Annotated in this window: 50 protein-coding genes (2 of these 50 running past the window's edge); 24 read left to right on the top strand and 26 right to left on the bottom strand. The window is 59.7% G+C overall.

Features of this window, described 5'->3' with window-relative positions; translation table 11 throughout:
* Nucleotides 1–583 carry the 5' portion of a capsular polysaccharide export protein, LipB/KpsS family gene (locus tag FE702_RS08940; protein WP_147125899.1) on the bottom strand. It extends 404 nt beyond the left edge of the window, so only the first 583 of its 987 coding nucleotides appear in the window; the start codon lies at nt 581–583; its stop codon lies off the left edge, out of view.
* A gap of 46 nt (nt 584–629) precedes the next feature.
* A complete protein-coding gene (locus tag FE702_RS08935) occupies nt 630–1,091 on the bottom strand; it encodes an SH3 domain-containing protein (protein WP_255449657.1) in 462 nt (153 codons plus the stop codon).
* Between the two features lie 140 nt (nt 1,092–1,231).
* Here FE702_RS08935 and FE702_RS08930 point away from each other — a divergent pair, with 140 nt between their 5' ends.
* The 4 genes from FE702_RS08930 (at nt 1,232) to FE702_RS08915 (ending at nt 4,740) form a co-directional block, all read left to right on the top strand.
* The gene (locus tag FE702_RS08930; RefSeq protein ID WP_147125897.1) at nt 1,232–2,218 is read left to right on the top strand and encodes a 2-hydroxyacid dehydrogenase; all 987 of its coding nucleotides are present in this window, start codon (nt 1,232–1,234) and stop codon (nt 2,216–2,218) included.
* Nucleotides 2,219–2,283: 65 nt separating this feature from the next.
* On the top strand, nt 2,284–3,036 hold the full coding sequence (locus FE702_RS08925) for a glycosyltransferase family 2 protein (protein WP_147125896.1): 753 nt from the start codon (nt 2,284–2,286) through the stop codon (nt 3,034–3,036).
* 5 nt (nt 3,037–3,041) lie between these two features.
* Nucleotides 3,042–3,341, top strand: coding sequence for a lipid-A-disaccharide synthase N-terminal domain-containing protein (locus FE702_RS08920; RefSeq protein ID WP_147125895.1), 300 nt, complete (start codon nt 3,042–3,044; stop codon nt 3,339–3,341).
* A complete protein-coding gene (locus tag FE702_RS08915; RefSeq protein WP_147125894.1) occupies nt 3,298–4,740 on the top strand; it encodes an ArnT family glycosyltransferase in 1,443 nt (480 codons plus the stop codon). Before FE702_RS08920 ends, FE702_RS08915 begins: the two co-directional genes overlap by 44 nt.
* 13 nt (nt 4,741–4,753) lie before the next feature.
* Here the strand turns inward: FE702_RS08915 and panB are convergent, their stop codons facing one another.
* From panB to FE702_RS08900, 3 genes are all read right to left on the bottom strand, one after another.
* Complete coding sequence (gene panB, locus FE702_RS08910; RefSeq protein ID WP_147125893.1) at nt 4,754–5,563, bottom strand: 3-methyl-2-oxobutanoate hydroxymethyltransferase; 810 nt, start codon at nt 5,561–5,563, stop codon at nt 4,754–4,756.
* Entirely contained in the window at nt 5,560–6,420 is an 861-nt protein-coding gene (panC, locus tag FE702_RS08905; protein ID WP_147125892.1) for a pantoate--beta-alanine ligase, read from the bottom strand. The genes panB and panC overlap by 4 nt, the downstream gene beginning before the upstream one ends.
* 127 nt (nt 6,421–6,547) lie before the next feature.
* Nucleotides 6,548–8,077 (bottom strand): MACPF domain-containing protein, encoded by a 1,530-nt coding sequence (locus FE702_RS08900; RefSeq protein ID WP_147125891.1) that lies wholly within the window; start codon nt 8,075–8,077, stop codon nt 6,548–6,550.
* Nucleotides 8,078–8,375: 298 nt separating this feature from the next.
* Here FE702_RS08900 and FE702_RS08895 point away from each other — a divergent pair, with 298 nt between their 5' ends.
* On the top strand, nt 8,376–10,871 hold the full coding sequence (locus FE702_RS08895) for a GcvT family protein (RefSeq protein ID WP_147125890.1): 2,496 nt from the start codon (nt 8,376–8,378) through the stop codon (nt 10,869–10,871).
* A gap of 42 nt (nt 10,872–10,913) precedes the next feature.
* On the opposite strand, the gene FE702_RS08890 is transcribed toward FE702_RS08895, so the two are convergent.
* The 3 genes from FE702_RS08890 to FE702_RS08880 all read right to left on the bottom strand — a co-directional run bounded on the left by FE702_RS08890 (nt 10,914) and on the right by FE702_RS08880 (nt 13,484).
* Nucleotides 10,914–11,384, bottom strand: coding sequence for a hypothetical protein (locus FE702_RS08890; RefSeq protein ID WP_147125889.1), 471 nt, complete (start codon nt 11,382–11,384; stop codon nt 10,914–10,916).
* A gap of 97 nt (nt 11,385–11,481) precedes the next feature.
* Nucleotides 11,482–12,555, bottom strand: a complete 1,074-nt coding sequence (locus FE702_RS08885) for an NAD(P)/FAD-dependent oxidoreductase (RefSeq protein ID WP_147125888.1) — start codon at nt 12,553–12,555, stop codon at nt 11,482–11,484.
* The gene (locus FE702_RS08880; RefSeq protein WP_147125887.1) at nt 12,552–13,484 is read right to left on the bottom strand and encodes an aldo/keto reductase; all 933 of its coding nucleotides are present in this window, start codon (nt 13,482–13,484) and stop codon (nt 12,552–12,554) included. The genes FE702_RS08885 and FE702_RS08880 overlap by 4 nt, the downstream gene beginning before the upstream one ends.
* Nucleotides 13,485–13,581: 97 nt before the next feature.
* Here FE702_RS08880 and FE702_RS18600 point away from each other — a divergent pair, with 97 nt between their 5' ends.
* Both FE702_RS18600 and betC read left to right on the top strand, forming a co-directional pair.
* Nucleotides 13,582–13,854 carry a pentapeptide repeat-containing protein gene (locus tag FE702_RS18600; RefSeq protein WP_186827031.1) on the top strand — a complete coding sequence of 91 codons (273 nt, stop codon included), beginning with the start codon at nt 13,582–13,584 and terminating at the stop codon, nt 13,852–13,854.
* A 70-nt stretch (nt 13,855–13,924) separates the two neighbouring features.
* The gene (gene betC / locus FE702_RS08870; RefSeq protein ID WP_147125885.1) at nt 13,925–15,433 is read left to right on the top strand and encodes a choline-sulfatase; all 1,509 of its coding nucleotides are present in this window, start codon (nt 13,925–13,927) and stop codon (nt 15,431–15,433) included.
* A 150-nt stretch (nt 15,434–15,583) separates the two neighbouring features.
* Here betC and FE702_RS08865 read toward each other — a convergent pair whose 3' ends face one another.
* The 13 genes from FE702_RS08865 to FE702_RS08805 all read right to left on the bottom strand — a co-directional run bounded on the left by FE702_RS08865 (nt 15,584) and on the right by FE702_RS08805 (nt 29,220).
* Nucleotides 15,584–17,107 (bottom strand): PAS domain-containing hybrid sensor histidine kinase/response regulator, encoded by a 1,524-nt coding sequence (locus FE702_RS08865; RefSeq protein ID WP_147125884.1) that lies wholly within the window; start codon nt 17,105–17,107, stop codon nt 15,584–15,586.
* Nucleotides 17,108–17,314: 207 nt separating this feature from the next.
* Complete coding sequence (locus FE702_RS08860) at nt 17,315–18,217, bottom strand: NAD-dependent epimerase/dehydratase family protein (RefSeq protein ID WP_147125883.1); 903 nt, start codon at nt 18,215–18,217, stop codon at nt 17,315–17,317.
* 141 nt (nt 18,218–18,358) lie between these two features.
* A complete protein-coding gene (locus FE702_RS08855; RefSeq protein WP_147125882.1) occupies nt 18,359–19,435 on the bottom strand; it encodes a BMP family ABC transporter substrate-binding protein in 1,077 nt (358 codons plus the stop codon).
* A 22-nt stretch (nt 19,436–19,457) separates the two neighbouring features.
* A complete protein-coding gene (locus FE702_RS08850) occupies nt 19,458–20,387 on the bottom strand; it encodes an ABC transporter permease (protein ID WP_147125881.1) in 930 nt (309 codons plus the stop codon).
* Nucleotides 20,354–20,686, bottom strand: coding sequence for a hypothetical protein (locus FE702_RS08845; RefSeq protein WP_147125880.1), 333 nt, complete (start codon nt 20,684–20,686; stop codon nt 20,354–20,356). The genes FE702_RS08850 and FE702_RS08845 overlap by 34 nt, the downstream gene beginning before the upstream one ends.
* Nucleotides 20,687–20,745: 59 nt before the next feature.
* Complete coding sequence (locus FE702_RS08840) at nt 20,746–21,834, bottom strand: ABC transporter permease (RefSeq protein ID WP_147125879.1); 1,089 nt, start codon at nt 21,832–21,834, stop codon at nt 20,746–20,748.
* Nucleotides 21,831–23,339: an ABC transporter ATP-binding protein gene (locus FE702_RS08835; protein WP_147125878.1), complete on the bottom strand. Its 1,509-nt coding sequence runs from the start codon at nt 23,337–23,339 to the stop codon at nt 21,831–21,833. Before FE702_RS08835 ends, FE702_RS08840 begins: the two co-directional genes overlap by 4 nt.
* Before the next feature lie 21 nt (nt 23,340–23,360).
* Nucleotides 23,361–24,086, bottom strand: a complete 726-nt coding sequence (gene xdhC, locus FE702_RS08830) for a xanthine dehydrogenase accessory protein XdhC (RefSeq protein ID WP_147125877.1) — start codon at nt 24,084–24,086, stop codon at nt 23,361–23,363.
* Nucleotides 24,083–26,380, bottom strand: coding sequence for a xanthine dehydrogenase molybdopterin binding subunit (xdhB, locus tag FE702_RS08825; protein ID WP_147125876.1), 2,298 nt, complete (start codon nt 26,378–26,380; stop codon nt 24,083–24,085). The genes xdhC and xdhB overlap by 4 nt, the downstream gene beginning before the upstream one ends.
* Nucleotides 26,377–27,774, bottom strand: coding sequence for a xanthine dehydrogenase small subunit (gene xdhA, locus FE702_RS08820; protein ID WP_147125875.1), 1,398 nt, complete (start codon nt 27,772–27,774; stop codon nt 26,377–26,379). The genes xdhB and xdhA overlap by 4 nt, the downstream gene beginning before the upstream one ends.
* 120 nt (nt 27,775–27,894) lie before the next feature.
* Entirely contained in the window at nt 27,895–28,368 is a 474-nt protein-coding gene (locus tag FE702_RS08815) for an SRPBCC domain-containing protein (RefSeq protein WP_147125874.1), read from the bottom strand.
* Entirely contained in the window at nt 28,365–28,817 is a 453-nt protein-coding gene (locus FE702_RS08810; protein ID WP_147125873.1) for an SRPBCC family protein, read from the bottom strand. The genes FE702_RS08815 and FE702_RS08810 overlap by 4 nt, the downstream gene beginning before the upstream one ends.
* Nucleotides 28,818–28,884: 67 nt before the next feature.
* Nucleotides 28,885–29,220: an ArsR/SmtB family transcription factor gene (locus tag FE702_RS08805; protein WP_147125872.1), complete on the bottom strand. Its 336-nt coding sequence runs from the start codon at nt 29,218–29,220 to the stop codon at nt 28,885–28,887.
* Between the two features lie 103 nt (nt 29,221–29,323).
* Between FE702_RS08805 and dnaE the strand changes: the two genes are divergently transcribed.
* Entirely contained in the window at nt 29,324–32,836 is a 3,513-nt protein-coding gene (gene dnaE, locus FE702_RS08800; RefSeq protein ID WP_147125871.1) for a DNA polymerase III subunit alpha, read from the top strand.
* Nucleotides 32,833–34,041 carry a hypothetical protein gene (locus FE702_RS08795; RefSeq protein ID WP_147125870.1) on the top strand — a complete coding sequence of 403 codons (1,209 nt, stop codon included), beginning with the start codon at nt 32,833–32,835 and terminating at the stop codon, nt 34,039–34,041. The genes dnaE and FE702_RS08795 overlap by 4 nt, the downstream gene beginning before the upstream one ends.
* A 68-nt stretch (nt 34,042–34,109) precedes the next feature.
* On the opposite strand, the gene FE702_RS08790 is transcribed toward FE702_RS08795, so the two are convergent.
* Nucleotides 34,110–34,298: a SlyX family protein gene (locus FE702_RS08790; RefSeq protein ID WP_147125869.1), complete on the bottom strand. Its 189-nt coding sequence runs from the start codon at nt 34,296–34,298 to the stop codon at nt 34,110–34,112.
* 95 nt (nt 34,299–34,393) lie between these two features.
* Between FE702_RS08790 and hisS the strand changes: the two genes are divergently transcribed.
* From hisS to hisG, 3 genes are read left to right on the top strand one after another with little or no spacing between them, the layout of a single operon-like run.
* Nucleotides 34,394–35,899, top strand: a complete 1,506-nt coding sequence (gene hisS / locus FE702_RS08785; RefSeq protein ID WP_147125868.1) for a histidine--tRNA ligase — start codon at nt 34,394–34,396, stop codon at nt 35,897–35,899.
* Nucleotides 35,892–36,932: an ATP phosphoribosyltransferase regulatory subunit gene (locus FE702_RS08780; protein ID WP_147125867.1), complete on the top strand. Its 1,041-nt coding sequence runs from the start codon at nt 35,892–35,894 to the stop codon at nt 36,930–36,932. Before hisS ends, FE702_RS08780 begins: the two co-directional genes overlap by 8 nt.
* Nucleotides 36,929–37,615 (top strand): ATP phosphoribosyltransferase, encoded by a 687-nt coding sequence (gene hisG, locus FE702_RS08775; RefSeq protein ID WP_147125866.1) that lies wholly within the window; start codon nt 36,929–36,931, stop codon nt 37,613–37,615. The genes FE702_RS08780 and hisG overlap by 4 nt, the downstream gene beginning before the upstream one ends.
* Nucleotides 37,616–37,980: 365 nt before the next feature.
* Here the strand turns inward: hisG and FE702_RS08770 are convergent, their stop codons facing one another.
* Entirely contained in the window at nt 37,981–38,415 is a 435-nt protein-coding gene (locus FE702_RS08770) for a DUF1489 family protein (RefSeq protein WP_147125865.1), read from the bottom strand.
* 146 nt (nt 38,416–38,561) lie between these two features.
* On the opposite strand from FE702_RS08770, the gene FE702_RS08765 reads away from it, so the two are divergent.
* From FE702_RS08765 to FE702_RS08735, 7 genes are all read left to right on the top strand, one after another.
* Entirely contained in the window at nt 38,562–41,159 is a 2,598-nt protein-coding gene (locus FE702_RS08765) for an adenosylcobalamin-dependent ribonucleoside-diphosphate reductase (RefSeq protein ID WP_147125864.1), read from the top strand.
* A 142-nt stretch (nt 41,160–41,301) separates the two neighbouring features.
* Nucleotides 41,302–42,219 (top strand): lipid A-modifier LpxR family protein, encoded by a 918-nt coding sequence (locus FE702_RS08760; RefSeq protein WP_147125863.1) that lies wholly within the window; start codon nt 41,302–41,304, stop codon nt 42,217–42,219.
* 173 nt (nt 42,220–42,392) lie between these two features.
* Nucleotides 42,393–43,433 (top strand): Hint domain-containing protein, encoded by a 1,041-nt coding sequence (locus FE702_RS08755; RefSeq protein ID WP_147125862.1) that lies wholly within the window; start codon nt 42,393–42,395, stop codon nt 43,431–43,433.
* A gap of 216 nt (nt 43,434–43,649) precedes the next feature.
* Entirely contained in the window at nt 43,650–44,270 is a 621-nt protein-coding gene (gene rpsD / locus FE702_RS08750) for a 30S ribosomal protein S4 (RefSeq protein WP_147125861.1), read from the top strand.
* A 213-nt stretch (nt 44,271–44,483) separates the two neighbouring features.
* The gene (gene hisC / locus FE702_RS08745) at nt 44,484–45,584 is read left to right on the top strand and encodes a histidinol-phosphate transaminase (RefSeq protein WP_147125860.1); all 1,101 of its coding nucleotides are present in this window, start codon (nt 44,484–44,486) and stop codon (nt 45,582–45,584) included.
* Nucleotides 45,581–46,492 carry a prephenate/arogenate dehydrogenase family protein gene (locus FE702_RS08740; RefSeq protein ID WP_147125859.1) on the top strand — a complete coding sequence of 304 codons (912 nt, stop codon included), beginning with the start codon at nt 45,581–45,583 and terminating at the stop codon, nt 46,490–46,492. The genes hisC and FE702_RS08740 overlap by 4 nt, the downstream gene beginning before the upstream one ends.
* The gene (locus FE702_RS08735; RefSeq protein WP_147125858.1) at nt 46,446–47,258 is read left to right on the top strand and encodes an extensin-like domain-containing protein; all 813 of its coding nucleotides are present in this window, start codon (nt 46,446–46,448) and stop codon (nt 47,256–47,258) included. The genes FE702_RS08740 and FE702_RS08735 overlap by 47 nt, the downstream gene beginning before the upstream one ends.
* An 11-nt stretch (nt 47,259–47,269) precedes the next feature.
* On the opposite strand, the gene FE702_RS08730 is transcribed toward FE702_RS08735, so the two are convergent.
* On the bottom strand, nt 47,270–48,271 hold the full coding sequence (locus FE702_RS08730; RefSeq protein ID WP_147125857.1) for a DUF2125 domain-containing protein: 1,002 nt from the start codon (nt 48,269–48,271) through the stop codon (nt 47,270–47,272).
* Between the two features lie 66 nt (nt 48,272–48,337).
* Between FE702_RS08730 and FE702_RS08725 the strand changes: the two genes are divergently transcribed.
* The 3 genes from FE702_RS08725 to FE702_RS08715 all read left to right on the top strand — a co-directional run bounded on the left by FE702_RS08725 (nt 48,338) and on the right by FE702_RS08715 (nt 52,547).
* Entirely contained in the window at nt 48,338–48,874 is a 537-nt protein-coding gene (locus tag FE702_RS08725) for a gamma-glutamylcyclotransferase (protein ID WP_147125856.1), read from the top strand.
* Between the two features lie 106 nt (nt 48,875–48,980).
* The gene (locus FE702_RS08720) at nt 48,981–50,204 is read left to right on the top strand and encodes a biopolymer transporter ExbB (RefSeq protein ID WP_147125855.1); all 1,224 of its coding nucleotides are present in this window, start codon (nt 48,981–48,983) and stop codon (nt 50,202–50,204) included.
* A 6-nt stretch (nt 50,205–50,210) separates the two neighbouring features.
* Nucleotides 50,211–52,547 (top strand): peptidoglycan -binding protein, encoded by a 2,337-nt coding sequence (locus FE702_RS08715; protein ID WP_147125854.1) that lies wholly within the window; start codon nt 50,211–50,213, stop codon nt 52,545–52,547.
* A 169-nt stretch (nt 52,548–52,716) separates the two neighbouring features.
* Here FE702_RS08715 and FE702_RS08710 read toward each other — a convergent pair whose 3' ends face one another.
* Both FE702_RS08710 and clpA read right to left on the bottom strand, forming a co-directional pair.
* On the bottom strand, nt 52,717–53,688 hold the full coding sequence (locus FE702_RS08710; protein ID WP_147125853.1) for a M23 family metallopeptidase: 972 nt from the start codon (nt 53,686–53,688) through the stop codon (nt 52,717–52,719).
* 3 nt (nt 53,689–53,691) lie between these two features.
* A complete protein-coding gene (gene clpA / locus FE702_RS08705) occupies nt 53,692–56,022 on the bottom strand; it encodes an ATP-dependent Clp protease ATP-binding subunit ClpA (protein WP_147125852.1) in 2,331 nt (776 codons plus the stop codon).
* Between the two features lie 329 nt (nt 56,023–56,351).
* Between clpA and FE702_RS08700 the strand changes: the two genes are divergently transcribed.
* Together FE702_RS08700 and FE702_RS08695 are read left to right on the top strand one after the other, a co-directional pair.
* Entirely contained in the window at nt 56,352–57,107 is a 756-nt protein-coding gene (locus FE702_RS08700; protein ID WP_147125851.1) for a class I SAM-dependent methyltransferase, read from the top strand.
* 299 nt (nt 57,108–57,406) lie between these two features.
* On the top strand, nt 57,407–57,671 hold the start of the coding sequence (locus FE702_RS08695; RefSeq protein WP_147125850.1) for a F0F1 ATP synthase subunit delta. 296 nt of this gene lie beyond the right edge of the window; 265 of the gene's 561 nt are visible here — the first part of the coding sequence; the start codon lies at nt 57,407–57,409; its stop codon lies off the right edge, out of view.

Raw genomic sequence — 57,671 nt, 5'->3', positions numbered from 1 at the left:
GACCGCCATGGGCCGCGCGCACGGTGTTTTGCACGATGTCCTCAAGGCTCAGGTAATGGTGGCGCGGATAACGGTCCTCGATATCTTGCGCAAAGATGACCGCCGTGGCCGGTTCCAGATCATAGCGCACGCGCTCTTCCTGCGTCAGACGTGAGATGTTGTTGTTGAGCATGTGCGATGTGACGCCATTCCAGAACCATTCGGCGTGGCCCCAATCGACGTCATTTGGGCAAAACTTGCGCATGCGCAGGGTCGAGTTCGCATTGATGCCCACTTCGTCCAGATACCAAAACCCCCACACATAGGCAGGGGACACATGCATCGTGTTCATGCGGTATTGCGGGCGGTCGCCAAAAATCAGGTGCAGGTGGGATTGCTGCAGCATCGCGTCAGACAAAGGCGTATCAAGTTCGACTGTGACCGACGCTATGCCCTTGGTTTCCATATGTGGGGCAAGTTTCGTAAAGAAATCAAAGGCGTCATCGGCCAGCGGTTCCAGCCAGCCACGATCTGCATGCACGACAAGCAGACGTTCGGCATCCGTGATGTCCTTTAGATCACCAGCAGCGGTTACGTGTTTCATGGGCTCTTCACCAATTGGCTCCCAAACCACACGGGAGGCAGGTCTGTTATTCGCGAATCTCGCTGGGCGCGACACCCCAAAGAGACGTCTTTGGCGCCCACCCCTTATACCCGCCTGCGTTAATTCTGCACCAAGTCGCGTCACATTTTCCAAGGCGGGCGACAACACCCAGTTCCAGTCGCGCTACCACAGGGGTCTGCGGGTCAGGTTTGCGAAAGATCGCCATCATGTCTTCTTCCACGATCACCGTGCGCGTCCCGGACAATAGCGAATAATGAACCCAGCCGCCCAAGCCGTCCCGATCCTGAACACGACGCCAATGCCCGTGTTCGGCCACGATGCGCAAAGGCATATCGCGCCGCACAAAGACCCAATCGATCCTGTGACTGAGCGAAGGCCCTCTGCGGACATTGGCCTCAGTGGCTTTCATCGACACGTAGCGCGGCAGGGGAAAGTTGGTCACAGGACCAAGTTCCTGCGCCGCTGCGCCAAGGGCGAGCGTACACATCAAGAAAACGGCGAGAATTCTCTGCACCACTTGCTGCCTCATACCATGTTTTTATTTCTTGGTCGGGTTCTTGTGCCTGACCTCGTTTGCTCGCAATCTGCCAGAAAGCAGGCGCACACAAAACAATTACGGGGGGTGCCATGGCCAAGAAGCGGCTGAGTGTTGTCGTGACGCGACGGTTGCCAGAGGTGATCGAAACACGTCTGTCTGAACTGTTCGATGTCACATTGCGGGACAGCGACACCCCGATGACGCGCGCGCAATTGGTCGAGGCTCTGCAACAGACCGATGTGCTTGTGCCAACGATCACTGACACCATTGATGCCGGGCTTCTGGGGCAGGCTGGAGATCGGCTCAAGCTGATTGCCAATTACGGCTCTGGCGTCGACCATATTGATGTCACCACAGCCCGGCAGCGTGGCATCCTCGTGTCCAACACACCGGACGTTCTGACGGATGACACCGCCGATATGGCGATGGCGCTGATGCTGGCTGTCACACGGCGCATCCCCGAAGGCCTCAACCGCATGCAGTCCGGCAATTGGGAGGGATGGTCCCCTACCGCCATGCTCGGGGGGCGCGTCGCTGGGCGACGTCTGGGTATTCTAGGCATGGGGCGCATTGGGCAGGCTGTAGCGCGCCGGGCGCGGGCCTTTGGTCTGCAAATCCACTATCACAATCGGCGCAGGCTCCGCCCCGAGACCGAAGCGGAGTTCGAAGCCACCTATTGGGACAGCCTCGACCAGATGGTGTCGCGCATGGACATCGTGTCGGTAAATTGCCCCCACACACCAGCAACCTTCCATCTGATCAACGCGCGCAGGCTTGCTCTGATGAAAGCCTCTGCCGTAGTGGTGAATACGTCACGCGGCGAAGTCATCGACGAAAACGCGCTTACCCGGGCATTGCGCGCGGGGGATATTGCGGGGGCCGGTCTGGACGTTTTTGAGCACGGCCGTGAAGTGAACCCACGCCTGCGCGAATTGTCGAACGTCGTTCTCTTGCCTCATATGGGATCTGCCACGGTCGAGGGGCGTGTCGAAATGGGGGAAAAGGTTCTGATCAACATCAAGACCTTTGACGATGGTCACCGCCCACCTGACCTCGTCGTGCCCAATATGCTGTAGCCGAACGTCAGATTTGACCGGACCCGCCAACCGCGATAGGGCCGCCTGAGCAAAAGGTCCCGCAAATGAACACTTCACAGCCCGACATTTCGATCGTTGTTCCGATGAAGAACGAATCCGAGAACGTTGGTCGGCTTGTGCAGGACATCGAGACGGCCTGCGCCGCCTTCGCGTTCGAGATCGTTCTGATCGATGACGGGTCCACCGATGACACCGCTGACGTGATCCGGGGTCTTCAGGAAACCCGTCCGCACCTGCGCCTGATCCAGCATCCCACGTCCGGTGGGCAGTCCTCAGCGGTACATTCCGGTGTGCAAGTTGCCAGCGCGCCCATCATCTGCACGATGGACGGGGACGGCCAGAACCCACCGTCAAATGTGCCGAACCTTGTGGCCCCGTTGTTGAAAGATGATCCAGAGCTGGGCCTTGTCGCGGGGCAGCGTGTCGGGCGGCAGGACACGCTCTCAAAGAAATGGGCCTCCAAGTTCGCCAATGGCCTGCGCAGCGCGATCCTCAAGGATGACACCCGCGACACCGGCTGCGGGCTCAAGGCCTTTCGCCGGGACGCGTTTCTGGAAATCCCCTATTTCAACAACATGCACCGCTACCTGCCCGCCATGTTCAAGGCCTACGGCTGGAAGGTCGCCCATGAAGACGTGACCCATGCGGCCCGGATGGCGGGGCGGTCCAACTACTCGAACCTGCAACGTGCCTGGGCCGGGATTCATGACCTCATTGGCGTGAGTTGGTTGATCAAACGCGCCAAACGCGCCCGTCCGATGCCGGAACGGCGTCCAGATGCGACTGGTCAGGAGTAGACCGCGTGCAGGCGTTTCTTGAGTTCTTTGAGATCAAGGATGCAACCGAGCTTGCCATCCTGATCTTTGGCCTAGTGGCCCAAAGCATGTTCTTCATGCGGTTCTTCGTGCAGTGGCTGGCGTCTGAAAAGCAGAAGAAGTCCGTCATGCCCAACGCGTTCTGGTGGTTTTCACTGGCAGGTGGCCTCATGCTCTTGACCTATGGTTTCATGCGCCGTGACCTTGTCATCATTCTGGGACAAAGCGTTGGCGTGCTGATTTATGTCCGCAACATCTGGTTCATCTATGGTCGCAAAGGCGGATAACGCGCTGCGCTGGGCGCTGGCTCTGATCATCGGGCTGACCGTGTTCCGCTTGGGTATGCAGGCTGTGAACGCGACCGATCTCTTTGTGGACGAGGCGCAGTATTGGGCGTGGGGTCAAAACCTCGATTGGGGATATTTTTCCAAACCTCCGGTCATCGGCTGGCTGATCCGGGCCGTGACCGATTTGGCAGGTTCGGATGCTGCATTTTGGGTGCGCGCTCCGGCATCGGTCCTGCACGCCGTGACGGCGTTCCTGATCCTGCTGGCCGCGCGCGAGTTCTACGATGACTGGGTCGCAGCCTGGGCCGCGTCTCTCTACATTGCGCTGCCACTGATCACCGTCGGCACGCTCTTTATGTCGACCGACACGGTCATGCTGCCGTTCTTCGCCTTGGCGTTGTGGATGTATGGTCGCCTGTTGCGTCGCCCGTCAAGGTCTGACGCTGCCATCCTTGGATTTGCCATCGGCGCGGGCATGATGGGCAAATACGCGATGATGTATTTTGCACTCTGCGCCGGGCTTGCCGCCATTTTGCAGCCAACGGCGCGCATCCGCGTGGGGGAGGCCGCCTTGGCCGCTCTGGTGGCGCTTTTGGTCTTTGCGCCGAACATCTGGTGGAACATCGCCAATGACGGGACTACTGTCCGTCACGTTGTCGAAGACAATGCGAGCTGGGATGGTCTGCGCTTGTATTTCGACGAACTGGCCCTGTTTCTGCTGTCGCAGGCCGGGGTCTTTGGCCCCATCCTATTGATTGTGCTCTTGGGCGCGGGGTTCGCCGCCGCGCGTGGGCGTCTGCGCGGAGCCGATTTGACACTGCTTCTGCTCTGCCTGCCGATTGTTCTGTTTGTCAGCGGTCAGGCGCTGATGAGCCGTGCCTACGCGAACTGGGCGGCAACAGCCTACGTCGCCGCGCCCATCCTCGTGGCGGCCTTGCTGCAGAACCGGCGGCAGTTGTTGGTCGCCTCACAGGGGCTGAACCTTGCCGTCGCCTTGGCGCTGCCGGTTCTGTTTGCAGCGCCATATGCACTGACCGATGCCAAGGGACAATCCGTGCTCAAGCGGTACCTTGGCCGGGCCGATCTGACGCAGCAAATCGAAACCGTCGTTCGCGATGCGGGCCTGTCGGTGATTATCGCAAGTAATCGCGACCTGCTCGCAGACATGGTTTATCGTCTCAACGACACGGACATCGAAGTCTACGCCAAGGCCTATGACGGCCCGCCGCGTAATTTCTACGAGCAGGAAATGCCGTATCTGGGCGACGGACCGGTGGCCTATGTCGCGCGCAAGCCAAAAGGGTGTGACGGCGCTTTGATCGCTGAAGTGCGTGGCGATGTCGGCCAGTACAGGGATCGGACGTTTCAGATCATCCGGGTCGATGAACCCTGCCGTTAATCAGCGCTGCTAATCAGCGATAGACCTGCGCTTCGCCGGGAAACTGACGTGCGCGGACCTCGTCGGCATAGGCTTTGACGCTGGCTTCGATCTGAGCGCCCAGATCGCCATAAACCTTGACGAATTTCGGCGCGCGGGGGCTTAGACCCAACATGTCCTCAAGCACGAGGATTTGTCCGTCACAATCCGCGCTAGCTCCGATCCCGATGGTCGGAATTTCAATTTGTTTGGTGATCTTCGCGGCGAGCGGTTCCACCATACCTTCCAGCACAATCGCAAAGGCTCCTGCGTCGGTCACGGCCCGGGCATCCGCCTCATGCTCGGCCCAGCTTTCCTCTTCGCGCCCTTGCGTCTTGAACCCGCCCATGACGTGGCTTGACTGCGGTGTCAGTCCAATATGCGCCATCACAGGAATACCGCGCTGAACGAGGAAGCGGATCGTGTCGGCCATGCGTGCGCCGCCTTCCAGTTTGACCGCGCCGCAGCCGGTTTCCTTTAGGATGCGGGCCGCATTGCGGAACGCGACCTCTGGGCTTTCTTCATAGGTGCCGAATGGCATGTCGACGACGATCAGTGCCTGCTGCGTGCCACGCACAACGGCCTTGCCATGCATGATCATCAGGTCAATTGGCACACCCACAGTCGTTTCCATCCCGTGCATCACCATCCCAAGGCTGTCGCCCACAAGAATGAAATCTGCATGCCCATCCACAATCTGCGCCGTATGCGCGTGATAGGACGTCAGCGACACAATCGGGTCGCCGCCTTTCATCGCCGTGATCTGCGGGCAGGTTTTGCGGCGGACGGGTTTTTGGGTGCTCATAGCGCTTCCTTTCCGGGGCCGATGACACGGTTATCAATCAATAGAACATCGCCAAAGCGAACCGACAACAGGATGACCGCCGGTTTGGCTAGCCTGCCATAGCAAGGTGCCAAAGTGGCTGCATCGCGGATGTCGATGGCGCGGATGTCGGCGCGGGGTTCGCGGCTGATGGTTTCGCGGACCAAGGCCCGGAACTCTTCGACCGTGAGCGGATCACCTTCATGTGCCTCGGCGCGGTCAAGCGATTGGCTTAGCACCACCGCCGCGGCACGGTCCTCTGGCGTCAGGCGCACGTTGCGCGATGACATGGCCAGTCCATCGGCTTCACGCACAATCGGCAGGCCCACAACACGGATTGGCATATCAAGGTCGGCCACCATGCGGCGGATCAAGGCAAGCTGCTGATAATCCTTTTCGCCAAACACGGTCACATCGGGCTGCAGGATGTTGAAGAGCTTGGTCACAACTGTGCTCACACCCTGAAAGTGCCCGGGTCGGACTTTGCCCTGCAGGATGCCAGACAGAGACGGCACATCGACAATCGTGTCTGGCCCGCCGGGATACATGATTTCTGGCGTGGGCAGGAACACGGCGCTCACGCCTGCGGCCTCAAACTTGGCCAGATCACCTTCGATGTCGGTTGGATAACCCGCCAGATCAGCGGCCTCGCCAAACTGCGTCGGGTTCACAAAGATCGATGTGCAAACGAAATCAGTGCGCTTCGCGGCTTCTGCGACAAGGCCCATATGCCCGTCGTGCAGAAACCCCATTGTCAACACGCACCCCGCGCGTTCGCCCTGCCGCTTGCGCCCCAGCACGTAGTCCCGGATCGAGGCCTTATCGGAAAAAACGTCCATGGCGCAGCTATGACAATTGGGGCCCACAGGCGCAAGCGGACGTGTCTGTGTCCTTTGGTCGGGCAAAGCAGTCGCACAGCCAGCCAAGGTGTTGGCGGGAAGAGGCCATTTTCCCGCCGCGCCGCGATTATCCGTTATACGGATACGTGTAGAACAGAATGTTTTTGCCTTCGTCTGCTCCGCCCGTGGCAAAGGATTTGCCTGAGTAGGTCGGCAGATATTCATCAGTTGAAAGCGCGTAGAGCGTCCAATCCTGGTTCGCCACGAACTGATAGACCGGAACGGTGCCCGGCTTTTGTTCTTTGTAGGCGTAAAAGGCGATGTGATCCCAATTGTTGATCCGTGTGACGGGCGGTGATGCGGTCGCTGCGTTGAACACCGGCACCCAACCGGGTTGATTGTTGCCCACTGGATCAAGCGAAAACGCATAGGGCATCAGTCCCTCTTTATCCGTGGTTGTCAGTGACGGACCGTACCCAAACAGAAACACGGGAACCAAATCCGGATCAGACCCGGGGTCACAAGCGGCGTAAAACGCAATGTTCGATTGGTTTTTTAGGGCGCCATTTGTCCACCAGCTCAGATCAACGGGTGACCATTGGTTGTTTGTGTCGCTTGGAAAATTCTCGTTCAGCGTGATGACAGTCCGGTCTTCATTGCCCGATTGCTGGTATTTCCACGCCCCAAACTGACGCGCAAAGCGAAAGCTTCCCGCTGTGTCTTTGACCTGACCTGCCTCGGCTTTGGCGTGCCACGCGTCCTTGAGTTGTTGCGCGCGGTCAGGGTCCTCGCAGAGGTCCCAGTGGGCTGTCAGCGCGTTCTCGCCGTATTGAACAAGGTCTGGCTCGTTCGTGACCGCCTGTTTCCACGCGGCCACGCCGGCGGCGTTGAAGGTTGTAAAATCCGCCCCGTCTGTGCCGCCGCCAAAAATGGGCGCCGCCGTTCCGCCACCCTGCACGCTGACGCGCATCTGTGAATTCTCGATCATGGTCTTGGTCTCGGTCGAGAAGTCTGTGCTACTGGACCCTTTGACCAACTCGCCATAGGCCGCCGAGATGGTCGTTGAGATCGACATCGTGGTGTCTGTCGAGCTTTTGAAGGTTTGCGCCGAAAACGTCAGCGTGCCGCCGAAAATACCGTGAGTCAGGAAATGGCCGAAATAGGCGTCGATGAATGCTTCCGGGTCCATGTCGCCGGTCAAGGCCGACACATATTTATGGTCCAGATAGGGCTTAAGTCCCGCAGCGTCCCCGATATGCGCCAGGGCATTCAGGAACAAACCGCCACGCGTCATGGCGTAGACAAAACTGGCCGAGCGTTCTTGCGTCTCACCGAACTGTGCCGACAACTCGCCCGAAAACAGGTTGTAGGTGCCTTCGATGTTCACGGTTTCAGTCAGTTGTTTTGAAAAATCGCTGGCTGAGCTGCCGGTCTTGGTCACGCCTACGCCGCCGCCTGCGGAGTTCACATCCACGAAGTTGTAGGTTTGGTAGTCCGTCCCGCCGAATTGCTGGGTATGAAAGGCACCTTTTTCGATGACCTTTTTATATTCAACCACCGGTGCTGGTGCGCCTTCGACTGTCGCGTAACGTCCGTTGATGATGTCGATCGGACGATACAGAAGGTCATAGCCTGGAACAAAGGGTGCATCGGTCATGTCTCAATCCAATTTTTTTCGTTACTTCAGAACGTTAGCACTATCCTGTCGCCGGTGGGTGAACTTTTTTTGATCTTGGTTCCCACATGCAAACGCAACGGTGGCCCCAATCAATAGAGCCTGACTTGCATAGCGGTTGGAAACCTAATGGCTGATGTCGATCGGCGAGGTGCACTTACCTTGGACGTGTCACTTGCGGACCAAGTCGCAAACGTACGTAAACGCGTCGCCCTGATTTCGCGCAGGGCCGGGATTTGCGGCACATTCACGCGCAAGAAACACGCAGGAGTCGCGGCCCATGAAAACCCACGTCAAAGCATTGGTTGTCGGTGGTGGTGCAGTCGGTACGTCTATCGCCTACCACCTTGGTAAGGCCGGGTGGGACACGATGCTCTTGGAGCGCGATGAACTGACGGCGGGGTCAACATGGCACGCCGCGGGTCTTCTGCCGCTCTTCAACATGAGCTACGCGACGACCCACATCCATAAATACTCGGTCGATTTCTACAAAGGTCTGGAAGAAGAAACTGGCCTGAACCCCGGTTTCTACGTGGTCGGCAACCTGCGCATGGCTCAGACCCAAGAGCGGATGGACGAATACGAGCTCTATGCCTCAACCGCCGAGACCTGTGATGTGCCTTATGAGTGGATGACACCTGCGCAGATCAAGGAACGCTGGCCGCTTGTCCGGACTGACGACCTCAAGGGCGCGATCTACCACCCGACTGACGGTTACATTAACCCTGCCGACGTGACCATGGCGATGGCCAAGGGCGCGCGTCAGCATGGCGTGACCATCGAACGCAAATGGCAGGTCGATGGCTATGAATGGACCGGTTCGGAATGGAAGGTCACCTGCACCAAGATGGCAGAGCAGGGCGGCAACCTTGTTCCGACCGAAGAACAGGTCATCGTGACCGCTGAACATGTCGTGACTGCCACGGGCAACCACGCGCAGCGAACGGCAAAACTCTTGGGTATTAAAACCCCGGCGATTGTCGTCGAACACCAATATATCGTAACCGAGCCGGACCCAGCACTGGTCGAATACCGCAAGACCATGCCGCAGCACCCGGTCCTGCGCGACGCTGACGCCAAATGGTATGTCCGCGAGGAACGCGGCGGCTGGATCTTGGGCCCATACGAAGAGGGCGCACCGGCACGTTTTGAATACGGCGTGCCAGACAGCTTCCGCGCGGACCTCTATCCTCTCGATCTGGAACGGATCGAAGAGGAATACATGTCCATGATCCACCGTATTCCATCCTCGGAAACGGCGGGTCTGAAAGACGACTACAATGGCCCAATCTGCTACACGCCGGACGGCAACCCATTGGTGGGTCCGGCACCGGGTCTCCAGAACATGTGGCTGGCCGAAGGGTTCTCATTCGGGATCACGGCTGCGGGCGGAACTGGCCACTACCTTGCCCAGATGATGGTGGAAGGCGAGGCCGAGATCGACATGGCGTCGCTCGATCCCAAACGCTACGGCGACTGGATGACCACGGAATACGCGGCCCGCAAGAACGAGGAATGCTATTCCCACGTCTACATCCTGCACCACCCGGATGAAGAACGCGAAGCCTGCCGTCCGCTGCGCACGACGCCCGTCTACGATGCGCAAAAGGCGCTGGGCGCGCAGTTCGGCTGCGTGAATGGCTGGGAACGCCCGAACTATTACGGCCCACTGGATGCGCCAGCAAACTTCGACCACGACAGCCGGTCGTTCCGCCGCGGCGCATGGTGGGAGTATGCCAAGAAAGAAGCCGAAGCGATCCGGTCCGGCGTCGGCCTGATCGACGCCAGCGCATTCACCAAACACCGCATCAGCGGGCCGGGCGCGACTGCATTCCTCGATTGGTTCACAACGAACAAACTGCCAAAGGTGGGCCGCATCAACCTGACCTATGCACTGACCGAGGCAGGCACGACGCGCACCGAATACACCATCGTTCGCGTGGCCGAGGATGACTATTACCTCGTCTCCGCAGGCGCATGGACGGCCTATGACCAAGATTACCTCTACAAGGCGATCATGGACAATGAGGACCGTTTCGGCCGCATCAACGAACAGGAAGTCACGACGCAATGGGGCGTGTTCGCCATCGCTGGCCCCAAATCCCGCGATGTCCTGCGCGAACTGATCAAGGACGCCGATCCAGACACCGCGCTATCGAACAAGCGTTTCCCCTGGCTGTCGATGCGCAATATCGAATTAGGCATGTGCCCCGTCCGCGCCATCCGCGTCGCCTATACGGGCGAGCTGGGCTACGAGCTTCACTTCCCCATCGAGTTCAGCCGCTACCTCTGGGACCAGTTGCAAGTGGCAGGCGCCAAACATGGCATGGTCAATGTTGGCGCGCGTGCGCAAAACTGGCTACGCCAAGAGAAAAGCTATCGCGCCTTTGGCACGGAGTTGGGCCGCGACGCGACCCCGCTCGAAGCAGGTCTCGACCGCTTTGTGGACCTCTCCAAAGACTTCCACGGCAAAGCGGCGATGGTCGAAAAAGGTGTGCGTTCCATGTGCGTCACGCTCAAGGTCGATGGACCTGCTGACGCTGACCCATGGGGCCGCGAGGCGCTCTATGACGGGGACACACGAGTGGGCCGCCTGACATCTGGCGGCTGGTCGGTGCATTTTGGATCGTCCATCGGCATGGGCTATGTGCGCCCCGATCTGGCGACACCGGGGACCAAGCTGAAGGTCAAAATGCAAAACAAGCTGTGGGATTGTGAGGTTGTCGAAGACAGCCCCTATGACCCAAGCAACGCAGTGATCCGCATCGACGGCTGAGGCACAGTCTCTAATCCCGGGGTCCGGCCCCTAAGCTTGGCCTCATCCGTCGGATGGGGCCATCAGTTTTTGGAGGGTTTCGGGATTGCGCATTGCATCCATCATCCCGCTTTCTTCCATTAGTTCTCGGGACACAGTCACCGTATTGCAGGCGGACATGCTGCCAAAAATAACGTCCTGGGGTACGCTATCCGGGATACCGCTCAGACCGTCCATCGACGTGATCGGCGCGGATCCCATGTCTTCGATGGACGACACATAAATCTCAGCGACGTCCGCTCCTGCTTCTGTCCGGATATAGTTCAACGCGCATAGCATCGATGTCCGCGCGCGTTCGTCTTCCATAAACCTAGGGACCAAGTCGCCCAGCTCGGGAACGCGGCTGATGTAGAATTCGCGTACACGGTCTTCAAACGCCTGCTGCGCAGTCAGAAATCGGTCTTCCAACTGATCTGCAAAGGCCGGGCTTAACGTGCAACCCAACGCCAAGACGGCGCCAAAAAAACGGTTCATTCGAAAAAATCCTTTCTAAGACTTGCGCTTAGCCTATGCGAGGTTTCCTGCTTTCGGCAACCTGTTGCGGTTCGGGTCGTCCACGTCCTACGCAGCCTCAATCGGGAAATCGCTTGGGGTTGAGTGCAGCTTGCGTCTCGGCATCCAACTCGGACGCCCGACCCAAAATCACATCCGCACCAAATCGGCTGGCGGCCGGGGCGGTCTGAAATCCATAGCCGCCTTGACCGGCGCACCAGAAGAAATCCGGGTCGCCTGCGTCAAACCCGATACACAGGTTCCGGTCAGGAGCAAAGGTCCGCAAGCCTGCCCAAGTGGCGATCGGGCGTGTCACCGGCTCAGTCACATGGTCTTCGTATCGCGCAAGCCCTTCGGCAAGAACCATGTCATCCGCCCATGCATCCATGGGGGCGCTCGGGTCTTCCTCGGCTGGCGAGACAAGTAATGCGCCAGCGTCTGGTTTGGCGTACCAATTCTCGCCGGGACCAAACAGCATCGGCCATGCCGACACGTCATGCCCACCCGGGGCCGCCAGCCGTGCCATAGATCGCCGCATGGGGGTGAAGCCGATGGGGGTGATCTTGGCCATCTTTGCGATTTCATCTACCCAAGACCCAGATGCGTTGATCAACAGGCGGGCTTCAATCTCTTTCCCGCCGGCGGTCACGATCCAATGCTTGTCTTTGCGGATAGCCTCGACAGGCGACTTCATCTGAACGGTGCCACCCGCCTGCCTGATCTGTCGGGCAAAGACCTGAATCAGCCGATCTGTGTCTATGTCCCACGCATCTGCATGGTGTCCGGCCGCGACGAGCTTGGCCGCATCAAGGATGGGGATCATCGCGCATGCGTCTGCAACACTGATCGGCTCCATATGCATGACCCGCATGTCAGTGCGGAACGTGTCGTCATCCTCTTGCGTGACAAGCATCAAGCCTCTTGGGCTTAGGACACCACCATCCAGCGTTTGATGGTCAAGGCGGCTGGCCCTGTTCAGGGCCGTGGTAGACGGTTTGCCATAGGTCTCTTCAAAGAGCGCCGCCGAACGTCCAGACGCATGATACCCAAGCGCCTCTTCGGCTTCGAGCAGATGTACGCCCATATGCGGAGCCAGACGCGCCCCGAGGGACACACCGGCAATGCCGCCACCGATGATCAGCGCGTCAATCATGCCTCTTCCAAACGGTCTGTGGCTGGGGCGGGTGTGGGCGTCAAAGCCGCTATCTCGTCGTAAAGATCGTCCATCAGGTCAAAACCGACCGCAGCAAGAGATGGCACAAGCTGTTGCGCTGATTTGGCCGAGATGATCGGTGCAGGCGCAATGGGATGTCGCGCGGCCCATGCGACGGCAAGCGTGGCGGCTTCAAGCCCTTCGCGACCCGCGATGTTGCTCAGGCCCTTTGCAGCCTCATGCATCCAGTCAGGGGCATAGCGGGCCGCATAGCGACTGTCTTCGGTCAGGCGTCCGGTTTCGCCCCGCGCGTATTTCCCAGTGAGCAACCCACCGCCCAGTGGCGAATATGGCACCACCGCAATGTCCTGATCTGCGGCCATCGGGAAAATCTCCACCTCGGCCTGACGCTTCACCAGCGAATACATCGGCTGGATCGCGTCTATTCGTGTGCCAAAGCTCGCGGCGACGGCTTGCGCCTTCATCACCTGCCAAGCTGCGTAATTCGAAACGCCGATATAGCGGATCAGCCCGTCGGATTGCAGTTTTGCCAAAGTCTCGAATGTCTCATCCAGCGGAGTCTGATCATCGAAGCGGTGCATGTAGAGCAGATCCACGACATCCATTTGAAGGCGGGTCCGGCTGACATCAAAAGTCCGCAGGATATTTTCGCGCCCCGCGCCGCCGGTATAGCCGACCTTGGTCGCGATCATCAGTTCGTCTCGGCAATCCTTGGCAAAATCACCCAAAAGCTCTTCGGACCGGCCATCGCAATAGAGGTGAGCCGTGTCAAAATGCACCAGTCCTGCCGCACGACACGCATCGAACATCTCGCGGCTTTCGGCGGCGTCCGCGCGCCCGCCCCACTGCATGGTGCCAAAGGTAAAACGTCCTGCGGATGCGCCGGAAAGGGAGGTCATCTGTGTCATGGCACATGCGTTGCATGTCGGTCGGATCAATGAAACCCTGATTTCACAGCAGGCCCACCGCGAGCGCGTGATAAGGTATCTGCGTTGGAGGATGACTATGAAACTGCACGCGACCCGTGAGGCATTGGATGCCAATGATGCGGATCTGTCGGGATCTGTGTTTTGCAACGTGAACCTGTCAGGTGTCTCCTTTCACGACACCAATATGGCCGACCTGTCCATCAGGGATGCAAGCCTGTCGGGTACCCGGATCAGCAATGCAAATCTGTCCGGCGTTCAGATCAGCGACTGCAATTTGGACGGCATGATGATTGATGGCGTGCCCTTGGCCGACATGATCCGCGCCTACCAATCGTCGCAAAAGGGCTGACAGACGGTCCGATTGGGCTTGGCGTTCGGGTTGGGCGCGGTACGCTGCGCGCAAAGAAGGACGCGTGCCCATGTCAAAACCCAATATCCTCATCTTGATGGTCGACCAGTTGAACGGAACGCTGTTTCCCGATGGGCCTGAACCATGGTTGCACGCTCCGAACCTGCGAAAGCTGGCCGAGCGTTCGGCTCGTTTTGCCAATGCATATACCGCCTCGCCGCTGTGTGCGCCGGGGCGCGCCAGTTTCATGTCAGGCCTCTTGCCCTCGCGCACGCGGGTTTACGACAACGCGGCAGAGTTCGCCTCTGACATTCCGACCTACGCTCACCACTTGCGCCGCGCCGGGTATCACACCTGTTTGTCCGGCAAGATGCACTTTGTCGGCCCGGATCAGCTTCATGGATTTGAAGAGCGCCTGACAACCGACATCTATCCGGCGGATTTTGGTTGGACGCCGGACTACCGCAAACCGGGTGAGCGCATCCACTGGTGGTATCACAACATGGGGTCTGTAACCGGGGCAGGGGTGGCCGAGATATCCAACCAGATGGAATATGACGATGAGGTTGCCTACCATGCCGTGCGCAAGGTGCAGGACCTGTCACGCGGCAAGGATGACCGCCCGTGGTGCCTGACAGTGAGCTTCACGCACCCCCACGATCCCTACGTCGCTCGGCAGAAGTATTGGGACCTCTACGGGGATTGTGAGCATCTTTCGCCCACGGTGCCAGCCATGGCCTATGACGATCACGATCCCCATGCGCAGCGCATTTTTGACGCGAACGATTGGCGGAATTTCGACATCACCGACGACGACATCCGTCGGTCCCGCCGTGCCTATTTCGCGAATATCTCGTATCTCGATGACAAGATCGGAGAGATCCTGCACGCGTTGGAGGCCACGCGGCAAGAGGCGGTGATCCTGTTCGTCTCTGACCATGGCGACATGCTTGGCGAGCGCGGCCTATGGTTCAAAATGAACTTCTACGAAGGATCAGCGCGGGTGCCTTTGATGATCGCTGCGCCGGGCGTGAAACCGGGCCAGATTGAAGCCCCGGTATCGACAATCGATGTGACCCCTACGCTCTGCGACATCGCAGGAATCTCCATGGACGACATCGCGCCATGGACCGATGGGACAAGCCTGTTGCCCATGGCGGATGGGGCCGCGCGGGGCCGTCCCGTCCTGATGGAATATGCCGCCGAAGCCTCTTACGCCCCACTGGTCGCCGTCCGCGACGGTGATTTCAAATACACCCGCTGTAGCCTTGATCCCGAACAATTGTTCGATCTCGCAAACGACCCACACGAATTGGACAACCTTGCCTCTGACCCAAACCACGCACAGATCTTGGCCCAATTCCAGTCCATCGCTGACGACCGCTGGGACCTAGACCAATACGACGAAGACGTCCGCCAAAGCCAAGCCCGCCGCTGGGTCGTCTACGAGGCTCTGCGCAACGGCAGCTACTACCCGTGGGATTTCCAACCCCTGCAAAAGGCCTCCGAGCGGTATATGAGGAACCACATGGATCTGAACACGGTAGAAGACGTCGCCCGGTTCCCAAGGGGGGAGTGACGTTCAAGCACGCAGCGCGCGTTTGAAGGTTTTCGAATAGGCCTCGCCAAATAGGTCCAAGGTCCGTTTCAGGCGGTTCGTATCGTTATCAACCACGAGAATACAATCAGCCCGCAATGCGGAAACCGCGAACCTTTGGGCGGCGCTAACTTACGCTTTCTGACACTCCAAAGTGACGGCTTTCTGCAGTGCTTTCCCGAGCTCTTTGATCGTGAACGGCTTTGTGAGAATGAGTGCCTGTGCGTCCAACACGTCAGAGACTTCTGCACTGTCCGGTGCAAACCCTGTCATGAACACAGTCCTCAGATTTGGATTCAATCGGGTCAGTTGCGAGACAATGAACGGGCCTCGTTCGCCATCCGCGAGGATAATGTCAGACAGCACGACTTTGATGTCATCTTCTGTCTGCGCCACCTTGAGGGCCGTCTCTTTGTTGTTGGCCAAGAGGGCCCGGTAACCCAACCCGGTTAGCTGTCGCTGCAAGAGCGGTGCCAAGGCTTGGTCATCCTCGATGACCAGAATCTTTTCTCCATTACCGTAGTGGATAGTGTCGTTCTTAAGGGTCGGTGTTTCTGCTTTGGCAATCGCCCTGGGCATATAAAGAACCACTTCCGTTCCTACGCAGGGCGTGGACAAAAGCTCCATTCTGCCGCCGGATTGTCTGACGAAGCCATCGACCATGGACAAACCAAGGCCCGAACCTTTGCCCACAGATTTTGTGGTGAAGAAAGGCGTAACAGCCTGCAGGCGTATGTCTTCGGACATACCCATGCCAGTATCTGATACTTCGATCTTCACGTATGCGTCGCCGCTGCTATCGGGCAGATGCTTGGTCACATTTTGGCAAGCTATGGTGATGGTGCCGGAACCTGTAATGGCGTCGCGCGCATTCAAAACCAGATTGATCAGCGAATCCTTTAACCGAGCCGGATCAGCCTCAATCGGCCAGAGCTGATCATCGGTCTCGACCTCAATCCTGATATCTTGCCCGACCATAAGGTTCATGGTCGGGACAATTTCGTAAAAAAGTTCGTCCAAACGAATGTGGGTCTTGATCAGGGGTTGCTTTCTGGCAAAGGCCAAAAGCCTTTGTGTGAGTTCCCCGCCGCGTTGCGCCGCGCCTATGATGTCTTGAACTAATTTTGCATCATAGGTCTCATTGCTTTGGATGAGCTCCGCAGCGCCCATAATCCCCGCAAGCAGGTTATTAAAGTCATGCGCCACGCCACCGCTCAGATGACCCAACGCTGCCAAGTTCTGAGATTGGCGAAGCCGTGTTTCCGTTTGAACTTGTTCTGATACGTCTTGCACCACTCCGCTAAAGCCTATGGGCTTGTCCTCTTTATCCCGGAGCACAATGGCCGTTTGCTGCATATGGCGGAGGTCGCCATCCGGGCGAACGATGCGATACTCTGACTTGAAATAGTTTGTTTGAGAGTCGGTAAAATCCTCGACGAGTTTCACGCGTTCCAGATCGTCGGGGTGAACGAGCCTGTGAAACTCTTCGATTGTGCCGTTGAATTCGGAAGAGCTGACTCCGAATATCTCATGGGTTTGGTCCGACCAGACCAACCTGTCGTCCGCCTGCATTTCCCATGACCCAATCTTTGCAACCCGAAAGACCTCCTTAAGAAGCTGTTCTTGGATTTCAGGTTCTTGCGGCTGTTGCGACATTATCAGGCTTCGTCCGGCCGAGTCTTCGTTACGCGAACCGGTACTCTCTTGGTATGGGCGACGGACCGGTCACCTTGGGCGACCCACCTGCGTCTAACGGACTGACGTTTCTGCTGTTTGTCAAGGCTCGCGGCGTTGTCAGCGTGCCGCGATTTGCTCTCAGTTCAGATGCTTATAGCATCTGCCTGCGTTGTCGGCACAGCGCATTCAAACAGTTCTCGAAGCCAAAGATGGTACATCCCACCAAGAACGCTGCGGCGCGAACCCGACCATTTCCCGAGCCTTCTTGTTTGAGAAAAACGTTTCGTTCTCAGTCATGTCTCTGCGTGCTCCAACGCCAGCATAAAACCGCTCCTTTACCTGATCCGAGGTCAGGTTCACGGACATGTCGTCATTCGCGACGTTGAACACTTCGTAGCCCAAACCGTCGACCTTCAGGCAGCAGTCAACCATGTGCCCAAGGTCACGTGCATCGATATAAGCAAAGATATTGCGGCGGCGCAGGGCGGGGTTTTCCATGAAGGCCGGGAACATCTCGGCGTATTCATGCGGTTCAATCACATTGTTGATCCGCAGCCCGTAAATGTCCGCGCCCGTGCGCGCCTGAAAGGAGCGCGCCGTCACCTCATTGCAGACCTTGGACATCGCGTAGCTGTCATGCGGGACCGTCGGGTGGGTTTCGTCGACAGGAACAAAGTCGGGCTTCACCTCTCCGTCGGCAAAGCAAATCCCATAGGTCGTCTCCGAACTCGCAAATATGATCTTGGGGATGCCCAGCTTCACAGCGGCCTCTATCACGTTGTAAGTGCTGATGGTGTTTTGCCGAAAACACTCGCCATCCGTGCCGATCATCACGCGCGGGATAGCTGCGAAATGCACGACAGCGTCATAGGTCGGAACCCCGGTGCCTGTGTCCAGTTCGTCAAAATCGACAAACTGGGACATCGCACCAAACAACTGCCCGGCATCACACAGATCGACCAACAGTTCAGGGCAGTCGAGCCCCGATGGTGTACGGTCGATATTCACGACGTGGTGGCCTTGATCTTGCAAATGCCGGATCGCCCATTTGCCGACCTTGCCGCTACCGCCAGTGAAGAAAACGCGCATGGTCAGCTCCTAAATGCGTGCATCGGGCGAAAGGATAGCAGCTTGCGCCAGCAGGGCGAGGCCCCAGATGTGCCGGGGAAAACTGACAAAAAAAAGCCCCCGATCTCTCGGGGGCCTTTCGATCTCTAGGGCATACCGCGCTTAGTTCGGGATATCGCCTTCGATGCCTTCGATATAGAAGTTCAGGCCCGCGAGCGTGCCGTCGTCAGCCACTTCGCCTTCAGCCAGCCAGACGGAACCGTCTTGCTTGTTGATTGGGCCAGTGAACGGGTGGTATTCGCCCGATGCGATGGCAGCCATCATGGCTTGAGCTTCGGCTTGTACGTCTGCTGGGATTTTGTCGGTCATTTCACCCATTTCCACCATGCCGGTGTCCATGCCGTCCCATGTGTCGACGCTTTCCCAGGTGCCTTCCATCACAGCGCGCGTGCGCTCGATGTAGTAAGGGGCCCAGTTGTCGATGATCGACCCGATACGTGGGCCGTCCTTGAACGCCGCCATGTCAGACGCCTGACCAAAGCCTACAACGCCCTCTGCCTCGGCAGCGGCCGCCAGTGGCGCGGTGGAGTCTGTATGCTGCAAGATCACATCTGCACCTTGGTCGATCAGCGCTTTGGCTGCGTCGGCCTCTTTCGCCGGGTCGAACCATGTGAAGACCCAGATGATGTTGAACTCAACATCAGGGTTCACTTTTTGCGCATGCAGGTAGGCCGCGTTGATGCCGCGGATCACTTCTGGGATCGGGAACGACGCGATGTAGCCAACTTTGTTGGTCTTGGTGACCTTACCAGCGATGTGGCCCTGAACAGCGCGGCCTTCGTAGAAACGTGCCGAATAGGTAGATACGTTGTCTGCGCGCTTATAGCCGGTGGCGTGCTCGAACTTCACATCGGGGAATTTGGCCGCGACGTTGATGGTCGGGTCCATGTAGCCGAACGAGGTCGTAAAGATCAGGTCAGCACCGCCCAGCGCCATCTGTGTCATCACGCGTTCTGCGTCCGCGCCTTCAGGCACGTTTTCGACATAGGTGGTCTCGACCGCATCGCCGAACTCTTCTTCGACAGCCAGGAGGCCCTGATGGTGTTCGTAGGTCCAGCCGCCGTCACCAATTGGTCCGACATAGACAAAGCCGACCTTGGTCTTTTCATGGCCGTCGGCCAGTGCCGCCGTGCCAGCAATCGCGACGGCAGCTGCCGCGATAAGTGATTTCAGGTTCATAAAGTTCCCCATTGGATTGGCCTCATCGCGAGGCATGAAAGGTTTGGCCCAAAGCAGCCGGAGCGCCCAACGCGCGTGCCCGTCCGGCCGAGATCAGAACCAGCACCAGAATGGTGATGAGGTATGGACTCATCGACAAGTACTCGACAGGTATCGCAACGCCTGCGGCCTGTAAATTCAGCTGTAAGACAGTGATACCGCCAAAAAGATAGGCACCCACCATCACCCGCCCTGCGCGCCATGCACCAAACACCACCAGCGCGAGCGCGATCCAACCCGCACCTGCCGTCATGCCATCGACCCATTGTGGCACACGCACCATCGAAATGTAGGCACCGCCAACCCCGGCGCAGGCCCCGCCAAAGGCAATTGCGCCCATGCGGATCAGGTTGACCTTATATCCCAGAGCGTGCGCCGCTTCTGCGTTCTCACCCACCGAACGCAGGATCAGACCCGCGCGCGTAAACTTCAAAAAGGCCCATACGCCGATCACAAGCGTGATCGAGAGATACACGATCCAGTCGTGACCAAAGAGGATCGGACCAACAACTGGCAGATCACCAAGGCCAAGAAGGTTCATTTTCTCGGTCAGCGGCGGTTTCACACCCTGATAGCCTTGGCCCATCATCGAACTTAGTCCCAGACCAAACAGCGTCAGCGCAAGGCCCGTCGCCACTTGGTTCGACAGAAAATACAGGACCAGAACAGCAAAAATCAGAGACAGAAGCGCGCCCCCGATAGCTGCGCACAGAAAGCCAATGAGCGGCGATCCGGTCTCAACCGAAATCGCAAGGCCTGCAATGGCCCCGGTGATCATCATCCCCTCGACGCCCAGATTCAGGACGCCAGCCTTTTCCACCACCAGTTCTCCGATCGCGGCCAGCAGGATCGGCGTGGCCGCCACCATTAGGGCGGCGATCAGTAGAACGGGGTTGATTGCAGATAGGTCCACGGTTCATTCCCAATCAAATAGGTCGCGACGGTCACAGCACTGACCGCAGCCACCACGCGACGCACGGCAAGATGCGCGCGTGACATGGCTTCGCCGGGGCCAAGCACAAAGCACACCAGTTCAGTTGATGCCAAAATGGGCCCGACTCCGATCAGGAAGACGGGCAACCACAGGATCAGCAGAACAGGGGCCAAAGGCGTGGCATCCAAAACCCAAGTCAGCGCGCCCGCATAAAGGGCCGCCAACAGGGTCAGACGCCATGAATGGCTTTTGGCAAAGTCGCGTAGGGAAATCTGCATCGTGTTCTCCTTGCGGAAAAACACTAGGCTGCATCGCCCTTGCGACAAGCGGGCCACGGTCATGCGGCCTCCTTCTGACCGAACTCGATCCTGTAGTCAGACATCAGGTTCAGCGCCAAAAGAAAGAAGAGAAGCATCCCCTGAAAGGCCTGAATGGCGCTCGCAGGAAGACCGATCATGAGCTGGGCCAATTCGCCCCCGATAAAGGTCAGCCCCATCAACAGGCCTGCCAATAAAATGCCAATCGGGTTCAGACGGCCAAGGAACGCCACGATGATCGCGGTGAAGCCATAGCCCTGATTAAAGCTGTCGGTGATCTGGCCCGATGGCCCTGTCACTTCAAACAGTCCCGCCAACCCGGCCAGCCCGCCTGAAATGGCCAGACACAAGACGACCATGCGGTTTGGGTTCACACCTGAAAATGCCGCCGCCCGCGGCGCGACGCCCATCAGTTTGATGTCAAAGCCCACGCGGTGGCGCGTCATCAGGATAAAGGCCACAAGCACGGCGATGATCGCCGCGACTACACCCCAGTGTGCGCCGGTCCCGGCAATCAATTCAGGGTTCGACGATGATGACCACTGGGCAAGGTTCCGAGACCCCGGAAAGCCCTGACCATCAGGGTTGCGCAGCGCGCCAAAGGCCATCTTGGCCAGAAACTGTTCGGCCACGTAGACCAACAACAGCGAGACCAGAATTTCGTTCGTGTTGAACTTGGTCTTCAGCAGCGCTGGGATCATCGCCCAGAGGATGCCGCCGATGCCGCCAAAAAGAACCATCAGCGGAAAGACCAACCAGCGCGCCTCTGAGGGATATAAAGCAAGCCCCACGGCCGCGCCGCAGATCGCGCCCATGATGTATTGGCCTTCTGCCCCGATGTTCCAAATGCCTGCCCGGAACCCGATGCTCAGACCGATGGCAATCAAGATTAACGGCCCAGCTTTCACCAACAGTTGCGGGCGCGAATAGCTGGCGAATTGCTCGGAAAACAGCGGGTCCCAGAAAATCAGCCGGATCGCCTCAAACGGGTCTTTGCCCAGTGCCGCAAACATGAACCCGCCAACAATCATCGTCAGCAAAACGGCAAGGATCGGCGTTGCCCATGCCCATGCTTGGCTGGGGTTGCGGCGCTTTACGATACGGATCATGCCGCCTCTCCTGCGCTACCGCCCAGCATCAGGCCAATCTCATCCATGCTCAGCCCCCACATGGGCCGTGTCTCGCTTAGCTCTCCGCCGTTGAGCGCAGCAAAGGTCGTTGCAATCTCTCGCAACTCGTCCAAATCCTGACTGATCACGACCAGCGCGACGCCGTCGTCAGCCAGCGTCATCAATTCCTGCCTGATCCGAGCCGCGGCAGCGGCGTCGACGCCCCAAGTCGGCTGATTGATGACCAAAGCTTTGGGACGCTGCATCATTTCGCGGCCCATCACGAATTTCTGCAGGTTGCCACCTGACAGCGCCTGCGCGGCAACGTCTTCGGACGGGGTGCGGACATCGAACTCTTGAATGACGCGTTTGGCATAATCACGCGCCTTGCCCCATTTGATGAAGCCCCGGTGGCTCAACCCTTCACGCACATCCGCCGTCAAAAACGCGTTGTCGACCAGCGACAAGGTGGGCGCAGCCGCATGGCCAAGCCGTTCCTCCGGGGCGACACATAGGCCTGCGGCACGGCGCGCACGCGGGGCCAGATCACCGATTTTTTTGCCATCAAGGGTAACCGCACCAGCGCGAACCCGGACTTCTCCGGACAGCGCCGACAGCAGCTCATCCTGACCGTTGCCCGCCACGCCACCGATCCCAAGGATTTCACCTGCACCAACCGTCAGCGACACGTCCTTCAATTCGGTCGCAAAGGGCGAAGAGCGCGGCAGCGACAGGTTCGTCACCGCAAGAACCGCATCCCCGGCCGCGGTTTCTCCCGCACGCTTGGGGGTGGCAAAGGTTTGGCCCACCATCATTTCGGCCATGCCGCGCGCGGATTCCTTGCGCGGATCGCAGGTTGCGACAACCTTGCCGCCCCGCAAGATGGTCGCTGCCTCACACAGGGCGCGGATTTCTTCGAGCTTGTGAGAAATATAGAGGATCGCCGTGCCTTCCTCTGAGAGGGTGCGCAGCGTTTTGAACAGCACGTCCACCTCTTGCGGCGTCAAAACGCTGGTCGGCTCGTCCATGATCAAGAGCCGAGGGTTTTGCAAAAGGCATCGAATGATCTCGACCCTCTGGCGTTCACCGGCTGACAGGGTCCCCACTGTGCGGTCCGGGTTCAGCGGCAATCCGTAGGTCTCCGAGACCTCCTTGATCTGCCGTGACAGCTCCCGCGTTTTGGGCGGTGTCTCCATACCCAGCGCGATATTTTCGGCAACAGTCAGCGCGTCAAACAGCGAAAAGTGCTGGAAAACCATGGCGATACCCGCCGCCCGTGCGGCACGCGGGTCAGCGGGGGCATAGGACGCGCCTTCCCAGATCATTTGCCCGCTGTCAGGCTTCACCAGCCCGTACATCATCTTCACAAGTGTCGATTTGCCTGCGCCGTTTTCACCAAGCAGCGCATGGATTTCCCCGGGTTTGATCTCAAGATCGACCTGGTCATTGGCGACAACACCTGGGTAAGCCTTTGTCACGCTGTCGATTTTCAGCAAAGCGTCCAAGCGCCTGTCCCCGAGTCGTTTTTATCCCAACGCCGACACTAGCCGCGCGGCAACGCCAATCGCAATGGCTTGTGGGTGTTTGCCAAGGGCCGGATCGCCTATTGGACAGGCAATGCGTGATATTTCAGCGTCGGCATGACCCATTTTGCCCAAGCGGGATCGGAACCGGGCCCACTTTGTCTGCGATCCAATCAATCCGCAGGTCAGGAACCCTTGGCGCAGCAAGGCGTCGCATAGCGCCAAGTCGATATCATGCGAATAGGTCAGGATCAGATGATGTGCCGCGAAGGGCAGGTGTTTGACTGCCGCCACCATGTCCCGCGCCACAAGTGGCTGAACCCCGGACGGCAAGGGATCAGGAAGCCGTTCCGGCGCATCGTCGATCAGCGTCACAGGCAGGCCGTCGAGCGGGGCCAAGGTCGTTGCAATGGCACGCCCGACATGCCCCGCACCCCAGATGAAAACCGGGCTGTGATGAGGCATCGCCGCGTCTGCATTGGCCACAAATTCCAGCGTCACCACCCCGCCGCAGCACTGGCCCATATCAGGCCCAAGCGCCAAAACCTGCCTGTCCTGTTTCGCGCCGGTCTTCAGCATGGTGCGGGCATGTGCCATCGCCTGCCATTCCAGATTGCCGCCGCCAATGGTGCCTTCGATGTGGTCCGCAAACACCTTCATCGTAGCGCCGGCTTCGCGCGGAACCGATCCGCGCGTCTCGGCCACGCTCACCCTGATCCAAGATGTCATTGCGCCAGCCGGTCCGCCGTCATCATCAGTCTTTCAGGCGTCGCGGGAGCATCGAGCGCCGGATACTCGGCACCACAGTCCGACAAGGCATGTGACAGTGCTAGAAAGACCGAAGTGCCATGCATGAACGGCGGTTCCCCGACGGCCTTGGATCGATAAATCGTCTCTGAGGCGTTCACATTGTCAAATAGATGCACGTTGAAGACCTCTGGCCGATCCGCAACGGCGGGGATTTTGTAGGTCGACGGCGCATGTGTCCGCAAACGGCCAGCATCGTCCCAGACAAGTTCCTCCATCGTCAGCCAGCCCGCGCCTTGCACAAAGCCACCCTCGATCTGGCCGATATCCAGCGCCGGGTTCAGGCTGCTGCCCGCGTCATGCAGGATATCTGTCCGCAGGATGCGGTTTTCCCCGCTGAGCGTGTCGACAACAACCTCTGACACCGCCGCACCGTAGGCAAAATAGTAAAACGGTCGTCCCTGACCTTTGATCCGGTCCCAAGCAACCTCCGGCGTTTTGTAGAACCCGGTGGACGACAAGCTCACGCGGCCTTCATAGCAAAGCTGCGCGGCGTGGCCGAATGGGATGGACTCGGCTCCAACCTGCACTTGTCCATCGGCAAAAACGATCTTCTGGGGCGTTGTTTGATAAAGTTCAGCCAGATGCTCGGCCATGCGGTCGCGGATCGTGTCGCAGGCGACCTTTACCGCCATCCCGTTGAGGTCCGATCCAGAGGACGCGGCAGTCGCCGACGTGTTTGGCACCTTGCCAGTATCCGTCGCCGTGATCTTGACCGCGCCCACGTCTATGCCAAAGCGATCCGCTGCGACCTGCGCGACCTTCTGGAACAGGCCTTGGCCCATCTCGGTCCCGCCATGGTTCATGTGGATTGAGCCGTCAGAGTAGACATGCACCAACGCGCCCGCCTGATTGAGATGCGTCAGGGTAAAGCTGATCCCGAACTTCACAGGCGTCAGGGCAATGCCTTTCTTCAGGATCGGGTTGGACGCGTTCCATTCAGCAACGGATGCGCGCCGCGCTGCATAATCCGACTGCTCGACCAGCTGGTCTACCAATTCGGCGATGACACTATCGGTGACCTCCATCCCATAAGGCGTGACCCCAACCTTCATCTTTCCAGAAATACTCCCCCCGGAGGGATAAAAATTCCTGCGCCGCACCTCCAAAGGGTCCAGCGCCAGATGGTGCGCGATGTGGTCCATCACACGCTCAATCCCGACAAGACCCTGTGGCCCACCAAAACCCCGAAAGGCCGTCGCACTCTGTGTATTGGTCTTGAGCCGGTGCGACGTAATCCGCGCCGCTGGTAGGTCATAGGCATTGTCCGCGTGCAGCATCGCGCGGTCGGCCACCGGCAGCGACAGGTCCTGTGCCCAGCCACAGCGGACGAGGTGGGTGAAATCCACGCCTGTCAGGCGGCCATTGTCGTCAAAGCCCACGTCATAGGAGATGCGGAAATCATGGCGTTTGCCTGTGATGACCATGTCGTCATCGCGGTCATAGCGCATCTTGCAGGGCTTGCCGGTCATCTGGGCGGCAATCGCGCAGGCCCCGGCCAACGCATTGCCTTGGCTTTCCTTGCCGCCAAAGCCCCCGCCCATCCGCCGCACTTCGACGCGGACGGCATGAAACGGCACACCCAGCCCCTCCGCCACCTTGTGCTGAATCTCGGTCGGGTGCTGGGTCGAGGCGTGCACGACCATGTCGCCGTTGTCCTGCGGCAACGCGAGCGCCGCCTGACCTTCCAGATAGAAATGCTCCTGCCCGCCCAACTCCAGCGTGCCTTGCAGGCGGTGCGGGGCGATTTCCAGAGCGGTCTCGATGTCGCCTTTTGCGTAAACGCGCGGTCCGTCCTCGAACCGGCTATTGGCAGCCAGCGCGTCGTCCACTGTCAGGATCGGTGTGTCTTGCTCGTATTCCACCTTGGCCAGACGCGCCGCTTTGCGCGCTGCGAGATGGCTTGTGGCAATGACGCAGAATATCGGTTGGCCAACATAGTGGATGGCCCCGTCGCTCAGCAGCGGTTCATCATGGATTGATGGTGATACATCGTTCGCGGCGGGCAGAGCTTCCGCAGTGAATACCCGGACAACTCCTTCTGCCGCGCGGACGTCTGTCAAATCGAGCGACGTGATGCGTCCTTTGGCAATTGAAGACAGGCCAAAGGCCAGATGCAGGGTACCTTTGGGGGTCGGCACGTCATCGGTGTAGCGGGCCATGCCCGTCACATGCAGTTTGGCGGCGTCATGGGGCAGGGGTTTGGCAACACTCATGCGCGCACCTCCAGCACATCAACAAGGCCTTCATGGAATGCCCGCCAGAGCATGTTTTGTGCGGCTTTCAAACGGTACTCTGCGCTGGCGCGCATGTCGGACAGCGGGGTGAAGTCTTCTGCGAATGCCGGGATTGCGGCCTTAATCGTGGCTTCGCTCCACAGCTGCCCGGTCAGCGCGGCTTCTACGGCTGCCGCACGCTTCGGGGTGCCAGCCATGCCGCCAAATGCGATCCGGGCTGACGCAACAAGGCCGTTCTCGATTACGAGGTTGAAAGCACCGCAAACGGCAGAGATGTCCTGATCGACGCGTTTGGAAAGCTTGAAGACGTGAAGTGTGTCAGGTTGTTTCGGTATTGTGACGGCCTCGACGAACTCGCCCGGTGCGCGGTCCTGTTTGCCGTAGTCGATGAAGAACTCTTCGAGCGGCAATATACGCCGCGCATTGCCCTTGCGCAGGTGCAGTGTGGCCCCCAGTGCGATCAGAGGCGGTGGGCTGTCTCCGATGGGGGATCCGTTTGCGATGTTGCCGCCGATGGTGGCGGCGTTTCGCACCTGTGTGGAGCCATATCGATCAAAGAGCGGTTTCAGCGCTGCAAAATGCGGGCTCAGGGCGTCTGATGCACGGGTGATCGAAACGCCCGCGCCAAGGGTGATTTCGCTCTCTGTCTCGGTCACTTGTTGCAAGTCGGCACATTGGTTCAGAAACGCGACAGGCCCGAGGTCAGTGAAGTGTTTGGTGACCCACAGGCCCACATCTGTGGCCCCCGCGATCAGGGTCCCATCCGGGTGCGCCTCGCACCACTCGGCCAAAGCATCGCTTGTTTTGGGTGCCGCAAATGGGGGCTTTGCCCCCGCCGGAGGCGCTGCCTCCTCCCCCCCAGAGTTTTTGGGGAAAGATGAAGGAGGGGTGTCGCGCATGTGATCGGGGACGGGCGCGGATTCTGCAGCCTTGGCGGCGCGGATGATGGGCGCGTAGCCGGTGCAGCGGCAGAGGTTTCCGGCGAGTGTCGTGTCATGATCCGAAGAGCCGTTCAGGTGATCTGTCGCCATTGAGACGATGAAGCCCGGTGTGCAGAAACCGCATTGCGAGCCGTGCAGGTCAATCATGGTTTGTTGCACGGGGTGCAGCGTGCCGTCTGGCGCGGCGATGCCTTCGACCGTGCGGACGGCTTTGCCCTGCAGTTGCGGCAGGAAAAGGATGCAGGCGTTCAGGGATTTCGCACCGCCGTCATCCGTGACCATGACCGTGCAGGCCCCGCAATCGCCTTCGTTGCAGCCTTCTTTGGTGCCGGTCAGGCCACGCTCTTCGCGCAGCCAATCCAGCAGGGTCGTTGTCGGATGTGGGTCGTGCAGTGTGACGTCTTCGCCGTTTAGGCGGAAGGTGATGTCCATATGCTCTATAAGCCGCGATACCATGTGGCAGGGCAACGGGGCCGATGCGGCGTAGACCCTCGTGCTGACCTGCATGACAGCGCGCGCAGGACAAAAATGCAAGAGGGTCGCGCGCCTTGATCAGATCGACGCTGCGAGCCTGCCCAATTGATCAGCAGTTGTGCCCCAACCGTCGTGAAAGCCCATGGCTTCATGCGCTTCTTTCCCGGCGGCGTCGGCGTGCAGCGCGGTGGCCGTGTAGCGCGTGCCACCATCCGTCAAAGCCTCAAGTGTCATGATCGCTGTGAAGTGGAACGCGCCCTCGTCCGGCGGGTCGTTCGGCGCAAAGCCAGGGCCAAGGGCCGAGGTCCAGACCATGCGACGCTGATCTTCTGCCACCAGCACGCAGCCTGCGCCGCCGTCCATTTCGCCCATCTCGGGGACATGCATGACAACGTGGAACGTGCCGCCCGGCGTCGGGTCGATGACGGCCTTCGTGCACGTCACCGGCTCCGGCGCGAACCACTGCGCCAGAAGATCAGCCTCGGTCATGCAACGCCAGACCGAAGCAGGGCCTGCGTCAAACTCTCGTGTCAGCGTCAGTGCGTGGGTCATGCATTTGCGCCCGCGGCCGCGGCGACAAGCGCATCGAAGGCCGCTGTACATCCCATCTTGTAGCCCTCAAGCATTTCGGGACCCGCAAAGCTGGTCAGCGCGATCTCAAGCGTCAGCCGCGTACCACCGTCTGCATCCTCAAAGGTTGCACAGGTGAAGGAGGCAGCCAGCGGCGCGCCTTCGACTTCAAGCGTTTCGGCATAGGCAACCGCATCAGGCGTGACCGTTGTCCAATCGGTGTGAACCACGGTGTCGGGTTCGTTTTCCGCAGTCACAAGCGCGGTCTCTCGCACGCCGGGGGCGGTTTGAGCCGGGTGTGTCACCGTGGTGGTGAAGTCCTCACCCGGCGAATTCCAGATCTGGCGCGCGTCGCTGTCTGTATAAAGCTCAAAAACGCGTGCAGGTGGGGCCGCGATGACGCGGGTGAAGGTCAGACTATCCGTTTCCATGAAATGGGTCCTTTCTATTTGATCTTAGGGCGCGCCCTGACAGCCCGCCAAGTGATTTCAGGCGCTGTCAGGTCGTGTCGCGCTTGTTTTCGATTTGCAGGGCAAGCCGTTCGAGGCGGTCCAGGCGTCCCTCCCACAGCTTGCGCTGTTTGTTCAGCCAATCCTCTGCGGCGGCCAGCGGTGCGGCTTCGATATGGACCGTGCGCACGCGTCCCTTTTTCTCGCTTCTGACAAGCCCTGCCGCCTCAAGCTTGCTGAGGTGTTTCATGAAGGTCGGTAGCGCCATGTCATGAGGCGCGTGAAGCTCCGACACAGGTGCTGAGCCTTCGGTCAGGCGTTCAATAACCGCCCGGCGCGTCGGATCAGCAAGTGCCGCGAAAAAGGTGTCGAGTTGGTTAGTCATGTGGCTAAGTAATGATAATGCGAGACTTGAGTCAATATAGTTTTCCCATCGGCTAAGTATTCTGGCGGTTGGACCCCGCAGAACCACCAGATAGGGTGCCACCATGGCGACCCGATTCATACATCTCCGACTGCATTCTGAGTATTCGCTGCTTGAGGGCGCGATGCGGATGAAGAAATTGCCCGGCATGATTGCCGGTCTTGGCATGCCTGCGGTGGCGTTGACGGATACCAACAACATGTTCGCGGCGCTGGAATTCTCGGAAGGAGCATCCAAGGCCGGGGTGCAGCCGATCATCGGCTGTCAGGTGGATGTGGCCTATGATCCCGCGCAGCCGGGCGAGAAACCACGTGATCCTGCGCCTCTCGTTCTGTTGGCGCAAAGCGAGGCCGGGTATGAATGCCTGATGCGGCTGAACACCTGTCTGTATGTCGACAAAGGCGGGCAGCTGCCGCAGGTGACTGTGGATGAACTGGCCGCGAATGCAGACGATGTGATCTGTCTGACCGGTGGACCGGATGGTGCCTTGGGCAAGCTGCTACAGGCCGGTCAGCGGCCGAAGGCAGAAGCGTTCCTGGATCGGCTGGCGTCGATTTATGGTGACAGGTTGTATGTCGAATTGCAGCGGCATCCGGGTGAAAGCGGTCAGCCGGAAGCCGAGCGCCTTACCGAGCGTCCGACGGTCGAGATGGCCTATGCCAAGGGGTTGCCTTTGGTTGCCACGAATGACGTCTATTTCCCTAAGCCGGACATGTATGAGGCACACGATGCGCTGATCTGCATCGCGGAAGGGGCCTATGTTGATCAGCAAGAACCCCGACGGAAGTTGACGGCGCAGCACTACCTGAAAACGCCCGAAGAAATGGCGACGCTCTTTGCCGACATTCCGGAGGCGATTGAAAACACCGTCGAGATCGCGCAGCGTTGCGCGTTCAAGGCTTACAAGCGCGACCCGATCCTACCCAAGTTTGCCGACGATGAGGTCGCGGAACTGCGCCGCCAATCGAACGAAGGGCTGCAAGCCCGGTTGGCGGTGATCCCACATGCGGTGAGCGTCGAGGAATACCAGAAACGGCTCGATTTCGAGTTGGACATCATCGAGGGGATGGGCTTCCCCGGTTACTTCCTGATCGTTGCGGACTTTATTGCGTGGACAAAAGAGCAGGGCATTCCGGTGGGGCCGGGCCGGGGGTCTGGTGCAGGGTCGTTAGTGGCCTATGCGTTGACGATCACCGACCTTGATCCGCTGCGCTACGGCCTTCTTTTTGAACGCTTCCTGAACCCGGAACGGGTGTCGATGCCGGACTTTGACATCGACTTCTGCATGGACCGGCGCGAGGAAGTCATCCGATACGTGCAAGAGAAATATGGCCGCGACAAGGTTGGGCAGATCATCACCTTTGGTGCGCTTTTGTCGAAGGCCGCCGTGCGAGACGTCGGACGGGTGTTGCAGATGCCCTATGGGCAGGTGGATCGTCTGTCCAAGATGATCCCGGTTGAGGGTGTGAAACCCGTCAGCATCGAAAAGGCGCTGGCCGATGAGCCGCGTCTACGGGAAGAGGCCAAAAACGAAGAGGTCGTCGACCGTTTGCTAACCTATGGCCAACAGGTCGAGGGGCTGCTGCGGAACGCGTCCACCCACGCAGCGGGTGTTGTGATCGGGGACCGTCCGCTTGATGCGCTTGTGCCGCTCTATCAGGACCCTCGGTCCGACATGCCGGCGACACAGTTCAACATGAAATGGGTCGAACAGGCGGGGCTGGTGAAGTTCGACTTTCTGGGTCTGAAGACGCTGACGGTTATCGAAAACGCGATGAAGCTGATCCTGAAATCCGGGCGCGACATACACATCGCGGCGGATGGGACGGAACTATATCAGCCAGAACCCGGCACGGTTAACCAGATCAACGCGATCCCGCTGGATGATGAGGCGAGCTACAAGCTCTATTCCGCAGGCAAAACTGTTGCCGTGTTCCAGGTGGAATCCAGCGGCATGATTGATGCGCTCAAGCGCATGAAGCCGACCTGTATTGAGGACATCGTGGCACTTGTGGCGCTGTATCGGCCCGGCCCGATGGAGAACATTCCGAAGTATTGTGAGGTTAAGAACGGACTCAGCGAACGCGACCTGCTGCACCCATCGGTCGATCACATTCTGGACGAGACGCAGGGCATCATTGTCTATCAGGAACAGGTGATGGAAATTGCCCGTCAAATGGCGGGGTATTCTCTTGGCGGTGCTGACCTTTTGCGCCGCGCGATGGGTAAGAAAATCCAAGAGGCGATGGACGCCGAAAAGCCGAAGTTCCTGAAAGGGGCGGCTGAAAACGGCGTCGATGAGAAAACGGCCAAGGAAACGTGGGACCTTCTGGATAAGTTCGCGAACTATGGTTTCAACAAATCCCACGCAGCGGCCTATGCAGTTGTCAGCTACCAAACGGCGTGGCTGAAAGCGAACCATCCGGTCGAATTCATGGCGGGGGTCATGAACTGCGATCTGCACCTGACCGACAAGCTTGCGATCTACTTCCAAGAGGCGAAGAAGGGGCTGAGCCTGCCCTATATTCCGCCTTGCGTGAATCGCTCCGAGGCCACGTTTGACGTGCATGATGGCAAGCTGGTCTATGCGCTTGGTGCGCTGAAGAACGTCGGTGTCGAAGCCATGAGGCTTGTGGTGGGCGGGCGTGGGGACAAGCCCTTTGTCAACTTGTTCGACTTTGCCCGCCGCGTTGACCTGAAGCGGGTTGGCAAGCGCCCGCTTGAGATGCTGGCGCGCGCAGGTGCGTTCGACGAACTGGACCGCAATCGACGGCGGGTTTTCAACAGCCTTGATGCACTTGTGGCGTATTCTGCGGCAATACACGAACAACGCGCGTCAAATCAGGTTTCGCTCTTTGGCGAAGCCGGCGATGACCTGCCAGAGCCACGTTTGGCACCGGTTGAGGATTGGCTACCTGCAGAACGCCTTTCAGAAGAGTTCGCGGCTGTGGGCTTCTACCTGTCTGGCCATCCGCTCGATGATTACATGGCCCCGCTCAAACGGGCGGCTGGTGCCGGCGTGCCATTCCACACCCTGGAGTCGCTGGAACGCGATATCCAAGGTCGTGAGGCGATGATTGCAAAGCTGGCAGGTGTCGTGACCGGGCGGCAAGAACGGAAATCGGCGCGGGGCAACAGGTTTGCCTTTGTGCAGCTGTCCGATCCAAGCGGGGCCTATGAGGTCACCGTGTTCTCAGAGGCGCTGGAAAAAGGGCGCGAATATCTTGAGACCGGATCGAAGGTTGTGTTCACGGTCGAGGCCAATCTTGAATCTGACCAACTGAAATTGCTCGGTCGCTCGGTCGCGCCAATTGATGGGGCTGTGGCACAAGGCGGTGCTACGGGGCTGCGCATCTATGTCGACGATATCGGTGCCGTGCCGTCGGTGGCGACCGTTCTGGCCGACCTTGGCGACAAGGCAAAAGGCGCGGCGAAAGGACCGATCCAGTTTTGCTTGATGGGCGAAGGTTTGCCGGGTGAGGTCGAGATCGAGGCTGGTGATGGCTTCCCCGTTTCCCCTCAGATCAAATCCGCGTTAAAGAGCCTGACCGGGGTTCTACAGGTGGAAGAGCTTTGATCCGATCAAGTGTCCTTTTCGTGGCTGTCGTCGTGCTGGCGGGGTGTCTGCGCCCGAACGCCGGCATTGAACGCGTGTCCGAGACGACAATCGACCCTGATGCGGTCCCCACGGTCGAAGCAATGGCCGTCCCACAGACCGAAGACGCGGGGCTCTTGAGTGACCTTCTGGCACAGGCGCGGCCCGAACAATCGGAGGAAGGCAGTTCTGAGGCCGAGACGACAGAACCGGCCAACGCTGGGGAAACCGAGGCGGAGGAACGATCCGGCCGCCGCGGTCTTGCGCGGCTTTTGCCCTTTGGTCGCTCCGCCGTTGATCCGGAAAAGGCAGAGGCCGTCACCGAGCCAGATGGCGAAGCAAATACGGTCGCGATTGCAGAGGCCGAAGACGGTGTCGAGACTGAGGAAGAAACGGTCGAGACAGCACAGGCGGATGCGCCAGAGGCCAGCGTCGATACGGACGCAGCACAACTGGTCGCCGAAGCCAAGGCCGTCGACAGAACGCGCGGGCTCTTTGCGCGGCTGCGTGGCGGTGCCGCCGACAAAGTCGACGCAGAGCCTGAAGTGACGCAAGTGGCGGCAGTCGCAACCGCCAGCCTGATTGCGCCCAAGGCGGTAAAAGAGGCCCCGGCAGAAACCCGCGTGGCTGCACGTCGAACCACATTGCTTGGCGCGTTGCGGCGCGGCGGTGGCCCAAGCGAACCGGGACCGGGTCAGGACACGGTCGCCTTTGGCACCAAGCTGCCTTACGGCGCTTTGGCCACGATCTGTGGTGTCAAACCCGCGCTGATGGGAGAGCAAGTGGCCTCTTATCCCGAACGCAGCCCGCGCTACCGGATCTATGACAGCGCGCCGGGCACCTTGTCCCTGCGCACGCATTACATCACCGGTTTTAAGGATGGATGTGCCCGCCAATTCACAGCGGCGCTGGCCCTGTTCGGCGCGCCGGGCGGTCACGAAGCAACGCGCTACCAGCGTTCGCACAAGCATATCGAAATGACCCGGACGGATCGTGAATACGAAGCGCTGCGCGCGCGGTTATGTCAGGCCCCGGTCGGATCGACCTGCGCTGAGCGCCGGTTCAACCGCTTTGAAAAATCGACGGTCTTCGTGTCCGTCTATGAACGCTTTGGAACCAATCCGCGCTGGGCGGATCTCTTGATCCACGACGGGCGCGTCGTGGCCAAGGACCTCAAGGGCGACTGAGGCGGTTGGGGGCTCTGCCCCCGGCGCTTGCGCGCCTCCCCCGAAGTTTTTTAAGCAAGAAGATTGGCCTAGTAATGCGGCGGGCGTTCGTCACCGACGATTTCGGCCCCTTCTCCTTCGCGGCTGGCTTCGCGTTCCATAAGGAATGCAACGCGGGCCTGAAGGATGCGAATATCCTTGTCCTGACGAGCCACAATGTCCGACAGGTCATCGACCGTTTTTTCAAGATGCGCGAGTTTTTCTTCGAGGGCGTTCATGCTGCCGGGCTACCACAATGGTGGACCACTTGGCCATGTGGTCTTGTTGCATCGCGCGGCCCTTGTTAGAGCCGCGCTGCACAAGGAGACCAGCCATGGCGAAAGTCAAGAAACAGCCGCGGCCCAAGGCGATCACGCCCAAGGGATTCCGCGATTACTTTGGCGCCGAAGTGACCGAGCGCGCCGACATGCTGAAGACGATTGCCGAGGTGTATCATCTCTATGGGTTCGAGGCGCTTGAGACGTCCGCTATCGAAACGGTTGAGGCGCTGGGGAAATTCCTGCCGGATGTGGACCGTCCGAATGAGGGCGTCTTTGCCTGGCAGGAGGATGACACCGGAACAGGCGCGGGCGACGGCGATTGGGTCGCGCTGCGCTATGACATGACGGCGCCACTGGCGCGGGTTTACGCGCAACATCGCAATGACCTGCCGACGCCGTACCGTCGCTACGCGATGGGGCCTGTCTGGCGCAATGAAAAGCCCGGACCGGGGCGGTTCCGGCAGTTTTATCAATGCGATGCAGATACTGTTGGGACGGCGTCGATGGGCGCCGATGCCGAGATTTGCGCAATGCTGTCGGACACGTTGGAGCGTGTGGGTATCCCGCGAGGCGATTACATCGTGCGTGTAAACAACCGCAAGGTTTTGAACGGCGTGATGGAGGTTGCGGGCCTCGGCGGTGACGACAAGGATGCCGAGCGCGGGATCGTGCTGCGAGCGATTGATAAGCTGGATCGGCTAGGTGTTGACGGTGTGCGTGCGTTGCTCGGAGCAGGGCGCGAAGATGAGAGCGGTGATTTCACCAAAGGCGCTGGTTTGAGTGATGACCAAGCTGCCGTGGTGTTGGGCTTCATGGAGGCCAAGCGCGCGACGGGCGCTGAGACAACCGCGCGGTTGCGCGAGTTGGTTGGTGCATCGGTCATCGGCGGGCAAGGCGTGAGCGAGCTTGAGCAGATTGCTGAGCTGCTGGATGCTGGTGGTTACTCTGCGGATCGGATCGAGATTGATCCGTCTGTCGTGCGCGGGCTGGGGTATTACACCGGGCCTGTCTATGAGGCCGAGCTGACCTTTGAAGTGCAGGACGAAAAAGGGCGTCCGCGCCAATTTGGGTCTGTGTCCGGAGGTGGGCGCTATGACGATCTGGTGAAGCGGTTTACTGGGCAAGAAGTGCCTGCGACGGGTGTGTCGATTGGTGTGGACCGGCTGCTGGCTGCGCTGCGCGCCAAGGGGCGGATCGGGGGCGAGGCGGCGGGGCCTGTGGTCGTGACCGTCATGGATCGGGACCGGATGGCCGACTATCAGGCGATGGTCGCGGAACTGCGCAACAACGGTATCCGGGCCGAGGTTTATCTGGGGAACCCCAAGAACTTCGGCAATCAAATGAAATATGCCGACCGGCGCCGGTCGCCCATCGCGATCATCGAAGGCGGGGATGAGAAAGAGCGTGGGGTCATTCAGATCAAGGACCTGATCCTTGGGGCGGAACTGGCCAAGGATGCGAGCCTCGAGGAATGGCAGGCGCGGCCCAGTCAGGTCGAGTGTCCCCGCCGGGACCTCGTGGCGCGGGTGCGGCAGATGCTGAGCGATCAGAATGGCTGATCTTGCGGGCCTGACGGCAGAGTTGCTGGCGCGGTTCGAGGCGCTGGGAGCCGCGCGGATCGAGGCGGGCATTTTGCAGCCTGCTGAGACGCTGCTGGATCTTTATGGCGAAGACATCCGCGCGCGGGCCTATGTGACCCAAGACCCGCTGCGGGGCGAACAGATGTTGCGCCCTGATTTCACCGTACCAGTCGTTCAGATGCACATGGCCGAGAGCGCAGAACCCGCGCGCTATACCTATGCGGGCCCCGTGTTTCGGCGGCAGGAACAGGATGCGGACCGGGCCAACGAATATCCGCAAGTGGGGTACGAGGTCTTTGATCGCGGCGCGCCCGAGTTGGTCGAAGCCGAGATTTTTGCCGCGTTTTATCAAGCGCTTGAAGGGTTGCCTGTGACGCCAGTCATGGGCGATATCGCCATCCTGGCTGCGGCCGTGGACGGGTTAGAGACCATCCCCGCGCGCAAAGCGGCCTTAAAGCGGCATATGTGGCGGCCTGCGCGGTTCCGGGACCTGCTGGATCGTTATACTGCTGCCCCACAAGCGCGGGATGAAGTTGAGGGTGGCCCAGAGATCGGGCTGCGGACGGCGGCTGAAGTAGAAAGCCGCGCAGCGCGTTTGCGGGCCGAGGCTGCGGTGCCGCCTTTGCCAGAGGCGGCGGCGGATCGGCTGGAGGCGGTTTTGGATGTATCCGGGCCTGCGCGGGACGCCTTGGCCGCATTGAAGGGTTTGATGGCAGATCTGCCCGGCATTGCGCTTGACGTGGCGCGGTTGGAAGCCCGGATCGAGGCGATGGCGGTGGCCGGCGTGGATGTCGATCAGGTGCAGTTTGAGGGAAGCTACGGGCGCACCTCGATGGAATATTACGACGGTTTTGTCTTTGGGTTTCAGGCGGATGGTGTGGACCAGCCGGTTGCGACCGGCGGGCGGTACGATGCGCTGACGCAGGCGTTGGGGGCGGGGCGTGATGTGCCCGCGGTCGGCGGTGTGCTGCGGCCTGACCTGATGCTGGCGCTCATGGAGGCAGGCCGATGATCAAGCTGGGCGTGCCTTCCAAAGGGCGGCTGATGAGCGATACGTTCGACTGGTTCGGGCAGCGTGGGATCACGCTGAGCAAAGGCGGGTCGGTTCGCGAATATCTTGGCCGGGTCGAGGGTATCGACGGGTTGGAGATGGTGATGTTGAGCGCGGGAGAGATTCCGCGCGAGTTGTCTGCCGGGCGGATTCATCTGGGCGTCACGGGCACCGATTTGGTTCGTGAAAAGCTGGCGGCTTGGGACCAACAGGTTGATGTTGTTGCGGAAATGGGGTTCGGCCATGCCGATCTGATCCTTGCCGTTCCTGCCTTTTGGACGGACGTCGTGACGCCGCATGATCTGGATGAGGTGGCTGCAGAGTTTCGGGCGCGGCACGGGTTTCGGATGCGGATTGCAACCAAATATCACCGGCTGGTTCGGCAGTTTCTGGCGGAGCGTGGCGTCGCGGATTACCAGTTGGTCGACAGTCAGGGCGCGACGGAAGGCACGATCAAGAACGAGACCGCCGAGGTTGTGGCCGACATTACCAGCACGGGCGAGACGCTGCGCGCGAACCATTTGAGGGTGCTAGAGGATGCTTTGATTTTGGCGTCGCAGGCGACCGTGTTCCGGTCAAAATCGGCCCCGATGGGAGCCGGTGATCAGGCGGTCATGGACGAGGTTCTGACCCGTTTGGCGTGAGCCGCAATTCATTTGCGATCGATGACTACGTAGATTGCGCACATGAGGCGGGCCAAGGCGCGCCTCATGTGCAGGTGTCTTAACTGTCCGACTGTGTGAATTTGTCGAGGATGTTGATCGATTGATCGCCCTCGCTTGTGAATGCGGCGACGGCAAAGAGCACAACGACCACACCCATCACGATCCGAATATCCAGCATGTTTTCCCTTCCTGTTTTTTGTCAGGCGCAGGTAGGGTGCGATGGTCACAGGGCCAGCGCATAGTTTGCCGCAGGGCGTAAACGCGCCCTTGGCCGCTTCGGCCAATTCAGATTCAGGGCCTGCGGCGCGAGTATTTTTGAAACATAGAAGGTGTGGCGGTGCGCTTCAGATCACGCCGATCTCGGACAGGGCGATTTCGAGTTTGGGGGGCAGTGTTTCGGTCCGGTCTGCGGCGGCCCCTGTCAGATCCTGTGGCGCGTCCTCTGGTTTGAGGTAACGCCAACCTTGGAAGGGGCGCTTGGCGGCGGTTGTCGTGCGGACGAGTTTTGGGTCTAGTACGATGGCGCAGCGGGTGATGCCATCGGCGCTGAGATATTCGTCTAGGCGCAGGATTTTCTGACGGCACATGATCGCGCCTTTGATCACCCAGTAGAGGGAGCCGCCGTTCAGCAATTCGGCCTCGCGTTTGGGCCACATGCGGGTGACGTGGCGTGGATTGCCATCCGGGGCCTGCGCACGCTTGGTGGCCTGCCATTCGGCCAGACCTGCCACATTTTCGGTGCCGACACTGAGTTTGATCAGGTTGATGTGTTTCGTCATGATCCGGCCCCCAAGATGTTGTGCATCCGCACCGTTTTTCTATATATTGCGATTCCCGGCGGCATCCAAGCTACATCTAGATGGTGTGGTCGGGTATGAAGAACACCCTATATCCCGGCGACACCCCCATATCTTGAGGCCCGCAGATGACCCGCTTTTCCGCTCCGATTGCTGAACAAATCTGGGACATGAAATACCGTTTTAAAGAGGCGGATGGCACGCCGATTGATGAAACGGTCGAGGACACCTGGGGGCGCATCGCCAAGGCGCTGGCCAGTGTCGAGAAAGACCCTGAAGAGTGGGAAGACCGGTTCTACGCCGCGCTGGAAGATTTCAAGTTCTTGCCAGCGGGTCGGATCACCGCCGGGGCCGGCACGGCGCGCAAGGTGACGCTGTTCAACTGCTTTGTCATGGGAACGATCCCGGACAGCATGGGCGGCATTTTCGACATGCTGAAAGAGGCCGCTTTGACCATGCAGCAGGGCGGCGGTATCGGGTATGATTTCAGCACGATCAGGCCCAAGGGTGCGGATGTAAAAGGTGTGGCGGCGGATGCGTCCGGTCCGTTGTCTTTCATGGATGTGTGGGACGCGATGTGCCGAACGATCATGTCGGCGGGCTCGCGTCGGGGCGCGATGATGGCGACGATGCGCTGCGATCACCCGGACATTGAAGATTTCATCGAGGCCAAGAGCGACGCAGCGCGACTGCGCATGTTTAACGTGTCAGTCTTGGTGACCGACCCGTTCATGGCGGCGGTCAAGGCGGATGCGCCGTGGGACCTTGTATTTGACGGAAAGGTCTATCGCACCGTTCAGGCCCGCGCGCTGTGGGACAAGATCATGCAGGCGACGTTCGACTATGCCGAACCGGGCGTGATCTTCATCGACCGCATCAATCAGGCGAACAACCTGAACTATGTCGAAACCATCGCCGCGACGAACCCCTGTGGCGAGCAACCTTTGCCCCCTTATGGTGCGTGTTTGCTGGGGTCAGTGAACCTGTCGCGGTTGGTCGTTGATCCGTTTGGCGATGACGCACGCTTGGACGAAGAGGCGCTGAACGAGCTGGTCGCGACGGCGATCCGCATGATGGACAATGTGGTCGATGCCTCGCGCTTCCCACTTGAAGCGCAGGCGCGTGAGGCCGAGGCCAAGCGGCGGATCGGGCTTGGGGTCACCGGGCTTGCCGATGCGCTGCTGATGGTGGGTTCTCGCTATGGCTCGGACGAGGCGGCAGAGCTGACCGACCGTTGGCTGAAGGCGATTGCGCGGGCGTCCTATCTGGCCTCTGTGGAACTGGCCAAGGAAAAGGGCGCGTTCCCTCTGTTTGAGGCGGAGCCGTATCTGTCGTCTGGCAACATGATGCAGATGGACGATGATGTTCGAGGCGCGATTGCAGATCATGGCATTCGCAATGCGCTGGTGACTTCAATTGCACCGACGGGGACGATCTCGCTTTATGCCGGGAATGTCTCGTCCGGGATCGAGCCGGTCTTTGCCTATGCCTACACGCGCAAGGTGCTGCAAAAGGACGGATCGAAGACCGAGGAAGAGGTCGTCGATTACGCCGTGCAGATGTGGCGTGAGAAGATGGGCGATGCAGAGCTGCCGGATTACTTCGTGAACGCTCAGACGCTGGCCCCATTGGAGCATGTGAAGATGCAGGCAGCGGCGCAGAAATGGGTGGATTCCAGTATCTCGAAGACGATCAATTGCCCGGCGGATATCTCGTTCGATGACTTCAAGGAAGTCTACATGGAGGCGTGGGATAGCGGCTGTAAGGGCTGCACGACCTACCGTCCGAATGCGGTGACGGGGTCGGTGTTGAGTGTGGCTGAGGAGAAGCCTGCGGAAACACAACCCTCGCTAGATAGCATGGCTGCTCGTCTAACCTGGGCATTCGAACGTTCCGGTTTTGAAACGCAGAAAGAAGTCGCTGAGGCGGCGGGACTTAGTGAACAGGTTGTAAGTCCATTTTTCAGCGGAAAACGCGAGCTTTCAAAAGACGCGGCGACCAAACTTGCACCTGTGCTGAATGTCGGACCAGGTTGGCTGGTCTTCGGAGACCCTGATGCAAATGTGCCCGGCGGCACCGCCGGGCAGCCCCCGGCCGCCCCCACGGGCGGGGGCTTCACCCCCACCCTCGGCCGGGAGCAGCCCTCCGAGCACGGTGCCAGCGTTTCAGCAGCGTTGATGAATTCGGGCGCAGATGTTGTGCACCTTGCGGAACCGCTGGACCGGCCTGAGGCCTTGGAAGGCAACACGTACAAGCTGAAGTGGCCGGATAGTGAGCACGCCATCTACATCACGATCAATGACATCGTGCATGGTCAGCAGCGGCGTCCGTTTGAGGTGTTTATTAACTCCAAGAACATGGAGCATTTCGCCTGGACGGTGGCGCTGACGCGGATGATCTCGGCGGTGTTCCGGCGCGGGGGCGATGTGTCCTTTGTCGTCGAGGAACTGAAGGCCGTGTTTGACCCGCGTGGCGGTGCGTGGATGGGGGGCAAATATGTGCCATCGATCCTTGCCGCAATCGGAGGCGTGATCGAACAGCACTTGATCAGCATCGGCTTCATCGCCGGTGAGGGGATGGGGCTAAAATCAGACCCGCAAGCCGATGTCGTGCAGATGAATGGCGCGCCAAAGGGTCCCGCCTGCAGCAGCTGCGGCAGCTATGAAATGCGAATGATCGAAGGCTGCATGACCTGCGCGAATTGCGGGTTCTCGAAATGCGGGTGATTTGAAGCGGGCACCCAAGACACCCGATCACACAGAAAATTACTGCAAAGGCGAATCAGTTCTTCCCCTGATTCGCCTCGCGCGCTATGATGCGCCCAATCAAACAAAAACGATCAAACACAGATCAACTCGGGCAGTGATCATGCGGGCATTCATTCAGGCGGCTTTTGGGGCCGCTGTCGTCGGTTTCCTTGTGGGTGCGCCTGTTCTGGCCGAGCCGCAAGGGGACCGCATGGGTCTTGGGACCGCGCGGCTTTTCACAAATGACGCCTTAGGTGACGGCAAGGACCGTTGGAAAACCGGCAGCTATCAGGTCAGCCATTTTCGTGGTGGCGTCTGGACCGGTGATGCGGCCGAGCGTCCGGGCGAGATGCTGGAATACCGCCTTCGGACCGACATCATTGCAGCCGCGAGCCTAAAATCGCCCAAGCCGGGTGATCGGCGTTATGCTGGTGTTCTGTCTTTCGGGGTGCATACGCCTTTCGCCCGCAACGGGTGGGAGATGTCGGCGGGGGGTGACCTGGTCTTGACCGGACCGCAGACGGGGATCGGTGAGTTTCAGGACACGATCCATGAATGGATCGGGGCATCCAAGCCCGACCTGTCCAATCAGATCGAAAATGGAATCTATCCAACGGCATTGTTCAGCGCCGCGCGTCCGCTGAGCTTTGACGGTGGGATCGTGCGCCCCTTTGCCGAGGTGCAGGCGGGATATGAAACGCTCGCACGCGTGGGCGTTGACCTTGTTGTTGGCTCCATGGGCGACAACGCCCTTTGGGCGCGGGACGTGACCACAGGTACCCTGATGCGAGCCGATCATGCGCAGGATGTAGGCTTCTCGCTGGTGTTGGGCGCTGACTATACGACCGTTAGCGACAGTGTGGTTTTGCCTGCAGATGACGGGTTTGTTCTGGAAGACCGCGCGCGAGTCCGCGTTGGTGGGCAGTACAAGAGCGAGCTTCACCGGTTCTACTACGGTCTGACATGGCTGTCGGAAGAATTCGAGGCGCAGACCGGGAGTCAGGTGGTCGGCTCCGTCACAATCGACTTCGCGTTCTAGGATCGGTCCCTTCGGACTGGCTTATCGCAAGCCGTTCTGCAGTGTCTTTTCATGTGTGGCATGCAATCCACGGGTGAAGTCTGTTTTCTCTAAACACCTGAAAGAAAAGTCTTAACAGGCGGATTCGTGCCTGTTACGGTTCTTGCAATAATAAAACTTGAGGCAGTGCAGGTATGGAGACGGGCTTTCGTGGCACGTTCGTCATTTCCTGGTCGCAAACGCTAATTGATGGGTACGACGCCACGGGTGGGGCGTCGATGAGTGTAGGTTCCACTTGGCGGTGGACCGGGCAGGTCGTTCGGGTGGACGGCCATGGCGGGCTTTTGCGGTTGGAAGATGCCGCCGGCAGCAGTGAGATGCGCCGGCGCGCGGCGAAAACCGTGCGCAAACTGGTGGGCGCGGTTCAAGAGAACACAACGGACCTGGATTCGGTCGATGTTTCGGAGCCGATGGCCGAGCAAAGCTTTGCCGTGACCGATGGGCGTCGGGCCTATGTCGTGACGATGATTGACGTGCCGGGTGCGCGACCCTTGGCGATGTTTGTCGATGACATTCCTCCACGGGATCAGGATTTGTGGGTGGTTGAGCATACCTTGGCGGTCGATGCCGGGATGGCCACAGAGCCCGAAGGACAGATGATCTGTTTCACGCCGGGCACACGGTTGAATGTGGCGTCCGGCACTGTGGACGTCACAGAGTTGCGGCCCGGTGATTTGGTTCAGACCAAGGATAACGGGCTGCAAGAAGTCTTGTGGACAGGCGCGCGTCGGATCACGGGTGCGCGGCTGCATGTGATGCCGGACTTGGCCCCGGTGCGTATCCGCGCCGACGCACTTGGATCAGGACGCCCGGATCAAGAGCTTTTGGTGTCACCTGAACATCGTATGCTGGTCAAAGGCGCGGTCGCGCGCGACCTGTTCAACTGCGATGAGGTTTTTGTCGGTGCTCGGGATCTTGTCGATGGGCACAACGTCATTCACGACAAGATGGTCCGCGCCGTGAACTATGTTCATATCCTGTTCGAGCGGCATGAAGTCGTCTGGGCTAATGGACTTGAGACCGAGAGTTTCCATCCGTCCTTGGCATCACTGGACGACGGTCAGCGCGCGGCGATGGCGGAGGCTCTGCCACAGGTACGCGAGGGAACGTACAGCGACTACGCACGGCGCGTTCTATCACCAAGCGAGGCCGCGATCCTGCGGCATGTGGCCTAACGCGTCTCGCCGGAGAAAGTTTGCACTCGCTTCCCGCGGCCCGCGCAGTTCCCCACGCTGTTCAATTGATCTCTCTATCGCTTGACAGTGGCTGGGCAAGCGCATATCCGGCGCGCTCATTGGTGTTGGTGGTCCTCGCAAGAGGGAACCTGTCGTCCCGGCCAAATCCGGGAAGGAGGACAACGCCCTTCGAAACCTGAACGAAGGAGATCAGCCGTGACCAAACGCACGTCTGCCAAGTACAAAATCGACCGCCGGATGGGCGAAAACATCTGGGGTCGTCCAAAGTCGCCAGTCAACCGCCGTGAATACGGCCCCGGCCAGCACGGTCAGCGCCGCAAGGGCAAGATGTCGGACTTCGGCACGCAGCTGCGCGCCAAGCAAAAGCTGAAGGGCTACTACGGCGACCTGACCGAGAAGCAGTTCCGCCGCATCTACGCCGAAGCCGAGCGTGTCAAAGGCGACACCGGTGAAAACCTCATCGGTCTGCTGGAGCGCCGTCTGGACGCCGTTGTTTACCGCGCGAAATTCGTGCCAACCGTGTTTGCCGCACGTCAGTTCGTGAACCACGGCCACGTCAAGGTGAACGGCAAAAAGGTCAACATTCCTTCGTACCGCGTCAAAGAAGGCGACGTGATCGAAGTGCGTGACCGCTCCAAGCAACTGGCCATCGTGCTGGAGGCTGTGCAACTGCCAGAGCGTGACGTTCCTGACTACATCGATGCGGATCATTCGAAAATGACCGCCACCTTCGTGCGCGCGCCGGGTCTTTCGGACGTGCCATACCCGGTGATGATGGAACCAAACCTCGTCGTCGAATTCTACGCGAAGAACTAAACACCGTTCTTTGCTGCTTACGGAAAGGTCGCCCTCTGCTCGGGGCGGCCTTTTTCACGTTTAAGGGGCTGGTGGTCAGGATCGGACGCGGCAAAGGTGCATCACCTGTCGCAGATGTTGGATCGGCGGTTTTCCCCCGTCGCCAAGATGCGTAAACGTCAGGAATGCTGCCACACGTCAGGCGGCATGATTTTGGTTGGGAGGACATCCAAAATGGCCGGGATCGAGCCACAGCCGGGGATCATGGAAATCGCGCTGTACCAAGGTGGTGCTGCGGGTGGTCCGGGTGCGGATAACGTCGTGAAGCTGAGCGCGAACGAAAACCCCTTCGGGCCATCGGACGCGGCGATCAAGGCTGTCTCGAACGCAGCGCATCAGTTGCACCGCTATCCCGAGATCGATGCTGCAAGCCTCCGCAACAAGCTGGCTGCCAAGCACGGACTGGACGCCGAGCGGATCGTGATGGGTGTCGGATCGGACGAAATCCTGCGCCTGCTGGCCGAGGGCTATGCCGGGCCGGGAACCGAGGTGATCTACACCGAGCATGGGTTTTCCATGTATCGGATCGTGGCTTTGGGCGCGGGCGCGACGCCTGTCGTCGTGCCAGAGCGCGAACGGATTGTGGATGTCGATGCGATCCTTGATGGGGTCACCGATGCCACGCGCCTCGTCTTTATTGCGAACCCTGCGAACCCGACCGGGACGATGCTGGGTCTGGCCGAGCTGGAGCGGTTGGCGACCGGGCTGCCAGATCATGTTATCCTTGTTCTTGACGGCGCCTATGCGGAGTTTGTCGAGGGCTATGATGGCGGGTTCGCCTTGGCAGAGGCGCATGACAACATCGTCGTCACGCGCACTTTCTCGAAACTTTTCGGTCTGGGCGGGATGCGCGTGGGCTGGGGCTATGGGCCCAAGCCAATCATGGATGTGCTGAACCGACTTCGGAATCCGTTCAACTTGTCTTCGGTCGCTATCGCTGCTGCCGAGGCCGCACTGGATGACACCGCGCATATTGAGCGCTCTTTGCGGGAGAACGCGCGCCTGCGGGTGTGGCTGGCCGAGGCCTTGGCCGCGATTGGGGTGCCGTCGGACACCTCGATGACGAATTTCATTCTGGCCCGCTTTGCCTCGCCAGAGATTGCTCAAGCCTGTGATCAATTCCTGCAGGCCGAAGGCGTCTTTGTGCGGCCGGTTGCGGGCTATGGCCTGCCGAATTGCCTGCGGATCACTGTCGGAGATGAGGCGTCGTGCCGACGTGTGTCACACGTGATTGGCCGGTTTATGGAGGCGCATGCACAGGACGCCCAGTCGTGAGCAGTCAGGTTTACAACCGCGTTGCGCTGATTGGACTAGGACTGATTGCTTCGTCGATCTTCTGGGCGTCCAAACGGGCTGGACTGGCCGGTCACATCGCTGGCAGCGCACGGTCGGCTGAGACGCGCGAGATCGCACGTGAAATCGGTCTGTGTGAAAGCGTGCATGACACGGCGGCAGAGGCCTGCGCGGATGCTGATTTGGTGATCCTATGTGTCCCTGTGGGCGCGATGAGCGCCGTGATGCAAGAGATTGCTCCGGTGCTGAAGCCCGGTTGTGTGATCAGTGATGTCGGGTCGGTCAAGCGCGACGTGATCAAAGCGGTGACTCCGCATCTGCCAGAGGGCGTCCATTTTGTTCCGGCCCACCCGCTGGCCGGAACCGAGCATTCGGGTCCAAGATCAGGCTTTGCCGAATTGTTCGACAACCGCTGGTGTCTACTGACACCGGAGGATTCCGAAGCTCCCGAAGCGCAGCAATTGCGCGCGTTTTGGGAGGGTCTGGGATCGAATGTCGATTATATGGACCCCGATCACCATGATCTGGTTCTGGCCGTCACCAGCCATGCGCCGCATTTGATTGCTTACACTATGGTAGGTGTCGCGGATGACCTGCAACGGGTGACCGACAGTGAAGTCATCAACTATTCAGCCGCCGGTTTTCGCGATTTTACGCGGATTGCCGCCAGTGATCCCACGATGTGGCGAGATGTGTTTTTGTCGAACAAGGATGCCACGTTAGAAATCCTTGGACGGTTCACCGAAGAGCTATTCGCGCTTCAGCGGGCCATTCGTCGGGGTGATGGGGATTTGTTGTTTGATTACTTTACGCGCACTCGTGAAATCCGCCGTGGTATCATTGATGCCGGGCAAGATACGGACGCGCCGAATTTCGGGCGCTCTCGGTAGACTGTCACTTGTCGCTCTTCTGGTTGCCTCACAGGCAGGAGCCGACGCGCCAGAGACCTCCCCCAGACCGCAACTGCGCGGTGAATCTGCAAGCGCCACGACAAATCTGATCCGACCCAAGGCGCGCCCAGCCCCGGCAAAGGCGGCGTTGTCGCCTGAAGCTCCTGTGGAGGCGCTTGATCTGTCGCTGCGACCCAAAGCCAGACCAGCCGAGGTGTCGCGCGCAGTCGCGCGCAGGCAGGCTGGGTCGGTTTGCGGGATTGCCGACATCCGAGGGACACAGGTAGCGCCGATCACAGGCCGCATTGCCGGATGCGGCGTGGCTGCGCCGGTCAAGGTCCGGTCCGTGGCGGGCGTTCAGCTGAGCACGGCGGCAACGATGGATTGCAACACGGCCAAGGCGCTGCGGCGCTGGGTTAATGAGGGCGTGCGCCCAGCCGTCGGCACGCAGGGCGGCGGTGTCCGGCAGTTGCGTGTGGTTGCGCATTATTCCTGCCGAACGCGCAACAACCGGGCAGGGGCCAAGATCTCTGAGCATGGCAAGGGCCGCGCGATTGATATCGCCGGGATCGGCCTGCAGGACGGTTCAGAGATGTCCCTGCTCAGGGATTGGGGGCGCGGAGAGAAAGGCCGCGCCTTGCGCAAGATGTGGCGCGCGGCTTGCGGACCGTTCGGCACGGTGCTCGGCCCCGAGGCGGATGCGTTCCACAAGGATCATTTCCACTTTGATACGGCCCAGTATCGCTCAGGGAGCTATTGCCGCTGAGAGTGGTTCACTCAGCGTAGCTGCAGTTTCGGAGCCGGTCCCAAGGGCAAAGGTCCCAGACTGACCCGGCCATTGGCAAAAGTCAGTGGCGTGTCGATGGTATGGGGCGGGCCGGACAAACCTGCCATGACCTCAAGCACACGATTGACGGTGGGGATGATCGTTTCTGGCAAAAGGCCCATCGCTTCGCCCAAGGTCACGATTTCGCGCCAGTTTGTGGCCTTGATCGTGATCCGTCCCTCAGGCGTGCCTTGGGCGTCGATATCAAGCGTGCCGACGGCGCGCAGTTCAAGCTGACCCCATTGGGCGTCAAAGTCCTTCAGGTCTATCTTTGTCGGTTGGGGACGTGCCCGTTCGACGGCAAAACGGTCCCACGGTTTGTCAAAGCTGACAACAGCGTCGAGCGTGAAGGTCTGGAATGTGTCAGGGATACGCCCGGACGGATCGACCCCTAAGCGAAGCGCATCGTTCGGACGCAGGTTGGTCGCGGTAAAGGTCACTTCGTATTCAGCATCCGATGCATCGGTCCGGTTGATGGCAAAAAGTCCCTGATCCAGCGTGGTTTCCCAGCCTTTGTCGGAAGAGACTTTGGCCTGCTTCAGTGTTGCGGTGGTTTGTTGAAGCGGCAGCGACGTGCCCGCGCGAAAACTCACCGATGCCTGCATGTCATCGGCAGAGATAGTCAGTTTCTCTGCCGGAGAAGCGAGCGTCTGAGACGGCGGAAAGACCGCAACGATGTGATTTGGCTGGTAAGACTTGGCCAAAACCTCAAATGTGGGTGCCGCCCAAACGACGCCGGTGGCCGGGTCGGCCAGCGTCAGCGTCTCGACCTTGGTGTCGAAGCTGTAGGGAAACCCACGCGTGTTTAGGGCGTCATATTCGGCAACCCATCCTTCCGCAGTGCGGTCAGCAAACCATGCGGCGGCGGAGCGTTCAATGCTTTGACTGACGACGACCCAGTATAGCGACCACAGTGCCACGATGGCTGCTACCAGCCACAGAACAATCCGCATGAACCCGCGCCTCTTTCCCTTGTTTCTTCCAAGCCTTATAGCGCCCCAAACAAGAGGGCCATAGCGATGGATCGCGGCAATACATGGATTTTCGGATACGGATCACTGATCTGGAATCCGGGTTTTGAGCCTGCTGAGCAGGTGCTGGGACGGCTCAGCGGCTATGCCCGCAGTTTTTGCATGTGGTCGATCCACCATCGGGGCACGCCCGAAGAACCCGGCCTGGTTCTGGCGCTCGACAGCGATGACGCAGCCACATGTGATGGCATGGCATTTCGGGTGCCTGAACACAGCCATGATAAGATCATCGCATATATCCGGGAGCGGGAGCTGGTGTCGTCCGCCTATCTTGAAGAGCGTGTGGCGCTGACGCTGCGCGACGGGCGCGAGATCGAGGCGCTGGCTTATGTCGTGGATCGAGACCACGAACAGTATACCGGACATCTGGATATCGAGACGCAGGCCGATGTCATCGCCCGCGCACGTGGCGGGCGCGGCCCTAACACCGATTACCTCTACAGCACCGCAGAGCATTTGACCGACTTGGGCATCGAAGACCGGACATTGACGCAGCTAGCCGCCTTGGTGCGGGCCAAGCTGTGACGGCGCGCTGCCAAGGGATCACGCATTATCCAGTTGGTGATCACGGGCCAAACGTCTAAGCTGCCGCGCAGCAGGATATATGAAACAACAGCGTCAGGACCGTCCGGTGGACAAACCAGATCGCGAGGCGACACCGCAGTTTACCCAGCCGTGGCGGCAGATCGTTTTGATGCTGCTTGTGCTCGGTCTAGTGGCCGCAGGCACAGCATTGGCCTATCCGACGCTGGCCCCGGTGGTCACGGCGAACCCCTATCTGAACGGGTTCATCATTTTTGTTTTCGTGATCGGCGTTGCAGCCACCTTTGCGCAGGTGGTGGCGCTGATTTCGTCGGTTCAGTGGATCGAAGGATTTGCCAGCCAAAGGGTGGGCCACGAAACCGTCAATCCGCCTAGCCTTCTTGCGCCATTGGCCACGATGTTGCGCGCGCGTGGTGCGCGAATGCAGCTTGGCACGGCCTCAAGCCGATCCATTCTGGACTCGGTGGCAACGCGCATCGACGAAGGGCGCGAAATCACGCGGTACCTCGTCTCGCTTCTGATTTTTCTTGGGCTTCTCGGGACGTTCTTTGGTCTGGCCACAACGGTGCCGGCGCTGGTTGATACGATCCGGTCGCTGACACCCGAAGACGGCGAGACCGGGCTTGAGGTCTTTGGTCGGTTGCAATCCGGGCTGGAAGGGCAATTGGACGGCATGGGCGTCGCGTTTGCGTCCTCTTTGCTGGGCCTGGCCGGGTCGTTGGTGGTCGGTCTGCTCGAGCTTTTTGCGGGTCACGGTCAGAACCGGTTTTACCGCGAGCTTGAGGAATGGCTGTCGACCATTACGCGCGTGAGCTTGTCGAGCGGCGATGCCGACGGCGCAGGCGAACAGGCGAATATTGCCGCGATTCTGGATCACATGGCCGAACAGATGGAGGCCATGCAGATGATGTTCACCCAGCAGGACATCAGCCGTTCCGTCACGGACGAAAAGCTGGGTCATCTGACCACGGCGATGGAGCGCGTCGCCGAGCGATTGGATGGCGGCGCAGGCGCGGCAGCATTGGAGCGCGTGGCGGATGGCCAGGAACGGTTGATTTCGCAGCTTTCGACGGGTGGCGCCGGTGGTGGTGAAGGCATTGATGCCGAAAGCCGGATGCGCCTGCGGTCGATTGACGTCCAGTTGCTGCGCATTCTGGAAGAGCTCTCCGCCGGACGACAAGAGACCGTGAACGATCTGCGCAGTGACCTTGCCGGGCTGGCCAAGCTGATGCGTCCGCAACAGACAGCCGTCCGGGCAACGCGCCCCCAACAAAAACCGCAGAAAGATGCCCCTAAGGGGCAACAGGGCTAGGCCGAGATGGCTCTGTCCCGCCGCACGGGCAACCGGCTTCAGGCCAATATCTGGCCGGGCTTTGTGGATGCCATGACAGGTATCCTGCTTGTGTTGATGTTCGTGCTGACCATTTTCATGGTCATTCAGTTCGTGCTGCGCGACCAGATCACGCGGCAGTCCGATGAGGTGCTGGGACTTCAGGCCGAGGTCAGCCAATTGGCGCAGGCGCTGGGTCTGGCGCGGTCGGAGAACCGCGACTTGCAGGGCCGGGTCGACAGTTTGAACCTGTCTCTGGATGATGCAGAAGCCGAAAGCGCGGCACGGCTGGCCTTGATCACTTCGCTGACGGCAGAGCGGGACCGGCAAGACGCAGAGCTTGCCGCAGCCGCTGAGCAGATCGCGTCTCAGGAACAGGCGCTCACAGCGGCAACCGGGCGCATCGCGAGTTTCGAAGAACAGGTAGCCAGCCTCTTGGCGGCGCAGGCGGACCGGGATGATCAAATTGCCGGTTTGCTGGCGCAGGCGGATCAATCGGCGGACAATATCGCTGCCCTTGAAGCGGATCGCGCTGAATTGCTGAGCCGCGAAGAGGCTCTGAACCTAGCGCTTGCGGCTGCACGGTCCGAGATTGATGAGGCGGCAGAAGCCGCACGGTTGGCGGCGGCACAACGTGAAGCCATGGAAGCGTTGATTGCCGATCTGGAGACACAAGCGGCGAGCACTCAGGCCACGCTCGTTGATACCTTGGCGTTGCTGGAACAAGAGCGGACGGAAAGCGACAACCTGAGTGCGGCACTGGCTGCGCTGACGCAGGACCAAACGGACACGCAAAGCTCACTCGACAACGCGTTGGCGCTCTTGGCGGCTGAGCGTGAGACGACGGCCGGCTTGTCGGAGGACATGGCCGCGTTGCGCGAGGATCTGGCCGCCGCGCAGCAAACGCTGACGCTTGAAGAACAGCAAAGGCTGGCGAACGAGGCGGCGGCAGAGGCTTTGCGGCAGGAATTGGAGAATGCGCAGGCCTCCTTGACCAATGAGGAGCGCCAGCGGTTGGCGCAGATGGCCACCATCATAGCACTGCGTCAGCAGGTCGAGGACGCGCAGGCCCAATTTGAGGCAAGCGAAGCGGGTCGGCTTGCCGAGATTGCAGCGGCAGAGGCCCTGCGGGAACGCCTGGCTGACAGTGAAGGTGCGCTGACAGCAGAAGAAGAGGCCAGATTGGCCGAGGCGGCGGCGGCAGAAGCGCTACGCGCGCGGCTGGCGGATGCGCAGGATGAATTGAACGCGATGGCGCTTCAGCTTGAGGCGCAGCGGAAAGAAGCTGAGGATACACTGACCCTCTTGGCGGCTGCACGCGCAGCAAGTGATGATTTGACTGCGCAATTGGCCGCCGCGCTGGTGGCAGGGGAAAACCGCGATGCCGAGATCGCATCTCTGCAGGAGGCACTTGCTAGCGCGGTGGCCGAGCAGACCGAAGGTGGCGACACCATCGAGGGCCTGCAAGCCCAACTGGCGCAAGCATTGGCGCAAAAACTGGCCGCAGAGCAGGATGCCGCCCAGCGATTGACCGAGGTGGAGCGTCGCGACGCGCTGTTGGCCGAGGCCAATCGCAAGTTGGAGGAGGAAGAGGCGCTGTCGGCGGATAGCCAACGGACGCTGGCGCTCACGAACGAGACGATGGCAGCCTTACGCGCGGAGGTCGCGCAATTGCGCGGCATTCTGGATCGATACGAAGAGGATATCGAAGCCTCTGATGCGCAGCTCACGGCGCTGGGCAGCGAGTTGAATGCAGCGCTGGCGCAGGCGGCCGCCGAGAACCGGCGCGCTGCAGAGGAAGCGCGGGCGCGCGCCGAAGCCGAAGAGGCGTTGCGCAAGGAGTTGGAAGCTCAGGCACAGAACCTTGAAAGCTATCGTTCGGAATTCTTCGGCGAGGTGCGCCGTCTTCTTGAGGGGCAAGAAGGTGTGCAGATCGTGGGCGACCGCTTTGTGTTTTCGTCGGAGGTCTTGTTCCCCCCAGGTGGGGCCGAGCTTTCTGAGGAAGGGCAGGCTGAGATTGCCAAGATTGCGCGGCTCTTGCGCCAATTGGGGGAACAGATACCGCCCGGGATCGACTGGGTGCTGCAAGTGGACGGGCACACAGATAACGTGCCGCTGTCAGGCTTGGGCGAATATGCCGATAATTGGGAGCTGAGCCAGGCGCGGGCGCTGTCGGTCGTGCAGTATATGGTCAATTTCCTGGGCTTTGAGCCAGACCGGTTGTCTGCCAATGGCTTTGGTCAGTACCAGCCGATCAATAGCGCCGATACGGCGGAAGCGCGGGCGCAGAACCGACGGATCGAGTTGAAGTTCACCGAGAAATGAGACCTCGCGTCCTTGGATAAGGGCCGGCCCTCCCGCCTCCCTTCTGCGCCACGCAGGCCGTGGCTTGAACCTAAGGGGGCGCGCCTGCGGCGCGTTTGGCCGTTCCGGCCAATTTGGATTCAGGGCCTGCGGCGCGAGTATTTTTGAAACATAGAAGAGTTGGGCTGCGCTACTCGACGCGGGTTTCGAGTGTGCGGGTGGCAAGGGTTTGATCGCCGCGCCGGAAGGTCAGCGTGGCTGTGTAGGGGCCGCTTGGCCAGTTGAAGTCGGTGTAGCGTCGGCCCGAGAAACGTTGCCAGACTTCGGTTTCCTCGGTGAAACGGATGGTGTTTTCGTGAAAGACGCCATCTGGATGGGTGATGCGGATGTCGAGCGCGTCGCCGGGGAAGCTTTGAAATCCGGAGACCCAGACCAAGAAGGCAGGTGCCGTGTTCGAGAGTGTCGGGTCATTGGTCAGACCATCTGTGGTCTCGGCAAAATCCGGCACGCGGCCTGCAAAGCCTGCGGTCAGGATACCGCCAGCTGGCGTTGGCAGCGGGTCCTCCCACAGGGTGTCGGGTGTTCCGTTACAGACAGGGCCGTCCGGGGCGAACGGGTCTACCTTGGCGCCGTCCTTGAACACGGAGAGATGGAGGTGTGGGAAGGTTGTGGAGCCAGACAGGCCCACCTCGCCCAAAGGAGTGCCTTTGGCAACGCGCTGACCTTCTTTGACGATGATAGAGCCGCGTTTGAGGTGGCAGTATTGCGTGACCCAACCGCCGCCGTGACGGATGGCGACACCATTGCCACAGTCCTGACCGTTCAGATCAGGGGCATTTGGATCCTTGGTCGAAATATCGGGCCAGCTATCCCGCGTGCCAACCACCGTGCCGGGGGCCGCCGCCAAGACGTCAACACCTGCGCGCATGGCAGCAAGGTTTGGTAGGGCGAAATCGGTGCCGCCGTGGTCGTCTCGGGTGAGTTTGCCGCAAAAGGCGTCACCTTCGTCCGGTGACGGGTCATGGTCGAAAAGAGCCTGCAGGAAGCAGGTTTCACCAAGTGTGCAATCGATGGGTTGAGAGAGCAGGGGGTCGCGGGCCTGAGTCGGCCCTGCAGCCGTGGCGGCCACCAGCGCCGCAATCGCGAAGCTGGTGGCGCGCATGTCTTAGTCCGCCGTCAAAAGCGGAGGCTTGTCGCCGGTGTTGCCGATGCGGGCCTTTTCGGGGCTTTCGATCCGCAGATCGAGATTGCCGTCCTTGATGCCCACTTTGACCAGACCGCCTTTGGCGAGCTTGCCGAACAGCAGTTCCTCGGCCAGTGGCTTTTTGATGTGCTCTTGGATCACGCGGCCCAGCGGACGCGCGCCCATTTTGTCATCATAGCCTTTGTCAGCCAGCCATTCGGCGGCTGGGCGGGTCAGTTCGATGCTAACATTGCGGTCGATCAGTTGCGCCTCAAGCTGAAGCACGAATTTCTCGACCACCTGCAGGATCACCTCTTTCGGCAGTGGGCCGAACGAGACGACGGCATCCAGACGGTTGCGGAATTCCGGCGTGAAGGTGCGTTCGATCGCGGCGGTGTCTTCGCCTTCGCGACGTGTGCGACCGAACCCAATCGCCTCTTTGGCCTGTGCGGCGGCACCGGCGTTGGAGGTCATGATCAGGATCACATTCCGGAAATCAACGGTCCGCCCGTTGTGATCGGTCAGCGTGCCGTGGTCCATCACCTGCAACAGGATGTTGTAGACATCCGGATGCGCCTTTTCGATTTCGTCGAGCAGGAGCACACAGTGAGGATGCTGGTCCACGCCGTCGGTCAACATGCCGCCTTGGTCAAAGCCGACATAGCCCGGAGGGGCACCGATCAGGCGGGAAACCGCGTGTTTCTCCATGTACTCGGACATGTCGAACCGCAGCAGTTCCACACCCAGCGTATCGGCCAGCTGTTTTGCGACTTCGGTCTTACCCACACCGGTTGGACCGGCGAAGAGGTAGTTGCCGATCGGCTTTTCAGGTTCACGCAGACCGGCACGGGCCAGTTTGATGGCCGATGACAGGGCTTCGATGGCTTTGTCCTGACCAAACACAACGCGCTTGAGCGACTGTTCGAGATCCTTGAGAACCTCTGCATCGTCCTTGGACACGTTTTTCGGCGGGATGCGGGCGATCTTGGCCACGACAGCCTCGATTTCCTTTTGGCCGATGGTCTTGCGGCGTTTGCTTTCGGCCACAAGGTGCTGGGCTGCGCCTGCCTCGTCGATGACGTCGATGGCCTTGTCCGGCAGCTTGCGATCATTGATGTAACGCGCAGAGAGCTCCACAGCCGTTTTGATCGCATCAGACGTGTACTTGATGTCGTGGTGCTCTTCGAAATACGGCTTCAGACCTTTGAGGATTTTCACAGAGTCTTCGACGGACGGTTCGACCACGTCGATTTTCTGGAACCGGCGGCTCAGCGCGCGGTCCTTTTCAAAGTGCTGGCGGAATTCCTTGTAGGTCGTCGAGCCCATGCAGCGCAGCTTGCCACCCTGAAGCGCGGGCTTCAGAAGGTTCGATGCGTCCATGGCACCGCCGGATGTCGCGCCAGCGCCGATGACAGTGTGAATTTCGTCGATGAAGAGGACGGCGTCCTCATGCTCTTCGAGTTCTGTCATCACGGCCTTGAGGCGTTCCTCGAAGTCACCGCGATAGCGTGTACCGGCCAAAAGCGCGCCCATGTCGAGCGAGTAGATCGTTGTGCCAGACAGCACCTCTGGTGTTTCACCCTGAACGATTTTGCGCGCGAGGCCTTCGGCGATGGCGGTTTTGCCCACGCCTGGATCGCCCACGAGAAGCGGGTTGTTTTTGCGGCGGCGGCACAGGACCTGCACGCAACGCTCGACCTCGTGGCTTCGGCCGATCAGCGGATCGACGTCACCTTTGGAGGCCTTGACGTTAAGGTCCACGCAATATTTGGCGAGCGCGCTTTCCTTGGCTTCGCCTTCGGAGGTGGCTTCTGCCTGAATGGCTTCTTCCTCTTCCGCGCCTGTGATGGGGCGGCTTTCACCATAGGAGGGGTCTTTTGCCACGCCGTGTGCGATGAAGTTCACAGCGTCATAGCGCGTCATGTCCTGCTCCTGCAGGAAGTAGGCGGCGTTGGACTCACGCTCGGCAAAGATGGCGACCAGCACGTTTGCACCGGTGACTTCGGTGCGGCCGGACGATTGCACATGGATCGCTGCGCGTTGGATGACGCGTTGGAAGGCGGCCGTCGGTACGGCTTCGGACCCGTCGACCTCTGTGATCAAGGTCGACAGATCATCTTCGATGAACTCTTCCAGCGTCTTTTTCAGGCTGGATAGATCGACGCTACAGGCCTGCATGACGCGGGCGGCGTCGGGTTCGTCGATGAGAGCCAACAAAAGGTGTTCCAGAGTGGCCAGTTCGTGTCGGCGTGCATTGGCGATAGCCAAGGCCGAATGGATCGCCTGTTCAAGCGTATTCGAAAAAGAAGGCAAGGGCGCGTGCTCCTCTGCTCGGGGTTCTTTTGCGGGGGATTGGCCCTCGCTGAACCGTGGCCTTGTATAGTTAAGTTTCGGTTTTCTTCGGCGGGCTTCAAGGGCTTTCTGAAAAAAAAGGCCTCACAAGGTGTTGTTTGAGGTCTGTTGCCGGACGCTTTGCGCAAAGGTTTGTCAGTGCGATTGTCGGTCGGCACAATTGGGTATGCCGTTGCTGACATTCAAGTATGGGTGCTTGGCCGTGGTTTGAGCATGCTTCGGGGTAGCGCGACTGCCACGTTCCAGCCTAGGGTTTGGCTGACGCGCCAAGGAACACGGAGACGCCGGAATTGCATACCGATGTAACGCAACTGCGGAACTTCTACTACCGTTCCGCGCTGGGGCGTGCGGCACAGTCGGCCATCCGCCAGCAAGTGCATACTTTGTGGCCTGACGCCAAGGGGCAGACTGTTGTGGGCTTTGGCTTTGCTGTGCCTCTGCTGCGCCCGTACATGGCCGATGCCCGGCGCGTGATCGGGCTAATGCCCGGGCCACAAGGCGTGATGCACTGGCCCGCCGGGCAGCCCAACATCAGTGTGCTGTGTGAAGAAACCCTTTGGCCGATAGAAACCGGCAGCGTCGACAAGTTGATCGTGTTGCATGGTCTGGACACGTCCGAGCATCCAGCGGCTTTGTTGGAAGAGTGTTACCGGATTTTGGGGCCGGGCGGTCGGGGCATGTTTATAGTGCCAAATCGTGTCAGCCCATGGGCCCGAAGAGAAGGCACGCCTTTTTCCTATTCGCGGCCATACACGCCAAGTCAGTTGGAAACCCGTCTGCGCTACCACGGGTTTTTGCCAGAGCGTCATGTCACAGCGCTGTATCAGCCGCCGCGCGGCACGCGGTTCTGGCTCAAGGCCGGGCCTTTGATGGAGAAAGCGGGCAAGACGATCCCCGCGTGGCGCGGCGGCGGTGTTCTGATCCTCGAAGTGTCGAAACAAGTGCCGCGACCGACCCGGCCCGGTTTGGGGCAGGTGATCAGCAATCCGTTGAAAGTGCTTGAGGGCATCACAAGCCCTGCGCCCGAGCCGGCAAGGCAAGTCTGAGGCCTCTGCCGCCGGGGGGGGGGGGCTGTACGCCGAAATGACCCACCGTCACAGGATTCGCAGCGGGTCGTTGCGTCTGTTTGCGATAGCGGGATGGGCTTTTGCACAGAAAAATTGCGACGCAATAGGTCGCACCGAAGCTAAGTTATTGGTTTCATTGAATATGGTGGTTTCGCGACAGAACATGCGGGCATTGCGACCGCAAAAACGCTCTGCTACATCGCACCCGAATTGGCGGCAGGGGTCCTGCCCGCCGCGCTGCCTGTGAAACACAGGCCCACAAAGTCGAAAGGGTGGACGTGTCCGAACCAGCTTCGATCTCCAACGGCATCGCAGGGCGGTATGCGACCGCTTTGTTCGATCTCGCGAAAGAAGAAAAGACCTTGCCGCGTCTTGAAAAAGACGTTGCTACGCTGAGCGAAGCGATTGCGGCAAGCGAAGACCTGAGCAATCTTATTTCCTCGCCAGTATACACGCGCGTCGAAATGCAGGCGGCCATCTCGGCTGTCGCGACCAAGATTGGTCTGGGTGACAAACTGACGAATGCACTGGCGCTGATGGCTC

This window comes from Shimia ponticola (assembly GCF_007995215.1).
GTDB lineage: Bacteria > Pseudomonadota > Alphaproteobacteria > Rhodobacterales > Rhodobacteraceae > Shimia_B > Shimia_B ponticola.
This window is presented reverse-complemented; position numbering and strand designations above follow the sequence as displayed.

Coding starts and splice junctions, on each gene's coding strand:
- FE702_RS08935 (WP_255449657.1), bottom strand. CDS start 1,091: ATGTGTACGCTCGCCCTTGGCGCAGCGGCGCAGGAACTTGGTCCTGTG.
- FE702_RS08930 (WP_147125897.1), top strand. CDS start 1,232: ATGGCCAAGAAGCGGCTGAGTGTTGTCGTGACGCGACGGTTGCCAGAG.
- FE702_RS08925 (WP_147125896.1), top strand. CDS start 2,284: ATGAACACTTCACAGCCCGACATTTCGATCGTTGTTCCGATGAAGAAC.
- FE702_RS08915 (WP_147125894.1), top strand. CDS start 3,298: ATGTCCGCAACATCTGGTTCATCTATGGTCGCAAAGGCGGATAACGCG.
- panB (WP_147125893.1), bottom strand. CDS start 5,563: ATGAGCACCCAAAAACCCGTCCGCCGCAAAACCTGCCCGCAGATCACG.
- panC (WP_147125892.1), bottom strand. CDS start 6,420: ATGGACGTTTTTTCCGATAAGGCCTCGATCCGGGACTACGTGCTGGGG.
- FE702_RS08900 (WP_147125891.1), bottom strand. CDS start 8,077: ATGACCGATGCACCCTTTGTTCCAGGCTATGACCTTCTGTATCGTCCG.
- FE702_RS08895 (WP_147125890.1), top strand. CDS start 8,376: ATGAAAACCCACGTCAAAGCATTGGTTGTCGGTGGTGGTGCAGTCGGT.
- FE702_RS08890 (WP_147125889.1), bottom strand. CDS start 11,384: ATGAACCGTTTTTTTGGCGCCGTCTTGGCGTTGGGTTGCACGTTAAGC.
- FE702_RS08885 (WP_147125888.1), bottom strand. CDS start 12,555: ATGATTGACGCGCTGATCATCGGTGGCGGCATTGCCGGTGTGTCCCTC.
- FE702_RS08880 (WP_147125887.1), bottom strand. CDS start 13,484: ATGACACAGATGACCTCCCTTTCCGGCGCATCCGCAGGACGTTTTACC.
- FE702_RS18600 (WP_186827031.1), top strand. CDS start 13,582: ATGAAACTGCACGCGACCCGTGAGGCATTGGATGCCAATGATGCGGAT.
- betC (WP_147125885.1), top strand. CDS start 13,925: ATGTCAAAACCCAATATCCTCATCTTGATGGTCGACCAGTTGAACGGA.
- FE702_RS08865 (WP_147125884.1), bottom strand. CDS start 17,107: ATGTCGCAACAGCCGCAAGAACCTGAAATCCAAGAACAGCTTCTTAAG.
- FE702_RS08860 (WP_147125883.1), bottom strand. CDS start 18,217: ATGCGCGTTTTCTTCACTGGCGGTAGCGGCAAGGTCGGCAAATGGGCG.
- FE702_RS08855 (WP_147125882.1), bottom strand. CDS start 19,435: ATGAACCTGAAATCACTTATCGCGGCAGCTGCCGTCGCGATTGCTGGC.
- FE702_RS08845 (WP_147125880.1), bottom strand. CDS start 20,686: ATGCAGATTTCCCTACGCGACTTTGCCAAAAGCCATTCATGGCGTCTG.
- FE702_RS08840 (WP_147125879.1), bottom strand. CDS start 21,834: ATGATCCGTATCGTAAAGCGCCGCAACCCCAGCCAAGCATGGGCATGG.
- xdhC (WP_147125877.1), bottom strand. CDS start 24,086: ATGACATCTTGGATCAGGGTGAGCGTGGCCGAGACGCGCGGATCGGTT.
- xdhB (WP_147125876.1), bottom strand. CDS start 26,380: ATGAGTGTTGCCAAACCCCTGCCCCATGACGCCGCCAAACTGCATGTG.
- xdhA (WP_147125875.1), bottom strand. CDS start 27,774: ATGGACATCACCTTCCGCCTAAACGGCGAAGACGTCACACTGCACGAC.
- FE702_RS08815 (WP_147125874.1), bottom strand. CDS start 28,368: ATGACCCACGCACTGACGCTGACACGAGAGTTTGACGCAGGCCCTGCT.
- FE702_RS08810 (WP_147125873.1), bottom strand. CDS start 28,817: ATGGAAACGGATAGTCTGACCTTCACCCGCGTCATCGCGGCCCCACCT.
- FE702_RS08805 (WP_147125872.1), bottom strand. CDS start 29,220: ATGACTAACCAACTCGACACCTTTTTCGCGGCACTTGCTGATCCGACG.
- dnaE (WP_147125871.1), top strand. CDS start 29,324: ATGGCGACCCGATTCATACATCTCCGACTGCATTCTGAGTATTCGCTG.
- FE702_RS08790 (WP_147125869.1), bottom strand. CDS start 34,298: ATGAACGCCCTCGAAGAAAAACTCGCGCATCTTGAAAAAACGGTCGAT.
- hisS (WP_147125868.1), top strand. CDS start 34,394: ATGGCGAAAGTCAAGAAACAGCCGCGGCCCAAGGCGATCACGCCCAAG.
- FE702_RS08780 (WP_147125867.1), top strand. CDS start 35,892: ATGGCTGATCTTGCGGGCCTGACGGCAGAGTTGCTGGCGCGGTTCGAG.
- hisG (WP_147125866.1), top strand. CDS start 36,929: ATGATCAAGCTGGGCGTGCCTTCCAAAGGGCGGCTGATGAGCGATACG.
- FE702_RS08770 (WP_147125865.1), bottom strand. CDS start 38,415: ATGACGAAACACATCAACCTGATCAAACTCAGTGTCGGCACCGAAAAT.
- FE702_RS08765 (WP_147125864.1), top strand. CDS start 38,562: ATGACCCGCTTTTCCGCTCCGATTGCTGAACAAATCTGGGACATGAAA.
- FE702_RS08760 (WP_147125863.1), top strand. CDS start 41,302: ATGCGGGCATTCATTCAGGCGGCTTTTGGGGCCGCTGTCGTCGGTTTC.
- FE702_RS08755 (WP_147125862.1), top strand. CDS start 42,393: ATGGAGACGGGCTTTCGTGGCACGTTCGTCATTTCCTGGTCGCAAACG.
- hisC (WP_147125860.1), top strand. CDS start 44,484: ATGGCCGGGATCGAGCCACAGCCGGGGATCATGGAAATCGCGCTGTAC.
- FE702_RS08735 (WP_147125858.1), top strand. CDS start 46,446: ATGCCGGGCAAGATACGGACGCGCCGAATTTCGGGCGCTCTCGGTAGA.
- FE702_RS08730 (WP_147125857.1), bottom strand. CDS start 48,271: ATGCGGATTGTTCTGTGGCTGGTAGCAGCCATCGTGGCACTGTGGTCG.
- FE702_RS08725 (WP_147125856.1), top strand. CDS start 48,338: ATGGATCGCGGCAATACATGGATTTTCGGATACGGATCACTGATCTGG.
- FE702_RS08715 (WP_147125854.1), top strand. CDS start 50,211: ATGGCTCTGTCCCGCCGCACGGGCAACCGGCTTCAGGCCAATATCTGG.
- FE702_RS08710 (WP_147125853.1), bottom strand. CDS start 53,688: ATGCGCGCCACCAGCTTCGCGATTGCGGCGCTGGTGGCCGCCACGGCT.